This is a genomic window from Sphingopyxis sp. MC1, assembly GCF_000371385.1.
Classification (GTDB): Bacteria; Pseudomonadota; Alphaproteobacteria; order Sphingomonadales; family Sphingomonadaceae; genus Sphingopyxis; species Sphingopyxis terrae.
Genome location: NZ_AOUN01000002.1, coordinates 451,195 through 506,589 on the forward strand (window position 1 = coordinate 451,195; position 55,395 = coordinate 506,589).

Sequence of the window (55,395 nt, forward strand, 5' to 3'; positions counted from 1 at the left end):
TTCGGCAGCGACGCGGCCGGCCTTCTTGGCGGCGGCGGCAAGGCCCTTGGTGCGCAGCCAGTCGATCGACGCTTCGATGTCGCCGTTGTTTTCGGCAAGCGCCTTCTTGCAGTCCATCATGCCTGCGCCGGTGCGGTCGCGCAGTTCCTTGACGAGAGCGGCCGTAATTTCAGCCATCGGATGTTCCTTTCAAAAGGGCGGGCGCAATTGGACCCGCGGGACGCCCGCGCGCATGGCGGGGCGATAAGTCAAAGGGATGACAGGGGCGACCGCCGATCGGCGCGCCGCCCCGTCATGCCGCACGGGCTCAGGCGTCGGCCTGGCGCTCGGTTTCGGCAGCCGCTTCGGCCGGGACCTGTTCGTCCTCGGTCAGCACGGGCTCGGCAACGGGTTCGACCGCCGCACCCAGATCTTCGCCGCGATCGGCGCGGGCCTGCTGGCCGCCGCGGGTCGCCGCCTGGGCAACCGCTTCGCAGTAAAGACGGATCGCGCGCGCCGCATCGTCGTTCGCCGGAACGGGGAAAGCGATGCCATCGGGCGAGACGTTCGAATCGAGGATCGCGACGACCGGGATGCCAAGGACGTTGGCTTCCTTGATCGCCAGCTCTTCCTTGTTCGCGTCGATCACGAACATCACGTCGGGAATGCCGCCCATGTCGCGAATGCCGCCGAGGCTGAGCTCGAGCTTGTCGCGTTCGCGCGTCTTGTTGAGCACTTCCTTCTTGGTCAGGCCCGAGGTGTCGCCCGAAAGCTGTTCTTCGAGCGACTTGAGGCGCTTGATCGAGTTCGAGATCGTCTTCCAGTTGGTGAGCATGCCGCCCAGCCAGCGGTGGTTGACGAAGTGCTGACCCGAAGCGCGGGCCGCATCGGCGATCGGGCCCTGCGCCTGGCGCTTGGTGCCGACGAACAGCACCTTGCCGCCGGCGGCCGAGGTCGACGAGATGAAGTCGAGCGCACGCGCGAAGAGCGGCACGGTCTGCGACAGGTCGAGGATGTGGATGCCGTTGCGCGCGCCGAAGATATACGGCTTCATGCGCGGGTTCCAACGGTGAGTCTGGTGGCCGAAGTGGGCGCCAGCTTCGATAAGATTCTGCATCGTGACGACAGGAGCCGCCATAGTCTTTCTCCTTCCGGTTAGTCCTCTGAAAGGCAAGAACCGAGCGATCCGCTAGGGAATCATCCCGGCACCGGTATGTGCGCCTTCCATGTGGAATGGGCGGGCCGTTAGACGGCTTGCCCGCGAAAAGCAAGGCCCAAGCGTCGATTAGCCGCCCTGCCCGCTCGGTGCGCCTTGCACCGCGCCCGACTCAACTCATCGACAAAACATAACGCTTCGCCGCATTAGCATTGAGAACAAATAGAGAACATGGAACGAAAAGATCAGCAAAACCGTAGCTCCGGGCAAAGGTTTCGCACAGGGAAGCCGAAAGGACAAGAAAATGGTTCAGGTCGCCGCCGCTCTTCTCTTCGCAAGTGCCGCCGGACTGGGTGTGCTGGTGATTCTCGCCATGCTGCGCACCAATGGCGATGCGATCTTGTCGGCGCTTGCCGGCGAAGGCGCCTTCCCGCACGGCTCATCCCCCCAGACCGGCCCGGCCGCGACCGTCGTGCCGCTACGCCGCCGCGGCATGCCGCGAGGCGTTCGCACCCCGGTTCGCGTTCAACCGCTGATCAGCCGCGCCGCCTGACTTTCGCGTAGCTCGCAAGTCCGAAGGGCAGCAGCCCGACATAGAAGACGCAGATCGCAAGCAAGGTCGGCCACGGCGCGGTGACGAGCGCCGCGCCGAGCAGCCCCACCCCCGCCAGCGCGAACAGCCGCCACGACCGGCGCAGGCGGATCGACGACCAGCTGTAGGTCGGGATTGCCGAGATCATCAGCATCGCGACGCCGAGCGCCCACGGCATGACGACATACCATTCGCGGAACAGGTCGCTGCCGGTCGAAAGCCAGAGATAGACGGGAACAAAGGCAAGTCCCGCCCCCGCAGGCGCCGGAATGCCGGTGTTGAAGCCCGCCGACTTGTGCGGCTGGACATCGGCGTCCATCCGCGAATTGAACCGCGCCAGCCGCAGCGCGCAGCCGACCGCGAGCGCCAGCGCTGCGGTCCAGCCGAATTTCGGCGCGTCGTCCAGCGACCACAGAAACAGGATCATCGCCGGCGCGACGCCGAAGGCAATGACGTCGGAGAGGGAATCGAGTTCGGCGCCGAATTTGCTCTGCGCGCGCAGCAGGCGCGCGATGCGCCCGTCCATCCCGTCGAGCACCCCGGCGAAGATCACCGCCGCCAGCGCCTTTTCCCATTCCTCGCCGATCGCGAAACGCACGCCCGTCAGGCCGAAGCACAGGGCGAGCGCGGTAATCGCGTTGGGCGCAAAGGCACGCAGCGGAATGCCGCCGATACGGCGCGGGTCGACGCCCGTCCGCGGATCGCGATCGCCCGCCATTATTGCCCGATGCCGTCGATCGTGTCGCCCTTGCCGAGCCGGGCAACAATCGTTTCGCCGGCCAGCGTGCGCTGCCCCAGCAACACCTGCGGCGCCGTACCCTGCGGCAGATAGACATCGACACGGCTGCCGAAGCGGATCAGGCCGACGCGTTGGCCCGTCGCAAGCTCGGTTCCCATGCTGACGAAGGGCATGATGCGCCGCGCCACCAGCCCCGCAATCTGGGTGAAACCGATGCGCACCCCGTCGGCGCGTTCGACGACGAAATGCTGGCGCTCGTTTTCCTCGCTCGCCTTGTCGAGATCGGCGTTCACGAACTTGCCGGGGATATAAACCAGCTTGCGCAGCGTCCCGGCAACCGGGGTGCGATTGATATGGACGTCGAACACGCTCATGAAGATCGATACGCGCAGCATCGGCGCATCGCCCAGCCCGTCGGCCCCAGCGATTTCGGGCGGGGGCGGGACTTCGGCAATCTGGGTGACGAGCCCGTCGGCGGGTGCGATGACCAGGTCGGCACTGGTCGGCGTCACGCGCACCGGGTCGCGGAAAAAGGCGCCGACCCACGCGGTGATTCCGGCCATCAGCCAGCCGGCGATTTCCCAGCCGAGCAGCCAGAAACAGACGGTGACGATCGCCGCGATCAACAGGAATTTGCGGCCCTCGGGGTGAATCGACGGCCAGCGCCACTTGATGCCGCCGCCGGGGCGGTTGGAAGAGATGGTGGTGGACATGCGGGTTGTTCTAGGGCGCGCATCGGGCACTGACAATCGCTTATCCCGCCCCGCCCGCTCGTGGGACGGCACCAGGGCGGTTGAACATTGCCCCGGCTTTGCCTAAGGCCCCCTGCAATTCGACTCCCCAAGGAAAAGGCAGCAGCATGGGCAAGATCAAGGTAGTCAACCCGGTCGTCGAACTCGACGGCGACGAAATGACGCGGATCATCTGGCAGTGGATTCGCGAACGGCTGATCCTGCCCTATCTCGACGTCGACCTGCATTATTACGACCTCGGCATCGAGGAACGCGACCGCACCGACGACAAGATCACCGTCGAAGCCGCCAATGCGATCAAGAAATATGGCGTCGGCGTGAAGTGCGCGACGATCACCCCCGACGAAGCGCGCGTCGAGGAATTCGGCCTCAAGAAGATGTGGAAGTCGCCCAACGGCACGATCCGCAACATCCTGGGCGGCGTCGTGTTCCGCGAACCGATCGTCATCAAGAATGTCCCGCGGCTTGTCCCCGGCTGGACCGACCCGATCGTCGTCGGCCGTCACGCCTTCGGCGATCAGTATCGCGCCACCGACTATCGCGTCCCCGGCCCCGGCAAGCTGCGCCTGGTGTTCGAAGGCGAGGACGGCACGATCATCGACGAGGAAGTGTTCCAGTTCCCCTCGTCCGGCGTCGCGATGGCGATGTACAATCTCGACGATTCGATCCGCGATTTCGCGCGCGCCAGCATGAATTATGGCCTCGCGCGCGGCTGGCCCGTCTATCTGTCGACCAAGAACACGATCCTGAAGGCCTATGACGGCCGCTTCAAGGATCTGTTCGAGGAAGTCTATCAGAACGAATTCAAGGCCAAATTCGAAGCAGCCGGCATCATTTACGAGCATCGCCTGATCGACGACATGGTCGCCTCGGCCCTCAAATGGTCGGGCAAGTTCGTCTGGGCCTGCAAGAATTACGACGGCGACGTCCAGTCGGACACGGTGGCACAGGGCTTCGGCTCGCTCGGCCTGATGACCAGCGTGCTGATGACGCCCGACGGCCAGACCGTGGAATCCGAAGCCGCGCACGGCACCGTCACCCGCCACTACCGCATGCACCAGCAGGGCAAGGCGACCTCGACGAACCCGATCGCGTCGATCTTTGCCTGGACCGGCGGGCTCAAGCATCGCGGCAAGCTCGACGGCACGCCCGAGGTGACGAAGTTTGCCGAAGACCTTGAGCGTGTGTGCATCGAAACCGTCGAAAGCGGCAAGATGACCAAGGATCTCGCCCTGCTGATCGGTCCCGATCAGAACTGGCTGACCACCGAGGGCTTCTTCGAAGCGATCGTCGAAAATCTCGAAAAGAAGATGGGCGCCTGAGCCATAGGGCTTAAACAACCGAAAAGGTTGGGATAGGCATCTAGCCAATCGGGGCCGGCCTGCATAAGGTCGGCCCTTATGGTAAGTGAACAGGACACATCGGCTATCGGCAACGCGCTGGTGGTGCTGGGGGCGGCGGGAATCGTCATCCCGGCCTTTGCGCGCTTTCGCATCTCGCCGGTGATCGGGTTCATTCTCGTCGGGCTGCTCGTCGGGCCATCGGGGCTCGGCGCGCTCGCCGCCGATTATCCGTGGCTGCGGCACATCACCATCGCGTCAAGCGAAGACATCGCGCTGTTCGGCGAATTCGGCATCATCCTGTTGCTCTTTTCGATCGGGCTCGAACTGTCGTTCCGACGCCTGTGGCAGCTGCGCAAGCTGGTCTTCGGCATCGGGGCCGCCGAACTGTTGCTCGGCGGCGCGATACTCGGCACGGCGCTGTTCCTGCTAGGCGATCATTCGACCGCCGCGGCCTATGGCCTCGGCATCGCCCTCGCCCTCTCATCGACGGCGCTGGTGCTGCCAATCGCGGGCACCAAATCGGCCGTCGGCCGCGCTTCCTTTGCGATGTTGCTGTTCGAGGATCTGGCGATCGTCCCGATCATCTTCGTTCTCGGCGCGCTGTCCCCCATCGCGGCGAGCGACAATACCGAGCTTATGCTGACGACGCTGTGGCAGGGCGCGCTGGTCGTGGCGATCCTCGCGGTCGCGGGCTGGTTCCTGCTGCCGCGCATCTTTGCGCAGGCCGCGCGCGCCAAGGATCCCGAGCTGTTTCTGGCGGCGAGCCTGCTGGTCGTGATCGTCGCGGCGCTGGCGACCGCCGCGGTCGGCCTGTCGCCGATCGTCGGCGCGCTGCTGGCCGGCCTGATGATCGCCGAGACCGAATATCATGGCGAGGTCGAAGCAATCACGGCGCCTTTCAAAGGCCTCGCGCTCGGCGTGTTCCTGATCAGCGTCGGCATGGGGCTCAACCTCAAGACGATCGCGGCGCAATGGCCCGAGCTGATCGCCGCCGTCGTCGGCGTGGTCCTGATCAAATCGATCGTGACCGCAGCGCTGCTGCGCTTTTCGGGCGCCGCGCGGCGCGGCACGGCGGCCGAGGTCGGATTGCTGATGGCCAGCCCGTCGGAAACGACGCTGATCGTCCTTGCAACGGCGCTGCAGGCGCAGCTCATAAGCCGCACCACCGCCGAATTCTGGCAGCTCGTCACGGCAATCGGCCTGACGATCACGCCGCTCCTCGCCCGCGTGGGCCACGATGTCGCGCGCCGGATCGAGATGCGCAGCGGCGACGCGCAGGAAGAAGAAACGCCCGAAGGCCGCACCGTCGTCGTCGGCTTCGGCCGCGTCGGGCGCACCGTCGCCGAATTGCTGCGCGAACATCAGCGACGCTATGTCGCGGTCGACGCCGATATCGACACCGTCGCGGCGGCGCGGCGCGACGGTTTTTCGGTCCGCTTCGCCGATGTGGCCCGCCCCGGCAGCCTCGACCGGATGGGGATCGAAAATGCCGACGCGATCGTGCTGACGATGGACGATCCGGTGCAGCAATTGCGCATGACGCGCCAGCTTCGCCAGAAATATCCCGAGCTGCCGATCATCAGCCGCGCGCGCGACGCCGATCATGCCGCGGCGCTCTATCGGGCCGGCGCCACCGACGCGGTGCCCGAAACGCTCGAAAGCTCGCTGCAACTCGCCGAAGCGGTGCTGGTCGATCTGGGGGTTGCGATGGGGCCGGTCATCGCCTCGATTCACGATGTCCGGGCGCGCATGCGCCACGACATCATGACCAAGGGCGAGCTCGCCGACGAACCGCGCATCCGCAAGCTGCGCCGCCCCGAAGGCAGCGCCTGACTATTTGCCGCCGCCGATGGCTCCGGCATCGAGCGCCGCCGCCTGCGCCAGCGTCATTCCCTTCGGCAACACCGCCAGCGACCATTTCCGCCCCGGCACCAGATATTGCCGCGCCAGACGCTGGATGTCGGCGGCGCTGATATTCGTCACATCGTCCTCGATCGCCATCGCCGCCTTGATATAGCGCGGATCGCGCGTCGCCCCCTCGAGCAGATACATCCAGTAAAGATTGCCGGTCGTCGCGCGCGCGACCTGTTCGCGGATCGGCCCGGCGTTGCGCGCGAGTTCATCGGCGCTGACCGGCCGCGCGACGAGATCGGCGGCAATGTCGTCGGCGATGCTGTAGAGCCGGTTCACATCCTTTGGTGCCAGCAGACTGCCGACGAGCAGATAACCGCCGCTTTTTTCGAAACCCGTCGGCCAATGGCTGTCAACGACCGGGCCATAGCTTGCGCCCTGTTCAGCGCGCAGCCGGTCGAACAGGCGATCGTTGAAGATCGCAGCGAGCACATCCATCGCCCGCGCGTCGCGCATATTGTCGATCCCGCCGCTCGTCGGCCAGGCGATCATCGCCGCCGCCTGCCCCTTGTCGCCGGTGTGATAGGCGACGAACGGCTTTGCATTATGCTGCGCGAAGGCAACGCTCTGTCCGCCCGGCGGTGCGAGCGGCTGGCGCGGCGCAAGCGCCCCGAAACTTTCCGCAAGCAACTGCTTATAATCGACCGATTCGAGATCACCGAAAATCTGGACCTCGATCGGGCCGCTTTTCAGGCGCGGTTCCCAGAAAGCGCGAAAGGCGGCGGGGGTCAGCCCTTCGATCGCGGCGCGCGACGGCGGCGCCCAGCGCGTGTCGCCGCCTGCCAACCACCCGCGCAGATTGCGGTCGAGCACCGCGTTGGGCGTCGCGTCATTGAGGTCGAAACCGGTCAGCAGGCCAACGCGCAGCCGCTCGATCGGCGAGGCATCCCAGCGCGGCGCCGCGAGCTTCGTCGCCATGAGGCGCAGCTGATCGCGCAGATCGGCGGGGTTGCTCTCTGCGGTCATTTCAAAGGCGTCGTCGTCGATGTCGAAGCCCATCTGGATCTGGCGCCCGTTGGTTGCCTGATCGAGCTCGTTCTGGCCCCAGGGACCGACACCGCTTGCCATCAACGCATAATCGCCGGTCCACAGCAGATTGGGCGCGTTCCCCGCGACGCTGCGATTGCCGCTGCCGAAGCGGACGTTGACGCGCACCTTGCCGGGTTCGACCTTGTTGTCGGCAACCAGCGCTGTCACGCCATTGGCGAATTCGAGACGCTGGACGCGCAGCCCGGGGAGCGGCGTTTCGGATGCGATCGTGCCGGGCTGCCCCAGCGCGGGAAGCTGGCTGAAATCGACCTTCGCCGCCGCGACGCGATCGTCGCGCGCGGTGACGGGCGCGGCAAGCGCAGCGAGCAACGCCTTGTCGCCGCCTTCGATCGGCGTCGGCGTCGTCAGCACGAGCCGCGTGACGGGCGCCGCGAAAATCGCCCGGCTGATGTCGAGCATCACCTGCGGCGTCGCCGACGCGCGGATCGCGGCGAACATATCGACCTGCCCCTTGGGGCTCGTCACCGTCTCGCCGATATCCACCGCGCGCACCATGTCATCGGCGAGGCGCGACCCCGGCTCGTTGGGCGCATTTTCCAGTTCCTTGCGCAGGAAAGCCTCGATCTCGTTCGCTTCGCGGTCGATATCGGCCTGCGACGGCGGCGTCTGGACGGCATCGGCGATAACCCCGCGCACGTCGGCGAGCGCGGCCTTCCAGTCGCCGAGCGGGACGATTTCGGCCGAGGTGACATCGGCGCTGCGGCTGACATAATCCTGGCTGACGGTGGCCACGAGGTAGCTGCCGCCGCTGCGCGCGCGATTTTCCAGCCGGCGATTGACGAGCGCCTGCGCGAGATATTCGAGGTAGAGGCGCCGGGTGTTTTCGACGGTATCGACGCGCTTTTTCCACGGCCGGATCATCGCGAGCGTCAGCGCGAGCGGCTGGTTCGCCTCGACGATTTCCTTCGCGACCGGTTGCGACGGATCGGGCTTGCCGAAATCGGGCTGCGCCGGATTCGCACCCGCTTCTTTCCAGTCGCCGAAATATTTGCCGATCAGCATGGCGAACTGTGCGGGATCGCCATCGCCGACCATCACGACAACGGCGCGGTCGGGGCGATACCAGCGATCGTGAAACGCCTGAACGCTGTTGGCGTTAGCCGCACCGAGCGCCGCAGTGGTTCCGATCGGCGAGCGTTCGCCGAGCAACTGTCCTGCGAACAGATGCGCGCTCGTCGCATCGGCGATGCGCTTTTGCGGCCCGTCCTGTTCGCGCAGTTCGGACAGCACGACGCCGCGCTCGGCCGTCACCGCGGCATCGGTGATCCGCGGTTCGCGCACCATGCCCGACAGCAATTTCATGCTTTCGTCGAGCGTCGTCGATGTCACGCTGGGCAAGTCGAGTTGATAGACGGTCTGCGTCGGCGTCGTTTGCGCGTTCGAATCGCTGCCGAAGGTGACACCGAAACGCTGCCAGATGCGCTTCGTCTCACCATCGGGAATATGCAGCGAGCCGCGGAAGGTGAGATGTTCGAGCAGATGCGCAAAGCCGCGTTCGCTGTCCGTTTCGAACATCGACCCGACATCCATCCGCACCCGGATCGACACCTGTCCCGGCGGCACGCCGTTGTTGCGAACGGCGTAGCGCAAGCCATTGGGCAGCACCCCGAAGCGCCAGCCCTCATCGCGCGGAATATCGCTGCCTTCATAGAGCCAGTCGCTTGCTTGCCCCGCGAGCGTCGATGCGGCCGCCGGTGCCGGCGTCGTTTGCGCCGAAGCGAGCGGCGCGATCAGCAGCGCCAGCGCGCTGGCGCAGGCGGGAAGCAGGAAAAGGGAGAGCGATCGACGCGCAGTCGACGGGGGAGAGACGGACATTGCGGCTATTTATCGCTTTCGAACCTTGCTGGCCACTGAACTGTCACAGCTTGTCCTTCGCGAAGGAGGCGCCTAGCCAGAACCGATGCAACGCCCACCGCACGCCCCGGTTGCCGCCATCGTTCAAATGACGAGCGGAATCGATCCCGACGCCAATCTGCGAGTGATCGACCGCGCGCTGGCCGCGGCGGCCGCCGAAGGCGCCGCGATGGCCTTTTTCCCGGAGATGTCGCTGCTGCTCGATCGCGATCGGCAAAGATCGGCCGCACATATGCAGCGCGAGGTCGACAGCCCATGGCCTGCGGCGCTCGCCAAGATGGCGCGGCGCCACCACATCTGGCTCCACAGCGGATCGATGCCCCTGCTCGCCGACGACGGCGAGCGCCGCGTCAACCGCAGCCATGTGATCGACGACAAAGGCGAGATCCGCGCGCGCTACGACAAGATCCACATGTTCGACGTGACCCTGCCGACGGGCGAGAACTGGACCGAATCGGCCGCCTATGTGGGCGGGGACGCCATCGTCCTCGTCGATACGCCGCTCGGCCGGCTGGGCCTTTCGATCTGTTATGATCTGCGTTTTCCCGAACTCTATCGCGCACTGGTCGACGGTGGCGCCGAACTGATCGCGATCCCGGCCGCCTTTACCGTGCCGACCGGCGAGGCGCATTGGCACCCCCTGCTCCGCGCCCGGGCGATCGAAACCGCCTGTCATGTCGTCGCGGCGGCGCAAGCGGGAACGCACGCCGACGGGCGCGCGACCTTTGGCCACAGCCTCGCTGTCGATCCCTGGGGGACGGTGTTGACGGACGTGGACGCGCAACAATCCAGTGGCGCGGCGAGCTATGATATCGGCTTCGTGGCGATCGACGCCGAGGCGCGTAACCGGGCTCGCGCGGCCATCCCCCTCGCCCGATCGCGCGCGGTGCGGAATATAGAGCTTTAGGCTGGGGGCCTTAAGTCAGGCGCTGCCATCATGCAGCATCGCAGCATGTAGAATCGGCGCATGTAGAATCACAAAGGGCCCCGAGCAAAGCCCGGAGCCCTTTGGTATCGGTTTGACCCGGAGCCTGTTACGGGCTGGTCGGGCTGTCTTCGTTGTTATCCGAAGCGATGATGATACCGCCGATGATAGCCGCGAGAGCGACAACAGCGATGATCCAGCCGCTGCCTTCCAGCTTGCTTTCACCGTTGAGTTCCGAATTGGCGCGAGCCGAGTCGAACGACTGAGCCGACGCGGCGATCGGCGCCGCCAGCATCGAGGTCGCCGCGAGGGAGATCGCAGCCTTCTTAAGCAGGTTCATCTTATTCTCCGTCCACTGGATATATCGTCTCGATCCACACCGCGAAATGGCTTTCCCGCCATGGACCTGCCCGATCGGTTTAAGCGTAATTGCCATCGATTGCAATCATCAATTCCCTATTTCGGTACTAGTTAGCAAATTGCTAAATATTGCAAAAGTTGCGCAACTGGTCGCGATTCTAACCCCGCCTGACTTGCTCGAACGCTTCGCTGGTCACGGGGTAGCCCAAATGACCCGGAATGCACAGATGCGGGGTGCCGTCCCGCTCCTCTATCCACGGCGTTACCAGTTCGACCGGATAATTTTTCGCGTGGCGAGCGAAGCCCGCAAAATCCTCGGCCTGCGCGATTCGTTCGAGGTTGCGGCGGGTGGGGAAGATAACCGACACATCGCCGCGATCGGCGAGCGCCAGCGTATCGCGGGCGCTGGACCAGAAAATATGGCTATGCTCGGCCTCCTCGACCGTCAGTTCATGCCCGTGCGGCGGCGCCGCAACGGCATAGAAGCGCGTGTCGAAGGTTCGCGCTTCCTTGAAATTGGGGCACCAGCGCGCAAAGGGCACCAGCCCGCCGAGTTGGATCGGCGCCCCATGCGCAGCCAATATGTCCGACAGCAACGTGCCGCCCAGAAGCGCGCGGCGAACATCGGCAAGGTCGGGTTCGGCAAGGTCGGGAAGACCGACGCCAAGCCCCGTTTCCTCGAGCGTTTCGCGCAAGGCCGCGACTCGCGCCGCGCCTTCGGCCGGATCCTCGCCAAAGCCGTAACGCTCCGCGACCAGATGATCGTCGGGATCGACGCGGCCACCGGGAAAGACGACGGCCCCCGCCGCAAACGCCATGTTGCTCGCGCGCTTGACCATCAATATCTCGTCGGGACCATCGTTGCCGGAAGGCCGCATGATGACGAGCGTGGCGGCCGGGATAGCCCCGTCGGGCAGCTTGGGCGATTGCGATGGCGCGGGATCGGTCATGAAAATTCGATAACTAGGCTTTGCGCGCTTGTCATCTGCCATTGCCGCCAGCGACGACGGCCCCATTGCCCCGGCATTCAAGAGGGTGCAAGATGCCGCATCTTGGCGCGGCCGGAGGCAAGGCAATGGGATTGGCCGAAATATTGGGGGTCGCGGGCAGCATCAGCCTGTTGTCGGGCTGGCGTCTCTACCTCACGATTCTGGCAACGGGCGTCGCGATGCATTTCGGCTGGCTGCCGCTGCCCGAACATTTGCAGGCGCTGCAGATATTGGCGAACCCCTGGGTCATGGGCGTCGCCGCGATCGGTACGATCGCCGAGTTTCTGGCCGACAAGATCGCGTGGGTCGACAGCATCTGGGACAGCGTCCACAGTATTGTCCGCCCGCTCGGCGGCGCGTTGCTGGCGCTCGCGCTCGTCGACAGCGCCGATCCGGCGTGGCAGGTGATCGCTTTCATCCTCGGCGGCGGCGGCGCGCTCATCAGTCACAGCGCCAAGGCAACGACCCGCGCGGTCGTCAACATCAGCCCCGAACCCTATAGCAATGCCGCGGTATCAACCGGCGAAGACGTCGCGACGACGGGACTTCTCGCGCTGGTAATCGCCTTTCCCGCGGTCGCCATCGTCATCGCCCTATTGCTGCTGATCGCCGCTGTCCTCGTCATCATTGCGCTGCGAAAATTGCTCCGCAGCGTCAGAGGCGGGCTCAAACGCGCGCTCGGCGACCCGGCAGACGCCCCGCCGCCCATCGTCTGATCGTCAGCCTGTCATCAGTTCCTTGAGGGGTGTGTCGGTATCGGCGAGCTGTTCGGGGGTTGCGGCGGTGCCGGCAGTGACGAGCATGCGGCCCTGGACATAATCCTTGGTGGCGTTGACGCAGTCGAGCGCGATGACCTTGCCGGCTTTCAGGTAGACGACCGAGAAGCTGCGGCTGGCGGGATCGCCGCGCAGCACCGCCTGGTCGTGGCCGGTCGAGAGCCCTGCGGTCTGGAGCTTGAGGTCATATTGGTTCGACCAGAACCAGGGGATGGCATGATAGGGCGCTTCGGCGCCGCAGATGCCCTTGGCCACGACATTCGCCTGATCATTGGCATTCTGCACCGATTCGAGGCGGATCACCGCGCCTTCGGCAAAGTCGTTCGCATGCGCCGCGCAGTCGCCGATCGCATAGATGTCGGGCAGGCTCGTCCGGCACAGCGGATCGACCAGCACGCCGTTGCCGCCCTCGGCCCCCGCCGCGAGCAGCGGTTCGACCGCGGGGACGATACCGATGCCGACGATGACGAGATCGGCAGGAATGACCTCGCCGTCCGCCAGCCGCACGCCGGTGACATGCGTGTCGCCCTCGATCGCCGCGACCTGGGCGCCGAGCCGCAGGTCGACGCCATGATCGCGGTGCTCCTTCTCGAAGAAGCGCGACAGATCCGCGCCCGCGACCCGCGCAAGCACGCGGTCGAGGGCCTCCAGCAGCACGACCTTCTTGCCCGCCTTGGTCAGCACCGCCGCCGCCTCGAGCCCGATATAGCCGCCGCCGATCACCACGATCTGCTGCGCGGTCTCCGCCGCCGCCTTCATCGCGTCGGCATCGGCGCGCGTGCGCACCCCCTGCACCCCCGGCAGGTCGCCGCCGGGGATCGGCAGCATCCGCGGATGGCCGCCGGTTGCCCAGACGAGCTTGCCATAGCCGATGGTCTCGCCGCCGTCGGTGGTGACGCGGTGCGCGGCCGGATCGACCGTCACGACGCGGCGCCCGAGCAGCATCGTCACGTCGCGCTCGTCCCAATATCTGGCGGGGCGCAGCTGGATGCGCTCGAACTCTTTCTCGCCCGCGAAATATTCCTTCGACAAGGGCGGCCGCTCATAGGGAAGCTCCGCCTCCTCCCCCACGATCGCAATGCTGCCGGTGAACTTCTGCGTCCGCAGCATGATCGCCGCCTGCGCGCCCCCGTGGCCACCGCCAACTATCAATACGTCGAAGTTCATGGTCCGCCCATCTCCCGGATCGCCGCTCGCGCTGCGCGCGCCGTGACACGCACGGCGAGGCTGCGCAAGCGCGGGCTGCCCCGATCGCCGCATTAACATTTCCCAATCGATGCGATCCTATTAGGGGGGCAGCATGCGTTTGGCGACAATCACCAACTGGGCCTATGCCGCGACGGTCGTGCTGACGATCGCGTCGAGCACGACGATGCTGCTGGCCTCGAACGCGACCGACCGCGAACGGGCGGCGGTCGAGCAGCGATACCGGCTCGATCAGGCGACCGCGACGCTGGAGGAGGATGTTTTCCTGCTCAGCGACCGGGCGCGACAATATGTGAACACCGGCGATCCGACCTATCTGGTCGGCTATCGTTCCGAAGAGGCGGCGCTCAAATCGGTCGAGGAGCGCATTTCGCATATCGGCGACGCCGGGGCATCGACCGGCGAGATCGAAGCGCTGGCCGATGCGGTGCGGCTGGCCGATCTGCTCCACGACGAACAGCGTGCGGCGGTCGCCGCGCACGAAGGCGGCGACGAAGCGAAAGCGCGGCAATTGCTGTTCGGTGCGGAATATGAACGCCAGCTCGACCGCGCCGAACTCGAACTCAAACGCTTCCGTGACCGGCTCGACGCGCGTGTCCAGTCGCAGATCAATTCCGCGACCGAAGTTGCGCGGCTGTGGAAGGGCATTTCGGAGATCACGCTGGCGCTGACCGCGTTGCTGGTGCTGTGCGTGCTGTATTTCGTCTTCAAGCAGCGCGTGCTGCACCCGGTCGTCAAGCTGAGCGACGTCGTCAACCGGTTGGCGGCGCAGGACTTCGCCGCCGAGCCGCCCGCCTTCGACCAGGTCGACGAGATCGGCGATATGGCGCAGGCGATCCGCATTTTCCGCGAAAACGGGTTGGAACGGCAAAGACTGGAAAGCGAACGCGACGCCGATCGCGCGATGCGTGACCTGTTGTCGCGGATGACGCAGCGGCTGCAGGGCTGCGACACGATGGACGACCTGAAAGACGTCGTGCAACGCTTCGTCCCGGAAATCACGCCGGGGCTTGCCGGGCGCCTTTATCTGCTCGACCGCCAGCGCAACATGGTGGTCGAGGCGTGCGGGTGGCAGAACCCCGGCCATTCGCGCGCCGAATTTTCGGCGCTCGCCTGCTGGGCGCTGCGCCGCGGACTGCCGCACCGTCCCGCGGGCGACAATGTCGATGTGCCGTGCGACCATGTCGACCGCAGCGATGCCGCGGCGCCCGTCGACACGCTGTGCCTGCCGCTCACCGCGCAGCGCGAGACGCTGGGCCTCCTTTATTTCGAAGCGCCGGCGGGTAACCCCGGCGCGCTGTCCGGTCCCGAAATCTATCTCGACATGCTGGCGGAGAATATCGGGCTGGCGATCGCCAATCTGCAATTGCGCGAAACGCTGCGCGAAATGGCGCTCGCCGACCCGCTGACCGGTCTGTCGAACCGTCGCCAGCTCGACCAGCTGCTCGGCATCCAGATCGCGCAAGCCGAACGGCTGGGGCAGGATCTGGGCTGCCTGATGATCGATGTCGATCATTTCAAGCGCTTCAACGACGTCCACGGCCACGACGCGGGCGACATGGTGCTGCGCGAAGTCGGCAAGGTGCTGGCGGGCGTGACGCGCGATGCGGGCCTCGCCTTTCGCTATGGCGGCGAGGAGTTTATGCTGCTGCTCCCCGGCCTGTCGGTCGAGGGCGCGACCGAGCGCGCCGAGGAAATCCGTACCCGCGTCGCGGCGCTGGCGCTGGGATCGGAGGCCGGAAATATGGGGCCGGTTACGGTTTCGATCGGCGTTGCGATCACCCCCCTGCACTGCCCGCCCGACCGGCTGGTCCGCACCGCCGACGCCGCCTTGCTGCGGGCGAAAGCGATGGGCCGCGACCGGGTCGAGGTGGCGCAGCAGCGCGATTCCTTCGCCGCGGTCTGACGGGCCGCGCCGCCAGGACGCAGCCCGCCGATCGCAAGGTCAGGCAATGATGCGCTTCAGCTTTTCGAGCGCCGTCTTGTCATTCTCGTGATAGTCGATGGTGGTGACGAAGCGGCCGTCCTTGTCCATCAGATAGATGGCGGCGGTGTGATCGACCGTATAGTCGCCGCCCTCGATCGGCACCTTGCGGACATAGACGCCATATTCCTTCTGGATTTGGGCAAGCTGGGCATCGGTTCCGGCCGCCCCGATGATCGGCGTCTTGAACAGCGCGACATAGCTGCCGATGTCGGCGGGCCGATCGTGCTGCGGATCGACCGAGACGAAGACGATGTCGAACTTCATCCCGTCGGGACCGAGCTGCTCGCGGAGCTGCGCCATGCGCGCGAGGCTGGTCGGGCAGACGTCGGGGCAGCGGGTGAAACCGAAGAAGATCGCGAAGGGCCGGCCCTTCAGCGTCCGGTCGGTGAGCGTCGAGCCATCGGCCGCGGTGAGCGTGAAGGGGCCGCCGATCGCGGCGCCGGCGGAGGCGGCCGGCGCGCTCTTGCTGCCATCTCCGCCACCAACCGCCAATATGACGCCGAAGACCGCGGCGACGGCGACGAGCACCCACAGGATGCGACGAACGACGACCATCGGCGGGGTGCCGCCCTCAATGTCCGCCATGACCGCCCTCCATCGGTGCGGTCGATGCGATCGGTTGCACCTTGAAGCGCACGGCGACCTTCCCCTGCCGCGCGAAGGCCAGCGTCGCGGGGATCATGTCGCCCTGCTTGAATGGCTTTTTGAGGCCCATGAACATGATGTGATAGCCGCCGGGCTTGAGTTCGAGCGTGCCACCCGCCGGGATGGCGAGGCCGCCGGTGACCTGGCGCATCCGCATCACCCCGTCCTCGACCTTCATCATGTGGATCTGGACGTCGGCGGCGGCGGGCGAAGTCGCCGAGAGGAGCCGGTCTTCGGTCTTGCCCTTGTTCGTTATGGTCAGAAAGCCCCCGCCGGCCTTTTGCCCCGGCGCGGTTTCGCGCGACCATGGGTGGCCGATGGCGAGCGCGCCGGCGGCGACGCCGTGCGCGAGCAGCGGCGGCGCGGCGACCAGCGCCGTTGCCGCCAACATGATGCGGATTGAAGGATTCATCGAACGATCTCCTGTTGAAAAAATATTGTCTGCGCGGGATGCGCGGCGACCCAGTTTTGAGCGGCTGCCGATCCGACCTGCATCAGCAGGCACAGACCGACAGCCGCCCAGCAGCGGCGGCGAAACCGGCGCAATGCGGCAATGCGGCGAGGCGGAGATGGGGCCATGTCCTACCTCATGTGGTTGCTTGCCGCGAGCGCACGGGCGAGGATCGGGGCGATCTCGCGCCGCTCGTCGAGGTTCAGACAATGCCCGACCTCGAAGCGCTGCATTCGGTGGTGGAAGACGAGTCGGCAGTCGGTCGGCCCGCGCCGCTCCAGCTCGAAGCGAAGCCAATAGGACGGCAGGTCGACGGCCGCCCTGCTGCGCCCGCGCCAGACGAACCGGCCATCCGACAGTTCGAGCCATTCCTCGGGCGGCGGATTGCGCTGGTGCCATTCGAGCGCCAGCACCAGCGCCGCCATGGTCGATAGCGCAAACAGCGGCACGAGCCAGCGCCCCTGCAGCGCGGGCAGGATCGCCATCGCCATGAACAGCAGGATCAGGACGGTAAAGGTCTCGCGCCCGTGCTGCGTCAGGCGCGACCGGTTCTCGCGCATGCGCAGGCGAATGCCATCGGGCGCATCGAACGCGGACGCTTCATCGTCCGCATGCCGCCCCTCGGGACGGCGCATTATTTCGTACATGGACAATCTCCGGCAGGACCACGCGATCAAGGCGCGCGGCTGTCCGACACAGCGGGTTCAGCGTGTCAGGCGTGCGCCGGAGGGCCGCGCAGGGGCGGGCGGAGACGGGAAAGACGGCGCAGCGGCGGCACCGGAAGCGGCGCGAAGCCGAGCGCGAACAGAAACGCGATCGCAGCAAGCAAAAGCGCCGGATCGGCGGCGGCGACGGCGCCATGCGCGAGCGCGGTAAAGGCGCATTCGCCCTTGCCGCCATGCTTGGCGGGCACATCTTCGCCGCCCTTTTCGAAGGGAATCACGATCTGCTGCGCGAGCGGCTGGCCGCCGGGATCGGAGCAGAGGATGACGTCGATCGTCCGCGATGCATCATGGCCGGGCATATAGCCCGCGGGAACCAGCGCTTTCGAAAGCAACGCCAGCGCGACCAGCCACATGGCCAGCCCGCGATGGCGTGCAATCCAGGCGCGTACCCCCGTCATTGGTCCCCTTTACGCCGGCGCGCGGTCCCTGTCACCGGCCGCGCGCGCCGCGGCGGCCGGACAAATTGTCTCAGGCCGATCAGCCGATGGTGCGCGCCAGTTCGCGGTTGAGCCACAGGGCGACAAGCGTGCCGACCGCGCCCGACAACAGATAGCCACCCGCGGCGATCAGGCCGAAGCTGCTCGACAGCCAGAGCGCGACCATCGGCGCGAAGCCCGCGCCGAACAGCCAGGCAAGGTCGGAGGTGAAGGCCGATCCGGTGTAGCGGTGCCGCGGAAGGAATTCGGACGAGAGCGCGCCCGACGACTGGCCGAACGACAGGCCGAGCAGCGCGAAGCCGAGGATCATGAACACCGCCTCACCCGCTTCGCCCGCGTCGAGGAGTTGCGGCGCGAAGCCGCTGAACGCGGCGATGGCGGCGGCGGTCGCGCCAAGCACGGTGCGGCGGCCGAAGCTGTCGGCGAGCCGGCCCGACGCGATGATCGCGAGCACGCCGACGAACGCCGCCACCGCTTCAATCATCAGGAAGCGCGCCGGTGTTTCCTCGGTAAACAGGAACACCCACGACAGCGGGAAAACCGTGACCATGTGGAAGAGCGCAAAGCTGGCGAGCGGCGCGAAGGCGCCGGTCAGGATGACTTTCCATTCCGACCGCACCGTTTCGGTGAGCGGCGCGGGTTCGAGCGACTTGTCCTCGAACAACGCGGCATATTCGGGCGTGACGACGATGCGCAGCCGGGCGAAGAGCGCGACGACATTGATCGCGAAGGCGACGAAGAAGGGATAGCGCCAGCCCCAGTCGAGGAAATCCTGCGCGGGCAGCGCCGAGATGAGGAACATGAAGAGCAGGCTGGCGACGATCAGGCCGAGCGGCGCGCCGAGCTGCGGGATCATCGCATACCAGCCCCGCTTGCCCGCGGGCGCATTGATCGCGAGCAGCGAGGCAAGCCCATCCCACGACCCGCCGAGCGCCACGCCCTGGCCCATGCGGAACAGCGCGAGGAGCAGCGCGGCGCCTATACCGATCGATTCATAGCCGGGCAGGAAGGCGATCGCCGCGGTCGATCCGCCGAGCAGGAACAGCGCGGTCGTCAGCTTTGCGCCGCGGCCATAGGCGCGGTCGATCGCGGTGAAGATCACCGTGCCGACGGGACGCGCGACGAAGGCGAGCGCGAAGATCGCGAAGGACCAGAGCGTCCCCTGCAGCGGATCGAGCTGCGGAAAGATCAGCTTCGGGAACACGAGCACCGATGCGATCGCATAGACGAAGAAGTCAAAAAATTCCGACGTGCGCCCGATGACCACGCCGATGGCGATCTCTCCGGGCGCGATCGGATGGCCGTCATCGTGAAGCGCGCGGGCGTCCCGTTCGGCCTGGGTGGTGGTGGGCGCGGTATCGGCAGACATGGGTAGGCGGTCCTGCATCGGGCGCCGCCGCCGGCATGCGCGGCGGGCATGCACGGAGGGATGGCGCGAGTCGGGTTATAGGGCGCGGCGCCCCTTCATGAAAATGCCCCTGCGTCATTGATCGCGATCAAGGGATTGGACAAAATGTCCTATGTGCGGTGCAGCAAAGCGGGCCTAGGCGCGCCGCCATGCCAGAAAAGCTCTCCCGTCCGTCCACCCGATTCCGGTTATTGCCGCTGCTCGCGGCGTTTCCGCTGCTCGCCGGTTGCAACATGGTCGTGCTCGATCCTGCAGGCGACGTCGCGCAGCAGCAGGGCAATCTGATCCTGGTTTCGACCGTGCTGATGCTGCTCATCATCGTGCCGGTGATGGCGCTGACGATCTTTTTCGCCTGGCGCTATCGCGCCGCGAACAAGGCGGCGACCTACAAGCCCGACTGGGACCATTCGACGCAGCTTGAGCTGGTGATCTGGGCCGCGCCGCTGCTCATCATCATCTGTTTGGGCGCGGTGACATGGGTCGCGACCCATTTGCTCGACCCCTATCGCCCGCTCGCGCGCACCGCGCCGGGCCAACCGGTCGCGGCGGCGACGCAGCCTATCGACGTGCAGGTCGTCGCGCTCGACTGGAAATGGCTGTTCATTTACCCCGAACAGGGCATTGCTACGGTAAACGAGCTGGCGCTGCCCGCGCATCATCCGGTGCGGTTCCGCATTTCGGCATCGTCGGTGATGAACAGCTTTTACATCCCCGCGCTCGCCGGCCAGATTTATGCGATGCCGGGCATGGAGACGAAGCTCCACGGCGTCTTCAACCAGACCGGCGACTTCACGGGCTTTTCGGCCAATTATTCGGGCGCCGGCTTTTCGAACATGCGCTTCGCGGTAAAGAGCCTCGACGATGCTGGTTTCGCCGCCTGGGTCGCCGCCACAAAGGCCGAGGGCAAGACGCTCGACCGCAACGCCTATCTCGCGCTCGAAAAGCCCAGCGAAAGGGCGCCGGTTCAGCGCTTTGCGGCGGTCGAACCGCAGCTTTTCGACGCCGTGGTCAACATGTGCGTCGAACCTGGCAAGATGTGCATGCACGACATGATGTCGATCGACGCCGCGGGCGGTGCCGGCATTGCGGGCATCCACAATGTCCGCAGCCTTGCCTATGACAAGTTCGCCGCGCGCGGCTCCGAGCCCGGATATTGGGGCAAGCGCTATGTCGCCGCGCTGTGCAGTTCGCCGCTGATGGCGAAGGCCGACACCCCCGACGCCGCCCCGGCGAGCCAGGCGCCGCTGACCGGCGCCGGCCTGCCCAGCCCCGGCAAGCGCGCCGCGCCCGCGCAGACCGCGCTCAACGCCGCCTCGCCCCGCCCGCTTTCCTGATTTTTGTCGCCGAGATCGCCATGACCCCGCACCCCGCCCCCGAAACCGGCCCCTTCCTCGGCCGCCTGTCGCTCGACGCGATTCCGATCCACGAACCGATCCTGATCTTCACCTTCGCTGCGGTGGTGATCGGCGGGCTCGCGGTGTTCGGCCTGATCACCAAATATCGCCTCTGGGGCTATTTGTGGAAGGAGTGGTTCACCACCGTCGACCACAAGCGCATCGGGATCATGTACATGATCCTGGGGCTGATCATGTTCCTGCGCGGCTTTGCCGACGCGATCATGATGCGGTTGCAGCAGGCGATGGCGTTCGGCGGGTCCGAAGGCTATCTGAACGCGCACCATTATGACCAGATATTCACCGCGCACGGGGTGATCATGATCTTCTTCGTGGCGATGCCCTTCATCACCGGCCTGATGAACTATATCGTCCCGCTGCAGATCGGCGCGCGCGACGTCAGCTTTCCTTTCCTCAACAATTTCAGCTTCTGGATGACGACCGCGGGCGCCGTGCTCGTCATGATCTCGCTGTTCGTCGGCGAATTCGCGCAGACGGGCTGGCTGGCCTATCCGCCGCTGTCCGGCATCGCCTACAGCCCCAATGTCGGCGTCGATTATTATATCTGGGCGCTGCAGATCGCGGGGGTCGGCACGACGTTGTCGGGGATCAACCTGATCGTCACCATCCTGAAGCTGCGCGCGCCCGGTATGGGCCTGATGAAGATGCCCGTCTTCACCTGGACCAGCCTGTGCGCGAACATCCTGATCGTCGCGTCCTTCCCCGTGCTGACCGCGGTGCTCGCGCTGCTGACGCTCGACCGCTATCTCGGCACCAATTTTTTCACCAACGACTTCGGCGGATCGCCGATGATGTATGTGAACCTGATCTGGATCTGGGGGCATCCCGAAGTCTATATCCTGATCCTGCCGCTGTTCGGCGTATTCAGCGAAGTGACCTCGACCTTTTCGGGCAAGAAGCTCTTCGGCTATACCTCGATGGTCTATGCAACGATCGTCATCACGATCCTGAGCTACCTCGTCTGGCTGCACCATTTCTTCACCATGGGATCGGGCGCGAGCGTCAACAGCTTCTTCGGGATCACGACGATGGTGATCTCCATCCCGACGGGCGCCAAGCTCTTCAACTGGCTGTTCACCATGTACCGCGGCCGCATCCGTTTCGACCTGCCGATGATGTGGACGGTGGCCTTCATGCTGACCTTCGTGGTCGGTGGGATGACCGGCGTGCTGCTCGCGGTGCCGCCCGCCGACTTCGTGTTGCACAACTCGCTGTTCCTGATCGCGCATTTCCACAATGTCATCATCGGCGGCGTGCTGTTCGGCCTGTTCGCGGCGATCAACTATTGGTGGCCCAAGGCCTTCGGCTTCAAGCTCGACGTCTTCTGGGGCAAGATCAGCTTCTGGTGCTGGGTCGTCGGCTTCTGGCTCGCCTTCATGCCGCTTTATATCCTGGGCCTGATGGGCGTGACCCGCCGGATGCGCGTGTTCGACGACCCCAGCTTGCAAATCTGGTTCGTCATCGCCGCAATCGGCGCCGCGGTGATCGCGGTGGGGATCGCCGCCATGCTCGTCCAGTTTGCGGTCAGCATCTGGAAGCGCGACGCGCTGCGTGACGAAAGCGGCGATCCGTGGGGCGGCCGCACGCTCGAATGGGCCACCAGTTCGCCGCCGCCCGACTATAATTTCGCTTTCACGCCGGTGATCCACTCGCTCGACGCGTGGCACGACATGAAGACGCGCGGCGCCGAGCGCCCGGTCGGCGGCTTCCGCGACATCCATATGCCGAGCAACACCGGCGCCGGGATCATCCTTGCGGGGATCAGCCTGGTGATGGGTTTCGCGCTCGTCTGGCATATCTGGTGGCTCGCCGCGCTGGGCTTCGTCGGCCTGGTCGGCGGCGCGATCGCCCACACCTTCAACTACAAGCGCGATTTCCATATCCCCGCCGCGACAGTGGCCGAGGTCGAGGATGCGCGCACCCGCCAGCTTGCGGCGGCCGGAGCCTGATCGATGAGCAGCACCACCCTCCCCGTCGCGGGCGAAGCGCCCGTCTTCTACGAACTCGACGCGCATCCCCATCCCGAAGGGCACAGCACGATGCTGGGCTTCTGGATCTATCTGATGAGCGACTGCCTTATCTTCGCGATCCTGTTCGCCTGCTATGCGGTGCTCGGCGGCAATTATGCCGCGGGACCGGCGCCCAAGGATCTGTTCGACCTGAAACTGATCGCGCTCAACACCGCGATGCTGCTCTTTTCGTCGATCACCTATGGCTTCGCCGTGCTCCAGATGCAGCAGGGCAAGGTGAAGGGAACCCAGCTCTGGCTGGCGATCACCGGCCTGTTCGGCCTCGCCTTCCTGAGCATCGAGCTTTACGAGTTCCACCATCTGATCGAACTTGGCGCGACGCCGCAGCGCAGCGCCTTTCTGTCGGCCTTCTTCACGCTGGTCGGCACCCACGGGCTGCACGTGACCTTCGGCATCATCTGGCTGGTGACCCTGATGATCCAGCTCGGCAAGCATGGGCTGATCGCCGCGAACAAGCGCCGCGTGATGTGCCTGTCGATGTTCTGGCACTTCCTCGACGTCGTGTGGATCGGCGTCTTCACGATCGTCTATCTGATGGGAATGCTGCGATGAGCGCGAACCACGACAACCACGCCGCCGACCACGCGCATCACGAGACCGAGATGCCGCACGCGTCGATGCGCGATTATGCGATCGGCTTCGTCCTGTCGGTGATCCTGACCGCCATCCCCTTCTGGATGGTGATGACGATGCCGCTGTCGGCCGGTGTGACCGCGGCGATCATCATGGGCTTCGCGGTGGTTCAGATCGTCGTCCACATGGTGTATTTCCTGCACATGACGCCGAAGGCGGAGGGCGGCTGGTCGATGACCTCGCTGCTGTTCACGATCATCGTCGTCGTGATCATGCTGGCGGGGTCGCTATGGGTGATGCACCACCTCAACACCAATATGATGCCGATGCCGCACGACATGAGCCAGTTGCCGTGACCCGGCCGCGCCGCGCGGCCTTTGCCGCGGCGGCGCTGGTCGTGGCGGCGCTGCTCGCGGCGCTCGGCGTCTGGCAGCTCGAACGGCGCGAATGGAAACATGCGCTGGTCGCGGCGGTCGATGCGCGCATCCACGCCGCCCCCGTTCCCGCGCCACCACCGCCCGCATGGCGCGGCATCGACGCGGCGCACGACGCCTATCGCCGCGTCACCGCAACCGGTCGCTTCCGTCACGACCGCGAAACGCTGGTTCAGGCGGTCACCGATCGCGGCGCCGGCTATTGGGTGATGACGCCGCTCGAAACGCCCGGCTTCACGCTGCTCGTCAATCGCGGCTTCGTGCCGCGCGAGCGCCGCGATCCGGCAACGCGCGCCGCGGGTAATACCGCCGGACCGACGACGGTAACGGGACTGCTGCGCGTGACCGAGCCCGGCGGCGGCTTCCTGCGCGCCAATGATCCCGCCGCGAACCGGTGGTATTCGCGCGACGTCGCCGCGATCGCGGCGGCGCGCGGTCTCGGCCGCACCGCGCCCTATTTCGTCGATGCCGATCCGGCGCCGAACCCCGGCGGCCTGCCCGTCGGTGGGCTGACCGTCGTCAAATTCCCCGACAATCATCTGGTCTATGCGCTGACCTGGTTCGCGCTGATGCTGCTTGCGCTGTTTTTTGCCTGGCGGCTGTGGCGTCCGGGCGCCGATGCGTCCAATATGCCGGACGAATGAGCGAAGCCACGGCCCCACCGATCGCGCTTCCGGCGGCCGACGCCGGCCAGCGGAACATGTCGCTGCTGATCCAGCTACGCTGGATCGCGGTCGGCGGCCAGCTCGCGACGATCGAGGTCGTCAACGGGCTGATGGGCATCAAGCTGCCGCTTGCGCCGCTGCTCGGCGCGATCATCGTCCTCATCGCGATCAATCTCGTCAGTCTTGCGCGGCTACGCGGCGGCCATTCGGTCGCCAACCGCGAGCTGACGGCGGTGCTGCTGTTCGATGTCGCGGCGCTGGGGTGGCAGCTCCACCATAGCGGCGGTCTCACCAATCCCTTCGCCTCGCTGTTTCTGCTTCAGGTGGTGATGGGCGCGATCCTGCTCACGCCGCGTTCGTCTTGGGCCGTGGTGGCGGGCGCGATCGTTGCGATGGTCGCGCTGCGCATCGATCCGACGCCGCTCGTCCTGCCGCAACCCTATGCCGCCGATCCGCTGGCGCTCTATCTCAAGGGCAGCCTCGTCTGCTTCCTGTTGATCGCGGTGCTGCTCGTCGCCTTCGTCACGCGGATGAGCCGTAACCTGCGCGAGCGCGATGCGGCGCTGGCCACCGCCAGCCAGCGCGCGGCGGAGGAGGATCATATCGTCCGCATGGGCCTGCTCGCCTCGGGCGCCGCGCACGAACTCGGGACGCCGCTGTCGACGCTTTCGGTGCTGATCGGCGACTGGCGCGCGGCACCGCGGCTGGCGGACGACACCGAATTGCAGGAGGATCTGGCCGATATGGACGCGGCGGTCGGTCGCTGCAAATCGATCGTCAGCGGCATCCTGATGTCGGCGGGCGAAGCCCGCGGCATCGCGCCGCAGCTAACGACCGCGCGCCGTTTCGTCACCGACATCGTCGACGACTGGCGCGCCGGGCGCCTGCCGGGCACGCTCGATTTCAGCGACCGGATCGGTCCCGATGTCGATATCGTCTCCGACCCCGCGCTGCGTCAGGTGATCGACAATGTCATCGACAATGCGGCCGAAGTCTCCCCCGACTGGATCGGCCTCACCGCACTGCGCGACGGCGAGATGCTGGTGATCGAGATCGCCGACCGCGGCCCCGGATTCGATCCGGAAATGCTGGAGACGATCGGCCAACCCTATCGGTCGACCAAGGGCCGCCCCGGCGGCGGGCTCGGCCTGTTCCTGCTGGTCAATGTCGTGCGCAAGCTGGGCGGGCTGGTGAGCGCCGACAACCGCGATGCGGGGGGTGCGGTGGTGCGGATCACGCTGCCGATCGCGGCGATCGCGCGGGGCGAAGGGAGAAGGGGATGACCGAACGGCGCCTGCTGATCGTCGAAGATGACGAAGCCTTTGCGCGGACGCTGAAGCGGTCGTTCGAACGGCGCGACTATGATGTGCGGGTGGCGCATGGGCCCGAGGGGCTGGATGAGCTCCTCGCCGGATTCCATCCCGATTTCGCGGTGGTCGACCTGAAGCTCGGCGCCGCTTCGGGCCTCGGCTGCGTCCAGACGCTGAGCGCCTTTGACCCTGCGATGCGCATCGTCGTGCTGACAGGCTTTGCCAGCATCGCCACCGCGGTCGAGGCAATCAAGCTCGGCGCCTCCTATTATCTCGCCAAGCCGTCGAACACCGACGATATCGAAGCCGCCTTCGGCCGCGCCGAGGGCAATGTCGAGGCGCCGCTCGACGGACGCCAATCGTCGATCAAGACCGTCGAATGGGAACATATCCACCAGACGCTGGTCGAAACCGGGTTCAATATTTCCGAAGCCGCCCGCCGGCTCGGCATGCACCGCCGCACGCTGGCGCGAAAGCTGGAAAAGCGGCAGGTTCGCTGAACGCGGGCACCGCCGGTTCGCCGCCGTTTCGAGGCGCCCTACCGGAAAATTTTCGCATTCCTTTGCGGGGTGCGTGTCATCGCGGCGTCTCATCCCTGTAACATAGGGAGATTGGCATGACGCCAGGCGACGAATTCGGAATGATCCGCCAACGGTATCGCGACTGCTTCGCTGCCGAACTGTCCCCCGGCTTTTCCGACTATATTCATCGTCCCGGCACCGGCGGATCGACCGCCGCGCTCGGCTATGCGCGTGCCACCGATGCGCCCCTGTTTCTGGAAGCCTATCTCGATGCGCCCGTCGAAGAGCTGGCGGCAATTGCACTGGGCAGACCCGTTGCGCGCAGCCAGATCGTCGAGATCGGCAATCTGGCAGCCGTCAATCCGCTGGCGATGATCGCGCTTTGGGGCGCGGCGGCGAACGATCTTGCCGCGCTGGGCGATGTCGCGGTCGCGACGCTGACCGCCCCGCTGCGCGCCATGTTTCGCCGCATCGGCATCCCGATCGCCGCCATCGCCCCTGCCCGCGGCGAGCGGCTGGGATCGGCGGCATCGGCGTGGGGACGCTATTACGATCAGGATCCTTGGGTCTGCGCCGGCGTCATCGCCAACGGGCAAGCCGCCATCAACAGCTTCCTCGAACGCCGCGCCGCGCGGCAGGCGGCCTGACATGACCATATTCGACATTCTGACCGCCCAGGCCGCCACGCGCCCCGACGCCGTTGCCATCGACGCGCTTGACGGCCAGCCGCTGTCCTATGCCGCGCTGCGCGATCGCGTCACGGCGCGTATCGCCGACCTCGCGCCGCGACTGCAACCGGGCGTGCCGGTCGCGTTGCAGCGCGACCATGGCCGCGAAAGCGCCGAACTGGAACTCGCGCTGCTCGCGGCGGCGATTCCGGTGCTGTCGCTTCCCGGCTTCTTCACCGCCGACCAATCGCGCCACGCCACCGGCTTGTGCGGGGCCGTACCCGATCCGACGATCCGTTCCGCCGGGTCGGGCAAGCCCCGCCAGTCCGCGCCCGTCCCCCTCCCCGGTGGGACGGCGCGGATCAGCTTCACCTCGGGATCGACTGGCATGCCCAAGGGCATCTGCCTTTCGGCCGACCATATGCTCACCGTCGCCCGCGCGATCGTCGCCGCGGTCGGGGCCGAGCACGCCGGACGGCACCTCGCGCTGTTGCCGCCGGGCATCCTGCTGGAAACGGTGGCGGGCTTTTTCCCGACGCTGATCGCGGGCGGCACCTATGTCTGTCCGCCGCAGGCCGAGGTCGGGATGGCCGACCCCTTTCGGCCCGATTTCGCCAGGGCGGTCCGCCTGATCGCCGAACAGCGCATCACCTCGCTGATCTTGGTTCCCGAATATCTCGACGGCATCGTTCGCGTCATGGAGGCGGCGGATATCCGCCTGCCGCTGTTGACGCTGGTCGCGGTCGGCGGTGCGCGCACCCCTGTCCCCTTGGTGGAGCGCGCCCGCCGACTCGGCCTGCCCGTCCGGCAAGGCTATGGCCTGACCGAATGCGCATCGGTCGTGTCCCTGCAGGACGCGGGCGATGACGATCCGACGTCGGTCGGCCGGCCGCTTTCGCATATGCAGGCGCGTGTCGCCGACGATGGCGAGATCGTGCTCGATGGCCCGATCTGCCTCGGCGCGGTCGGCGGGGCAGCACCGCACACACCGCTCCACACCGGCGACATCGGCACGATCGACGCCGCGGGACGGCTGCACATCGACGGGCGGAAATCGAACCTGATCATCACCAGTTTCGGCCGCAATATCTCGCCCGAATGGGTCGAGGCTGCCCTCACCCAGCAACCGGCGATCGCACAGGCGATGGTCTGGGGCGAGGGTCGGCCGGCGCCCGAGGCGCTGATCGTGCCGGCCCATGCCGACGCCGATCTGGAAGCCGCGGTCGCCGCCGCCAATGCCCTGCTGCCGGCCTATGCCCGCATCGGTGGCTGGCGCCAAGCCGCGCACTTCACGCCGATGAACGGGCAGCTGACCGGCAACGGCCGCCTGCGCCGCGCCGCGATTGCCGCCGCCTATCTGGACGGTACGCCGGACTTTTTCACCGAACTCGAGGCGCAAACGGTGCGCGAGCGCCTGCGCTTCCTGACCATTCCGCAATTGCAGGCGGGACTGACGGGCACGATCACGCGCGACGTGTACCTCGCCTATCTGGCGCAAGCCTATCACCATGTCAGCCACACCGTCCCGCTGATGCAGGCGGCGCGCGCGCGGCTCGGCGGACGCCCCGCGATCGTGGCCGCGCTCGACGATTATATCGCCGAGGAAACCGGCCACGAGGAATGGATATTGTCCGACATCGCGGTAGCGGGCGGCGACGCCGCGGCGGTGCGCGCCAGCGCGCCTGCGCCCGCAACGGCGGCAATGGTCGATCACGCCTATCGCCGGATCGCGACGGGCAATGCCATGGCCTTTTTCGGCATGGTCTATGTCCTTGAAAGCGTCAGTGTCGCGCTGGCGACGCGCGGCGCTTCGGCGGTCGCGAAGAATTTGGGTCTGCCGCCGCAGGCCTTCACCTATCTGACCTCGCACGGGGCGCTCGATCAGGATCATATGGCCTTTTTCGCGGAGCTGGTGAACGGGCTCGACGATCCCGCCGATCGCGCGGCGATCCTGGGCATGGCGCGCGAGATGTTCGCGCTGTTCGGCGGGGTTTTCGCGGGCATCGAAATGGAACCGGCGCGTGCGGCGGCTTGACGGACAGCGTGTCGCCATCACAGGCGCCGCGGGCGGGCTCGGCGCCCCCGTCGCCATGCTGCTTGCGCAGGCGGGCGCCCATACGATCGGTATCGACCGCAGCGAAAGCGCGGCATGCCACGACAGCATCGTCACCGACCTTTCCGACGACGATGCGCTCGCCGCGCTCGCCGAACGGCTGACGGGCGACACCCCCGACATATTGGTCAACATCGCCGGGGTCATGCGATTCGGCCTGCACGAAAGCCAGCCCGTCGAGGCGCTGGCGCTGTGTTACCGGATCAATCTGCTCGTTCCCGCGGTGCTCGCCCGGGCGGTCGCGGCGCCCATGCGGCGGCGCGGGAGCGGGCAGATTGTCAATATCGGATCGGTGCTGGGAGCCATCCCCTACCCCTGGTTCGCCGCCTATTCGAGCAGCAAGGCGGGACTCGCCGCGTTCAGCCAGGGATTGCGGCGCGAACTGGGCGGCAGCGGCGTCAGCGTGACGCACGTCAATCCGCGCGCCGCGCGCACCGCCTTCAACAATGCCGAGGTCAACCGCTTCCTCGAAATTACCGGAATGAAGGCCGATGCCCCCGAATGGGTCGCGCAGCGGATCGTCGCCGCGATCCTTGCCCGGCGACCGACGCTCAGCATCGGCGCGATGGAGCGGGTCTATGCCGCGCTCAATGCCATTTCGCCGCGCCTGATCGACACCGGCCTCGCGCCGCAGATCCGGCGCGCCCGCGCGGAATTTTCGTGAAGCACGACAAAGGAGTAGCCCGATGAAATTGCAAATGACGCGCGCCGCGGCGGTCGCGGCGATGGTGGTTGCGGCCGTGCCGGCCGTGGTGATGGCCGGTGCCGCCGAAGATGTGAAGTCGATCAACGACGGCTGGGCGCACATCGTATACGAGGTGCACGGATCGAGCACCCAGACCAAGGCACTCGACGCGCTTGCCAAGCAGGCCGCCGTGCTGGTCGCCCGCTATCCCGGCCGCGCCGAACCTTTACTGTGGCAGGGCATCGTCACCAGCGAGCAGGCGAACCGCGCCAACATCTTTCACAAGCTGGGCCTTGCGACGCGCGCGCGCGACATCATCGCCCGCGCCTATGCGCTCGATCCGCACGCCGCCAAGGGCGGCGCGGCAATGAGCCTGGGCGTCCTCTATTACAAGGTGCCGGGATCGCCGATCGGCTTCGGCGACACCGACAAGGCGCGCAAGCTGCTGAAGGAAGCGCTTGCGCAAGATCCGGGCGGGCTCGACGCCAATTATTTCTACGGCGACTTCCTGCTCGATCAGGGCGACAAGGCTGGCGCCCGCGCCTTTCTGCAAAAGGCTTTGCGCGCGCCGCACGACGGCACGCGGCCCGTGTGGGATGCCGGTCGTCGCCGCGAGGTGCAGGCGCTGCTCGCCAAGGCGCGCTGACTTGGCGGCCAGCATGGCCGCCGCCTTCGCGGGACAGCTCGCGCGCCCGCGCGGCATCGCAGGGCGGCTGCTCGGCCGGGCAATGGATCTGGCGAACCGCCGGCCGACGCGGCTCGCGATCGACCTGCTGGCGCCGCGTGCGGGCGAATGCGTCATCGACATCGGGTGCGGGACCGGCGCCGCGTTAGCAGCGGTGCGGCGCCGCGCCGACGTGGACGCTGCGGGGATAGACCCGTCACCCGTCATGGCCGCGATGGCCGCGACCCGGCTGGGGGTGGGCGCCGATATACGCTGCGCCGAGCTTGCCGCGATGCCCTTTCCGCCGGCCTCGTTCGACGCCGCGCTACTGCTTAACATGCTTTATTTCTGCGATCCCGACGGCCGCGACCTTGCGCCTCTCCACCGGATATTGCGCCCCGGCGGCCGCGCGGTCGCCTATGTCACCCACCGCGACACGATGCGCGACTGGTCTTTCACACGCGTCGGCTTGCACCAGCTTTATGACGAGGCAGCGCTGGAGCGCATCTTCACGCGCGCGGGCTTTGCTCAGGATCGCATCACGATCGCGCGCGTCTCAATCACCCGCTCGATTACGGGCTTGCTCGCGCAGGCCGTGCGCTAGGATCAAAGCCGCTTGCGTGCCGACGGCAATCTGGGTGAATAGGCGCATGACGCTTGTCCATCAGCTCATGCTCGCCACGCTCGTCGTCGGGACGACGGTCATCGTGCACCTTGTCGGGCTGGCGATCCTGCTCGCGGTCCTGCGCCGCTATCGCCGCGCCGAGCGCCGTATCCTGATCGTCCTGCTGAACGGTGCCGCGATCCTGGTCGCCGCTTTCGGTCTGTTCGCACTGCACTCGGTCGAGATATGGATATGGGCGGGGGTGTTCCAGTGGCTCGGCGCCTTCGCAGACTTTGAACACGCACTCTATTTCTCAACCTCGACCTATGTGACGATCGGATATGGCGACATCGTCCTGCCGCCCGGTCTCCGCATCCTGGGCGCGATCGAGGGGGCGAGCGGCATCATCCTGATCGGCTGGTCGACCGCCTTCTTCTTCTCGATCGTCGATCGCATGAAATTGCTCGAACGCCATTTCGACGCCGACCACCCCCGCTGAACGCTCAGGACGCCGGAAAGGCGGGCGCCTTGCTGACCATCGCGGGCAGCGGACGCCCCATCACTTCGGTAAACCATGCCGCCGCATCAACGACGTCGGCGAGCGCGAGGCCGGTCGCAATGCCGCTGCGTTCGAGCATATAAACGACATCCTCGGTCGCCACATTGCCCGCCGCACCCGGCGCGAAGGGACAGCCGCCGAGCCCGCCGAGCGAGGCATCCACGACCGTTGCCCCTGCCGCGACCGCCGCCCAGACATTGGCAAGCCCCGCCCCGCGTGTGTTGTGAAAATGCACGCGCACCGGCAGCGGCCCGACCGCTTCGCGCACGCGCGCGACCGTTTCGGCGACCTGCGCCGGCACCGCGACGCCGATGGTGTCGGCGAGCGCGACCTCGCGCGGCTGCGCATCGGCGGCGCGCTTCGCCATGTCGATAACGCGCGCCATAGGCACCTCGCCCGTGAATGGGCAACCAAAGGCGGTCGCGATGGTGATCTGTGCGCTGCGTCCGGCGGCATGGGCAAGCTCGACGATCTCGATCGCCGCCGCGAGCGATTCGTCGGAGCTTTGCCCCTGATTGCGGATGCCGAAAGCGTCGCTGGTGACGCAGACCGCGCCCAGCTCGTCGATCCGCCCCGTCGCCAGCGCGCGCTCGGCGCCGCGCCGGTTCAACACCAGCCCGATATAGGTCACATCATCGCGATCGGGCAGCATTGCGGCCAGCTGCTCGGCATCGGCAAGCTGCGGAACGCGGCTGGGATTGACGAAGCTCGTCACCTCGATCCGCCGCGCGCCATAGGCGATGGCGCGGCGGATCAGCTCGGCCTTGTCGGCCGTCGAAACGACCGCCTTTTCATTCTGCAGCCCGTCGCGCGGTCCGACTTCGACCATTTCGATGCGGGTTTTGCTGGCCATTTTCGCGCCTCGGTTCAAATGCTGTTCAAGCGGGGTTGAAAATTACATAGTATTCTAAGTATAAAGAGTCCATGGGCTGCGTTCGATGGGTCGCCAGCAAGGGCGACATAGAGGATCGGGGCCGCGAAAGGAACGACATGACAGACAGCAACAGCGGCGGGGGAGCGCTGGACGGCCTTCGGGTGGTCGAAATGGGCCAATTGATCGCGGGCCCGTTCTGCGGCCAGCTTCTGGGCGACATGGGCGCCGAAATCGTCAAGCTGGAGCCGCCCGAAACCGGCGACCAGATGCGCCATTGGGGCCAGGGCGACCGCCCGAGCTGGTGGCGCGTCATCGCACGCAACAAATATTCGGTCGCCGTCGACCTGCGCAGTGCGGAAGGGCAACAGCTTGCCCGCGACCTCATTGCCAAAGCCGACATATTGATCGAGAATTTTCGTCCCGGCACGCTCGAAAAATGGAACCTCGACCCCGCAGAGCTGCGCAAGACCAATCCGGGCCTGATCGTCGTGCGCGTATCGGGCTATGGCCAGACCGGCCCCTATTCGGCGCGCGCCGGATTCGGCGGCATCGGCGAAGCGATGGGCGGCTGGCGCGGGATCGTCGGCTATCCCGACCTGCCGCCGGCACGCATGGGCGTGTCGATCGGCGACACGCTGGCCGCGACCTATGGCTGCCTCGGCGCGCTCGCGGCGCTCCATCACCGCAGCAAGACCGGCGAGGGCCAGATCGTCGACTCGGCACTTTACGAGGCGGTGTTGCAGGTGATGGAATCGACCGTCGCCGATTATTCGGCGAGCGGCACCAAGCGGCGGCGCACCGGATCGACCCTGCCGGGCATCGCGCCGTCGAACGTCTATCCCTGCAAGGACGGCGAATATCTGATCGGCGCCAATCAGGACGCCGTCTTCGCGCGGCTGGCTGCGGCGATGGGCCGCCCCGAACTTGCGAGCGACGAGCGCTATGCGACCCACCGCGCGCGGGGTGCGCGGCAGGAGGAACTCGACGCGCTGATCGGCGAATGGACGCGCACGATGACGATCGCCGAACTGGAGGCGAAGATGATCGACGCGAGCGTCCCCGCCGGCCGCGTCTATGATGCCGAGGATATGCTCGCCGACCCGCATTTCGCGGCGCGCGAGGCGCTCGTCACCGTTCCCGACGCCGAATTGGGCGAGGTGACGATGCAGGGCGTCTTTCCCAAATTGTCCGCTACGCCGGGCAGCGTGCGGCGGCCCGCGCCACTGGCCGTCGGTCAGGACAGCGCCGAGGTTCTCGAGCGCTGGCTCGGCCGCCCGGCCTAGGGTCGGAACAAACATCAGAAACGAGCGCGCGAGCGCTTCGACGCCCCAGACACGGGTAGCATAAGTGTTCCCCCGCGAAGGCGGGGGTCCAGTTTCGACACGCAGCGTCGGAGGTCGCGCTGCCGCGCGTCTCTTCGTTGGAACTGGGCCCCCGCCTTCGCGGGGGAACGCATATTCTTTGTCGCAAAGGGATAATGTCGCAAAGGGGTAACCCCCGACGCTGGCCTGCGGCGCGACCGGCCGCGTGCCGAGCCGGCTGGCCGAGGCGCCCTGCGCAAATCCCCTTGCCCGCCCACAAGCGATGCTTACAGTAGCGCGCACGATTATTACCCGAACGATGAGGATCGCCTTGCCATGCCCCGTAGAAAATTTCGCGCGCCGCTCGCGCTGGTCGCCCTGTTCATGACGCCCGCGGCGGCACAGGCGGCCGAAGATGCCGCGGCGGCGGCGTCTGCGGCTGCGCTGGCCTATCCGGCGACCGAGCGCGGCGACACCGTCGATCCGCAATTCGGCGTCGATGTCGCCGACCCCTATCGCTGGCTGGAAGACGATGTTCGCGTCAATCCGAAGGTCGCAGCCTGGGTCGCCGAGCAGAATAAGGTCACCGACGCCTATCTGGCGACGCTGCCCGGCCGCGATGCGTTCAAGGCGCGGATGACCGAGCTTTACAATTACGAACGCTTCGGCCTGCCGCGCAAGGCGGGGTCGCGCTATTTCTACACGCGCAACGACGGGTTGCAGCCGCAATCGGTGCTGACAGTGCGCGAGGGCCTGACCGGCGAAGGCCGCGTGCTGATCGATCCCAATGCATGGGCCAAGGACGGCGCGACCGCGCTCGCCGAATGGACGCCGTCGGAAGACGGCAAATATCTGCTCTATTCCGTGCAGGATGGCGGCACCGACTGGCGGATCGTGCGCGTGATGGACGTGGCGACCGGCAAGGATATCGCCGACGAGATTCGCTGGGTCAAATTCTCGTCGCTCGATTGGGCGAAGGACGGCAGCGGCTTTTATTATTCGCGCTTCCCCGAACCCAAGGAAGGCGAGGCGTTTCAGTCGCTCAACGAAAATCACGCGGTCTATTTCCACAAGCTCGGCACGCCGCAGAGCGCCGACGTGCTGATCCACGCGACGCCCGACCAGCCCGAACTCAATCACGGCGCGCTCGTCACCGATGATGGCCAATATGTCCTCGTCGTCTCGTCCAAAGGGACCGACGAACGCTTCGGCCTGACACTGCATCCGGTGAAGGGCGGCAAGGCGATCACGCTGGTCGACGATTATGCGAACAATTGGGAATATGTGACCAACCAGGGCACGCGGTTCACCTTCCTCACCAACAAGGATGCCCCGCGTCAGCGCCTTGTTTCGCTCGACATCCGCAAGCCTGCGGCGCTGACCCAGATCGTCGGCGAACAGGAGGGGACGCTAGTCGGCGCGTCGCGCGTCGGCGACCGCATCATCCTGTCCTACCTCGGCGACGCCAAGTCGGAAGCCCGGATGGTCGCGCTCGACGGCAAACCGGTGGCGAACATCAATCTGGGCGAAATCGGCACCGCGAGCGGCTTCGGCGGCAAGCCGGGTGATCCTGAAACCTTCTACGCCTTCTCCAGCTTTGCGCAGCCCACGACCATCTATCGCCTTGATACGGTAAGCGGGAAGAGTGAGGTTTTCGAGGCGCCGAAACTGACCTTCGACCCCAAGGATTTCACAGTCGAACAGCGTTTCTACGCGTCGAAGGACGGCACCAAGGTGCCAATGTTCCTGGTGATGAAAAAGGGGCTCGACCGGTCGAAGGGATCGCCGACTTTGCTCTATGGCTATGGCGGTTTCAACGTGTCGCTGACCCCCGGCTTTTCGCCGACCCGCCTCGCCTGGGCCGACAAGGGCGGGGTCGTCGCGATCGCGAACCTGCGCGGCGGCGGCGAATATGGCAAGGCGTGGCACGACGCCGGCCGGCTCGCCAACAAGCAGAATGTCTTCGACGATTTCATCGCGGCGGGCGAATATCTGATCGCCGAGGGGATCACCGGCAAGGGCGAACTGGCGATCGAGGGCGGGTCGAACGGCGGCCTGCTGGTCGGCGCCGTCACCAACCAGCGCCCCGACCTGTTCGCGGCGGCACTGCCCGCTGTGGGCGTGATGGACATGCTGCGCTTCGATCGCTTCACCGCGGGCCGCTACTGGACCGACGATTATGGCTATCCGTCGAAAGAGGCCGATTTCCGCAATCTGCTGAGCTATTCGCCCTATCATAATATCAAGGGCGGCCGCACCTATCCGGCGATCCTGGTGACGACCGCCGACACCGACGATCGCGTCGTCCCGGGTCACAGCTTCAAATATACCGCCGAGCTGCAGCATGAGGATATCGGTCCGAAGCCGCACGTGATCCGCATCGAGACGCGCGCCGGCCATGGGTCGGGCAAGCCGACCGACAAGATCATCGCCGAGGCGGCGGACAAATATGCCTTCGCTGCCAAATGGACCGGCCTCGACGTCAAATGATCGCGCGGCGGCGGCGGACGATAGTGTTCGCCGCCGCCCACCAGCCGAAAGCCATCGCCTTGACCTACGCCCTATCCTTCACCGCCACCGATCCTGCCGCGCTGTGGGCGGAGGCGGCCGACGCCGCCGCCGCTCTCGTCGCAGGTGAGCCCGATGCGATCGCCAATATGGCCAATGTCGCGGCGCTGATCTGGCAGGCTGTTCCCGATCTCAATTGGGCGGGCTTCTACCGCTTCGACGGCACCGAACTGGTGCTCGGCCCGTTTCAGGGCAAGGCGGCGTGCATCCGCATCCCGCTCGACAAGGGGGTGTGCGGCGCCGCGGCGCGGCTGCGCGCGACGCAGCGGGTCGAGGATGTTCACGCCTTTCCCGGCCATATCGCCTGCGATGCGGCCAGCCGCAGCGAACTGGTGGTGCCGATCGTCGCCGAAGGCCGCCTGATCGGCCTGCTCGACCTCGACAGCCCCTCGCCCGCGCGCTTCACCGCCGACGATCAGGCGGGCGCCGAAGCGCTGATCGTCCGCATCGCCGCCGCGCTCGCGGGATAAAGCTGCGTCAAAATGGGACGCGATTCGCACGGTTAACGGATTCGCGGAAAAGCGCCGATTTTGCTAACAGACTGTTAACCAAGCCATTGCCCCCACGGGCGATTCCGCTGGAACAGGGAGTTTAGCATGCGCACCGTTCTGTTGTTGGGGGCTGCCGCCGCATCGTTGCTGCTGGCCGGCCATGCGACCAGCGCCGAGGTCACCAAGACCCAGACCACCGTCGTCACGACCACCGACGAAGCGGCCCCGCGGCTCGACTATGAGGCGCCCTCCGCGCCCGACGTGCGCGTCTACACCGGTTATCCCGACCGGATGCCGAGCGAAGTCGAATATCGCCACATCGACGGCTATCAGTCCGAAGGCCGCTGGACGGGCACGTGGAACGGCACCTACGAAGATCGCGACGGCCGCCGGTACGAGGGTAGCTATGAAGGCAGCGTCGAGGGGCGCACCGGCGCCGACTATCCGCCGCCCCCCTATTATCAGGGCGGTTTCGACCCGCGCGAGGACATGGAAATGGGTCGTCGCTGCGGCCATGGCGGCGCGACGACCGGTGCGGTCGTGGGCGGGATCGTCGGCGGTGTCGTCGGCAATCGCGTTGCCGGTCATGGCGACCGTACCGCCGGCACGCTGATCGGCGGCGGCGTCGGGGCGCTCGCCGGCGCGGCGGTCGGTAGCGAGGCCGACAAGCAGAAGTGCGACGAATGGTGGGCGCGCCGTGGCGGTGCCCATGGCGGCTATTACCCCGGCCATCCCGGCTACCCGGGTGGTTATGCCTATAGCTACGGCTATGGTTATGGCTATTACACGCCGGGCGTCGTCGTCACGACGATCATCAACGGCCCGCCGGTCGTCACCGAACGCGTCGTGACCACGACCAAGACCTATTATGAAAATGTGCCGGTGCGGAAACGCTATGTGGCCAAGCGGAAACCGAAACCCAAAGCCAAGCCGCGCTGCGTCTGCTGACGTGCCCTGAACTGGTCTGGTCGCCAGACTTGGCTTAGTGAGGCCCGCCGATCCGAGGAGCGGCGGGCCTTTCCTTTCGCCGCCCTTTCGCCACGGTTCAGCGGCGCGAAAGCATGGCGCGCCTAGGTAATCGGGCGACGGCGGACTCCCTTGTCCGCGCTCTGGAGTGACTGAAATGCGCAAGATGACCGGCTTCACCGCAGCGGCGGCGGTTCTGGTTACGACGGTCGGGCTCAGCGCGACCCCGGCCGAGGCACGCGGACGCCACGGCGGCTGGCACAATCGCCATGACGACGGGATCGGCGCGGGCGAGATCATCGGCGGCATCCTGATCCTTGGCACGATCGCGGCGGTTGCCAGCGCGGCGAGCAAGCAAAATCGCGAAGCGCGCAACCGCGACTATCGGTACGACCCGCCCTATCGCGACGATCGCGCGCAGGACGCCCCCGATTATCAGCGCCGCGACGATCGCGGTCCGGACGGATATGGTACCGGCGACGCCTATCGCGGCGGCGAGATCGAGCAGCGCGCGGCCGATGCCTGCGGTTGGGCGGCCGAGGGTGAAATGGGCGACAACGCCCGCGTCGAAAGCATCACCGACACGCGGCCTGCGAACGGAGGCGACGGCTGGTACGTCACCGGGAACATATCGCGCCCGGGCGGCGAGCTGCACAGTTTCGGGTGCAGCTATCGCGACGGGCGCGTGGTCGACGTCAGCATCAACTGACCCCATCGCCATTGGATTATCGGCCCTTCGCCAGCGATGGCGGAGGGCTTTTTTTTCTGGCCGTCTTCGCCAAGCTGAACCCACGCCGAACCAAGGCTGAACCGCAGATAAGCGCCGGGTTCAGCACCGCGTCACGGCGCCTTCGCTAGCAAGGGGCATCGCAGGCCGCACGGGTGCCGCCTGCTGCATAGGAGACCGAACCATGGCGAAGAAGCCCATGAACTGGACCAAGGCCGCAATCGGTGCGGCCACCGCTGGCGCGATGTTGAGCGCCACCCCTGCGCTTGCGCGTGACCGGTACGATCACCGCGATCGCGACGGGATCGGTGCGGGCGAAATCATCGCCGGCGCCGTCGTCCTCGGCGGCCTCGCCGCGATCCTGTCGGCCGACAACGACCGTTACGATCGCTACGACCGCAATGATCGTCGCTATCGCGACCGGTATGACGATCGGCGCTACGGCTATGGCTATGATTATGGCCGCTATGGCAACAGCCGCGCCGCGGTCAGCCAGTGCGTCAACGCCGTCGAGCGCGGTACCAGCCGCTATGGCCGCACCGACGTGACGCAGGTCACGAGCATCGACCGCAAGCGCGATGGCTATCGCGTCAAGGGCCGCGTCGTCGTCAACGACGGCTGGCGCGGACGCTGGGGTCGCGGCGGTTCCTATGATCGCGGCAAGTTCAGCTGCGACGTGCGGTATGGCCGCGTCGTCGACGTCGATTATTCGGGTCTGCGGTAGCGCGGAGCCCCTTCTCCCGGCCCGCCCGCGCTTCGGCGTGGGGCGGGCCGCCTTGCACAAGAGCGTTGTCGGGCGCGGTTAACGCGGCGGTGGGCCGGAGGCGAGCGGCCCGGCCGACGCTCGGCAGGTCGCCAGAATATTCCCGCGTCAATTCAGATGCTTCGTATCCGAAGCATATCCATGGAGCCTGCACTCGGTCCGTCGCAAAAGCCGCAAAATCTACATGCGCGCTATACGAAAATTTACCTTCTTTCGTTATGCGCGGAGATGGGACCACAATAACCGCCTGACGTGGGTGACAGGCGGCAGAAGATTATTGGGTCGCCCATGCCGAATTTCGAGGCCGATACCGCCTCAACGGCTTCAGCCGAAAAGCGCCAACCGCGCCAGTCGCGACTGGTGAAGGCGTCGCTCGCGTGCGACCGCCTGGGGCGCTTCGATGTGACCCTGCGCAATATTTCCGAAACCGGCGTTGGCGGGCAGTCGCCGCATGTGCTGCAGGTCGGCGAGCGGCTGACCGTCTATCTTCCGGGTCATCAGCCGATGGAAGGCGTCGTCCGCTGGGTCAGCGACAAGCGCTTCGGCCTGCAGACCGAAGGGACGATCGAGCCGGCACGGCTGCGCGCGGCGCACGCCGATCAGCTCGTCGCCGCCGACAGCAAGGCCGAATTCCAGATCATGGCGCCGACGCAAATGTCGACCTGGCGCCCCGGACTGCGGCAGGTTTCGTCGCTGCCGGGTCATTACGGCAAACCGAAGATCTGATCCGCGCGTCGCCGCGACACAAAGGAAAACCGGCGCGGATCGCTCCGCGCCGGGTCCCCCGTTTACTGATTTTCGCAGGTAAAGCGCGTCAGGCGACCCGGCGCACTTCATTCCCTTCTTCGTCGATATCGCGCAGCACATAGCCGCGACCCCAGACCGTCTCGATATAATTTTCGCCGCCGCACGCGAGCGCCAGCTTCTTGCGCAGCTTGCAGATGAAGACGTCGATGATCTTCAATTCGGGCTCGTCCATGCCGCCATAAAGGTGGTTCAGGAACATTTCCTTGGTCAGCGTCGTGCCCTTGCGGAGCGAAAGCAGCTCCAGCATCTGATATTCCTTGCCGGTCAGATGGACGCGGACGCCATCGACTTCGACCGTCTTGGTGTCGAGATTGACCGCCAGCTTGCCCGTCTTGATTACGCTCTGGCTATGGCCCTTCGAGCGGCGGACGACGGCGTGGATGCGCGCGACCAGCTCGTCGCGGTGAAAGGGCTTGGTGACATAATCGTCGGCACCAAAGCCGAACGAGCGCACCTTGGAATCCATTTCCGAAATGCCCGACAGGATCAGCACCGGCGTCTGCACCTTTGCAGTGCGGAGCTTTTTCAGCACGTCATAGCCGTGCATGTCGGGCAGATTCAGGTCGAGCAGAATGATGTCGTAATCATAGAGTTTGCCAAGGTCCAAGCCTTCCTCACCCAGATCGGTGGTATAGACGTTGAAGCCTTCGGTTGTGAGCATCGTGTCGATCGCCTTCGCGGTCGTCGGCTCGTCCTCGATCAGCAGTACGCGCATTAGGCACCCCTTGACTGTTTCCCACGATGGACCCGCAACCCGTCCGCGGCTCCCTCGCAGTGCCACCAACGCCCCCGTTGCAGGGCTGGCGGACCATTAACCATGAAACTTGTGAAGGGAAAAGGTTAATTTTGATTTAACCCGCAGAAATCCACGAGTCGCGGCCCGCGCAGCTGCGTTTCAGCGTGTCGGCGAGATAGTCGGACAAGGCCCGCACCCGCGCCGGGCGGAGGCGCGACGGCGGCGACAACAGGTGCAGATAGGCCTGCGGCAGCGACCAGTCGGTCAGGATCGGAACGAGCCTGCCGGCGCGCAGTTCGGCGTCGATGATGAAGTGCGGCAGCACCGCGATGCCGCCCCCCGCGACCAGCATCGGCACGATCACATCGCCATTGTTCGTGAACAGCGGGCCTGCCGGAACGATCGTGGCCTCCTCGCCTTCGCGGTGGAAACGCAGCGGCCGCGCCTTTTCGCGGTGGCCGTAGCCAGCGAGCCGATGCCCCGCGAGTTCGAGCGGGTGGCGCGGCGTGCCGTGACGATCGAGATAGGCCGGGCTGGCGATCACCGACGTCGGGATCGGCGCGATGGTGCGCGCGAGCAGGCTGCTGTCGTCGAGGCTGGCGACGCGCAGCGCCAGATCGAAGCCTTCGGCGATCAGATCGTGGCGCGCATCGCTGAGCGTCAGTTCGATCTCGACCGCGGGATGCTCGGCCATGAAGGCGGCGAGCGGCGCGCCGAGCACCTTGATCCCGAAACTCATCGGCGCCGCCAGCCGGATCGGCCCGGCCAGGTCGAAGCGGTCGCCATGCGCCGCCTCGGTCGCGGCGGTCGCAGCGGCGACCATCGCCCGCGCCTCTTCGAGCAGCCCGGCGCCCGCCGTCGACACGGTCACCGATCGCGAACTGCGATGGAGCAAGGTGATCCCGAGCGATGCCTCGAGCCGGCTGACCGCCTTGGACACGCTGGCCTTCGACAGGCCAAGCGCGCTTGCCGCGGCGGTGAAGCCGCCGCTGTCGGCCACCGCCACGAAACAGGCCCAGCCTTCATAATCGGGAAGCGCCACAACATCCTCCAATTGGAAACGATAGGTTTCGATCTACGCTATTTCAGAAACGAATGCATCGCCTATCTTGGCCTCAACACGTCGCCCCCGATGTCCGGGATGGCGGCCAGTAAGGAAATGCCCGATGATCGACATTCGCAAATTCGACACGCTGGGTCACGCCAATCACGGCTGGCTCGACGCCCGCCACCATTTTTCCTTCGCCGGCTATCATGATCCCGACCGCATGGGCTGGGGCGCGCTGCGCGTCTGGAACGACGATGCCATTGCGGCGCAGGCCGGCTTCCCGCCGCATCCGCACCGGGACATGGAAATCATCACCTATGTCCGCACCGGCGCGATCAGCCACCGCGACAGCATGGGCAACAGCGGCCGCACCGCGGCCGGCGATGTCCAGGTGATGAGCGCCGGCACCGGGGTGACGCACAGCGAATTCAACCTCGAGGACGAGGAAACCACGCTGTTCCAGATCTGGATCATTCCCGATCGCGACGGCGGCAATCCCGGCTGGGGCCAGCGCGAATTCCCGCAGGCCGACCGTTCGGGACGCTTTGTGACGCTGGCCAGCGGGATCGCGGGTGACGACGACGCGCTACCGATCCGCGCCGATGCCCGTGTCGCAGCAGCGACCGTAACCGCGGGAAGCCGCGTCGCCTATGATCTGGGCGCCGGCCGTCACGCCTATCTGGTCGCCGCCAAGGGCCGCATCCGCATCAACGGACAGGATGCCGATCCGCGCGACGGCATTGCAATCCGCGACGTCGCAACGATCGAGGTCGAAGCGCTCGACGATGCCGAACTGGTGCTGGTCGACAGCCTCTGATCCCACCCCCTCGGGCCGCCGCCTTCCATCCCCCTCCCTTGCGGCGGCGGCCCACCCCTTCCCCTCCCGACTGAAAGGAAACCGAAGATGGCAAAGATTTTGGTGCTCTATTATTCGAGCTATGGACATATCGAGCAGATGGCCGACGCCGTCGCCGAAGGCGCGCGCGCTGCGGGTGCCGAGGTCGATATTCGCCGCGTCGCCGAAACCGCGCCCGACGCGGTGGTAAAGGCCGCCGGCTTCAAGACCGATACCGCGCATCCGCTGCTCAGCGATCCCAAGCAGCTTGCCGACTATGACGCGATCGTCGTCGGTTCGCCGACCCGCTTCGGCCGCATGGCCAGCCAGATGGCGAGCTTCTGGGACACCGCCGGCGGCGTCTGGGCGCAGGGCCTGCTTACCGGCAAGGTCGGCGCGGCCTTCACCTCGACCGCGTCGCAGCATGGCGGACAGGAAACGACGCTGTTCAGCATCCTCACCAACCTCCTCCACTTCGGCATGACAATCGTCGGGCTCGACTATGGCTATGCCGGACAGATGGGCGTCGATGAAGTCAAAGGCGGCGCCCCCTATGGCGCGACGACTCTCGCCGACGGCGACGGATCGCGCCAGCCGAGCGAAGCCGATCTCGGCGGTGCCCGCTATCTGGGCGAACGCGTCGCGAAAACCGCGGCGAAGCTGGCGGCCTGATCCCGATGCGCCGTCTGCCGAGCCTCTTTCTCTCCCACGGCTCGCCGATGATGGCGCTCGAGCCCAGCCCGGCGCGGGACTTCCTCGCCGGGCTGGGCGCCCGCTTGCCGCGACCGCGCGCGATCCTGGTCGTCTCGGCGCATCACGACGCACAGTTCGAAGGCGGCCGGGCGACGGTCACCGCTTCGTCCGCGCCGCCGACGATCCATGATTTCGGCAATTTCCCCCAAGCGCTGTTCGACATGCGCTATCCCGCGCCGGGCGATCCGGCGCTTGCGCAGCGGACCGTGGACCTGCTCGCCGCTCAGGGCCTCGCCGTCGCCGCCGATCCCGACCGCGGGCTCGATCATGGCGCCTGGGTGCCGCTGTCGCTGGTCTATCCCAAGGCCGATATTCCGGTGGTGCAGCTTTCGATCGCCTCGCATGCGCCACCCGAATGGCATTATGCGCTGGGCCGTGCACTCGCGCCGCTTCGCGATGAGGATGTGTTGCTGATCGGTTCGGGCAGCATCACGCACAATCTTCGCGCGCTCTTTTCGGCGCGCCTTCCGATCGACGCACCCGCGCCCGCCTGGGTCACCGACTTCACCGACTGGGTGGCCGGACATATGGCGGCGAACGCCGTCGACGATGTGCTACACGCCGTAGAACGCGCGCCGCATGGCCGCGACAATCATCCGACGATGGATCATATCCTGCCCTTGTTCGTCGCGATGGGTGCGGGGACCGAAGCGGATGGCCTGCACGCCGCTCGGCTCCATGCCAGCACGACCTATGGCCTGCTGGCGATGGACGTTTACGCTTTCGGCGAAGGAGCGGCCCGCCTATAGGCAGCCGATGCTTCTTTCTGACCATATTCTGTTCCTCGATGGCGAGGCGCTTGTCGTCGACAAGCCCGAAGGCCTGCCCGTTGATCCGCCGCGCGACGGCAGCCTCAGCCTCGAAAACCATCTCGACAGCCTGCGTTTCGGCTTCAAGCGCTGGCCGCTCGCCGTTCACCGGCTCGACCGCGACACCTCGGGCTGCCTGCTGCTCGCGCGCAATCCCAAGGCGCACGGCCGTTTCACCCGCGCTTTCGAGGGGCGGGAGGTCGAAAAACAATATCTCGCGATCATCGACGGCGTGCCTGATGGCGATGGCGGCACGATCGACCTGCCCCTCGCGAAGACGTCGACCGCGGAGACCGGCTGGCGCATGGTCGTCGATCCGAATGGCAAGCCGTCGGTGTCGCACTGGGAAAAGCTTGCCGTCGTCGACGGGCGGGCGCTGCTGCGTTTCCGTCCCGAAACCGGCCGCACCCATCAGCTTCGCGTCCATGCGCTCGATGGGCTGGGTCTGCCGATCGCTGGCGATCCCGTGTACGGCAACGGCCGCGGCAAGGACCGCACCCTGCTCCACGCCGAGCGGTTGGTGGTAAAACGTGACGTCAAGCCGTCAATAATTGCCGAAGCTCCCTTCCCCGCGCGCTTCGCCGCGCTCGGCTTTTCACCGCCCGAAGGCGCCGCCCCGACCCGTGGCTGACATTCCCGAAGCCGCGATTTCGGAAAAATTCCTCGCCGGCACCGGGCCGGGCGGCCAGAATGTCAACAAGGTCGCGACCGCGTGCCAGCTTCGCGTCGATGTGTTCGCTCTCGGCCTCCCGCCCGACGCCTACCGCCGGCTCAAGACGCTCGCGGGAAGCCGGATGACGGCGGCGGGAGAACTCGTGATACTCGCGCGCAGCTATCGCACCCAGGAAGCCAACCGCGCCGATGCGCGCGCGCGGCTGAACGAGCTCGTCGATGCGGCGCTGGTCCGGCCTGAAAAGCGGATCAAGACAAAGCCGAGCAAGGCGGCCAGGGCGCGCCGCGTCGACGGTAAAAAGGCGCGCAGCGCGGTCAAATCGATGCGCGGACGCGTGCGATCGACCGACTAGGGCCGGGCGGGCATGCACCTCTATCGCCTCGACGCGACCGCCGAAATCGCCGCGCAGGCGCTCGGTGCCGATGCAGGGCGCGATCCCTGGGCCGGCGGCTATGTCACCCCCGGACGCCCGGCGCCGGTGGTCGTCGGCGACGGAAGCGCGCAGAGCCGCCCGTGGCTGCGCCCCAAGCTGTGGGGCGTCCCGCCGCCGCCGCGCGGCGACCAGCCGGTGACGACGGTGCGCAACCTTTCGAGTCCCTTCTGGATCGGCACGCTGCGTCATCCCGAACTGCGCTGCCTGATCCCCGCGACCCGTTTCGCCCTGTGGTCGGGGACGGCCGGTGCGCGGCAACAACTGTGGGCCGCGCCCGCCGACCAGACGGTTTTCGCCTTTGCCGGCATCCATCGTCAGGGCGAGGATTGGCCGAGCTTTGCGATCCTGACCGTCGAACCGAACCGCCTGCTTAGCCATCACGGCGCGCAAGCGATGCCGGTCATCCTCCGTCCCGGCGATTATGCGCGCTGGCTGACCGCCGACTGGCGCGACGCGGCCGGCCTCGCCCGTCCCTTTCCGGGGCAGGAGATGACGCTGGCCGAAGACCCCATGGTATAGGCGATTTTCACCAATTCCGTCGACTTTGCGTTCACCAGCGCGGCGCTAAAAATGCGAATCGATAATCCGACCAGTGGGATTGAATACAGTGGCCAACGCCTGCACGACCGACACCGAAGACCTTTTGCCGCAAGGGCGCCGCGCCGAACGCGCCACCGTCCGCGGGCGCGCGCGCTATCGCGAAGCGGGCTTCAACCCGTTCGACGTCGAACTGTTCGACCTGTCGTCGACGGGCTTTCGCATGATCACCTTTTCGCGGCCGCAGATCGGCAAGCAGATATGGGTCAACCTGCCGGGCCTGCAGCCGCTCGAAGCGGTGATCCGGCGCGCCGACGGCAACAGCTTCGGCTGCGAATTCGTCTACCCGCTCCACCCCTCGGTGGCGGCGCACATGCAGTCGAAACTGCGCTAAGCCTCCGGCTTTTCCGACTTTTCCAATATATGCTTCCACTCGTCGGGCGTCACGCGCCCGACCGACAGGCGCGACAGGCGGATAAGGTCCATGTCGGCAAGCTTGGGATCGGCCTTGATCGCCGCCAGCGTCACCGGATGCGCGAGCGGGCGCACCGGCGCGACGCGCACGATGACCCACGGCGATCCTTCCTCGGCGGTCGGATCGGGCGCGCTTTCCTCGGTAATGCGCATGATCCCCACGCATTCCTTGCCGATATTGCTGTGATAGAACAGCGCCTCGTCGCCGACCTTCATCGCCATCATGTTCAGCTTGGCGCTGTGGTTGCGCACGCCGTCCCACATGCCCGTGCCGTCCTTGACCAAGTCGTCCCAGCCATACACGTCGGGTTCGGATTTCATCAGCCAATATTGCTTGCCCATGGCGGGGGCCTAGCCCAGCGCGCGCCGACGCGAAAGCATCCTTTTCCTCTTTCGCAACCGCGCCGACCCGCCTAAATCCTGATTCATGTCAAAGACGCGCCCCGGCGGGACCGGCATGGCGCGCCACAGCACCAACAAATGGACACACCCCTTATGACCGCTGCCGTTCCCGTTATTTCCATGTCGCTGCCCGACGATCGCTTCGCCCAGGATTTTGGCGGATCGTTCGAACGCTTCGGGTTCGCGATGATTACCGATCACGGCATCGATCCGGCGCTGATCGACGACGCCTGGACAAAAGCGAAGGAATTTTTCGCGCTCCCCGAAGCGGCGAAGCGCGCCTATCATATCGCGGGCGGCGGCGGCGCGCGCGGCTACACCCCTTTCGGCACCGAAATCGCGAAGGGCGCGAAGGAAGTCGACCTCAAGGAATTCTGGCACGTGGGCCGCGACCTGCCCGCCGGCCACCCGCTCGCCGCGCAACAGCCGAACAATGTCTGGCCGGCCGAAGTCGCGGGCTTTCGCGAAACCTATGACCGGCTGTTCGCCGAATTCGACCGCGTCGGCGGCAAACTGCTCTCCGGGATCGCACGCTACCTTGGCCTCGCACCCGATTTCTTCGACGACACGGTGAAGGACGGCAACAGCGTGATGCGCCTGCTGCATTACCCGCCCGTCGAAGGCCCGGCGAAGGGCATCCGCGCCGAGGCGCATGAGGATATCAACACGATCACCCTGCTGCTCGGTGCCGAAGAAGCGGGCCTCGAAATCCTCGACAAGGACGGGAGCTGGCTTCCGGTATCCCCGCCTGCGGGCGCTATGGCGGTCAATGTCGGCGACATGTTGCAACGGCTGACCAACAACCGCCTGCCCTCGACCACGCACCGCGTGCGCAATCCCGACGCCGGCCGCGCCAGCGTTGCGCGCTATTCGATGCCCTTCTTCCTGCACTTCCGTTCGGACTATCCGATCGTGACGCTGGATAATTGCATCGATGCCGAGCATCCGAACCTGTATCCGACGCCGATCACCGCCGACGAATATCTGCAGGAACGGCTCCGCGAAATCGGGCTCAAGAAATAGAACCGGGCCGCGGCCGCCCCGTCGGGCCGGCCGCGCGCGCCGCTATTTTCCGGCCTTGTCGCTGATCGCCCGGATCACCAGCGCCTTGTCGTCGACAAGATAGCGCTTGGCGAGCGCTTCAAGCTCGGCCGGCGTCGCAGCCTCGACTACCGCGATGCCGTTGCGGCTGCGGTCGAGCCGGTCGGCGCGGCTCGTCGCCTCGGCGACATAGGCCAGCCAATAGGCATTTTCGCGCCGCGCCTTGGTCATCGCCTCGACCAGCGGCTTGCGCGCGCGGTCGAGCGTGTCGGCATCGACGGGTTTGTCGCGCAATTCCTTGGCGATCGCGAAGATCGCGGCGCGCGTCGTCGCCAGATCCTTATAGTCGACATTGCTTGCGGCGACGAGCCAGCCATAGCCCGGATATTCGTCCGACAGGCTGGCGCCCGCCGACGGGCTGTAGGTTTCGCCTAGCTTTTCGCGCAGTTCGTCGGTGAGCATGAGCTGCATCACGCGCGACAGCAGGTTGAGGCGCATCGCCTCGGTCAGGTCGCTGTCGTCGCGCGCCGGCCAATAGACGCGCAGTTCGGCCTGGTCGGCCGGCCCCTTGTGAATCAGCGTGCGTTCGCTGTGGTCGACCGGATAGTCGCGCTTGCGCGCGTCGCTGTGCGGGTCGAACGCCGCGCGGCGTTCAGGCAGCGCGCCGAAGGTTGCCGCGATCGCATCGATCGCCGCCTGTTCGTCGATGTCGCCGACGACCCCGATCTCGATCGCGCCATGATCGAAGCTGTCGGCGACCGCCGCCTTCAATTTGCTCCAGTCGAGCGCCATCATCGTCGCAAGCGGCGGCGTTTCCTCGCGCGGGTCGCCATTGGCAAGGATGCCGCCGCTGTCGCGCGCCATCACCGCGCCGGGCGTTGCATCATTAGCGGCATATTGTTGCGGCAGATAGCGACGGATCAGCGCGAGCCCGTCGGCACGGTAGCCGGGGTGCGTCAGATAAGCCGCCATCAGTTCGGCCTGCGCCGCGAAATCGTCGGGTGAGGTGACCGCTTTGCCCCCAAAGGCATCGGTATCGACGCCGAAGCTCGGGCTGACTGTCTTGCCCGCAAAAATGGTGCGCAGATCGTCGAGGCTATGCGCCTCCAGCCCGCCGAGGCTGATCGATCCCGCAAGCGCCACCTTGGTCGGGTCGTCGCGCGTCGCAAGCAGCGTCCCGCCGTCGACGCGCACCGACAGATAGACCTTGTCCTTCTGGAAATCGGTCTTCTTGATATTGAGCATCACATTATTGGCGAAGCGGATGCGCCGGATGCCGAGGTCGTCGATGCGGTCGTCGCTGACGATCGTGCCGGGCGTGCCGAAATTGTCGTAGGCAAAGGCCGCGCTCTGCGCCTGCGCCGGCGGTGTCACCGCGACCGCGCGCGCCGTATCGAGCGCGGCAAGGATCGCCTTGTCGCCGCCTTCGACCGGCGTCTTGGCGGTGACGCGCGCAAGCGGCGGGCTGAAGCCCTCCATCCGTTTGCGGAAAGCCGCGCTCACCGCATCGGCCGACAGCTGCGACGCGACGGCATCGAACAGCGCCTGCGAGGTTTCGGGGCGCACGACGACATAATCGCCGTCGGACGCGTCGATCAGCACATCGGCGAGCGCGTCGCTGCGCCGGGTCGTCACGCCGGCGACGGCGTTCTTGAGCGCGGTGCGCCGATTGGCGATCTGTTCGTTGACCTCGGCCTGGGTGAAGCCGAACTGGACGGCGCGGCGCAGCTCGCGCTCGATCAGGCCGAGCGCCTCCGTCCACGCCCCTTCCTTGGCGATCGCCCCGACCGTAACCTGATCGAAGACCTTCCACCCGTCGGCTTCGCTGAAATAGCCCGCGAGGATCGGGGAATCTTCGTCGAGCGCAATCTTGGCGAGACGGCGGCTCAGGATCGCTTCGCCGATGTCTTCGGCGAGCTTGCGCGCGCGCTTCGCCTTGGTGTCGGCTTCCTGCACCCAGGGTTTGAAGCTGGCGATCGTCACCGAATCCTGGATCGCCGGGTCGACGAAGGATTCGGCGGCGGCGGGGCGCTTGAAATCGAGCGTGCCGATGTCGGGATCGGCACCAGCCGGTCCGCGGCCCTGCCAATCGGCGAAGCGCGCCTTGATCTTCGCCTCGACCGCGGCGGGATCGAAATCGCCGACCATCACCAGCGTCGCCCGTTCGGGCCGGTAATAGCGATCGTAAAGGTCGCGCAGGCGCGATGCGGGGGCGGTACGGATCACCTCTTCGGTACCGATCGGCATCCGGTCGGCGACCGTCATCCCCTTCATCTGGAAACCGAGCTGATCGACGATGTTGCGCAGCTGATAGGTATCGCGCGCGCGGCGCTCCGACAGGATGACACCGCGTTCGCGGTCGACCGCGGCGGGATCGATCGTCAATTCGCTCGCGGTTTCCCGCATCAGCATCAGCCCGGTGTCGATCAGATCGTCCGACGCGTTGGGCAGGTCGAGCTGGTAGACCGTCTGGTCGAAGCCGGTCGAGGCGTTGGTGTCAGCCCCGAAGGCCAGCCCCTTCCTTTCGAGCAGCTTGATCATCTCACCCTCGGGCACATGGGTCGATCCGTTGAACGCCATATGCTCGATGAAATGCGCCAGCCCGCGCTGATCCTCGGCTTCGGCAAAGCTGCCGACGTCGAAACGCATGCGCAGGACGACACTGTCCTTCGGCGTGCTGTTCTTCAGCAGCGCATATTTCATCCCGTTGGGGAGCACGCCGAAAACGATATTCTCGTCGACGGGCACATCGCTCGCGGCAAAATTCCAGGCCTTGGCCGCGGCGGTCTGCGGATTGGCCGGAACGACCTGCACCGCCGCGGTGGGGGCGGCGGCGGGTTCCGCGAGAACCGGCGATATGCTGACGGCGATGAGGGCAAGGGGCGAGAGCGCGGTCGAGACGCGCCAGAAAATGGTCCGCTTCATGGCGACCGGTCTGACCGCCCCATATGGGGCGGTCAAGCCCGCATCAGCTTGCGATGCCGATGCTTTCGACCGGCGACATGTCGGGTCGACCAGCCGCCTTCGCCGCATAGAGGGCGCGGTCGGCGGTGTCGAAAAGCCGGCGCGCGCTGCCACCGTCGCCGGGCCAGTTGGCGATGCCGACGCTCGCGCCGACGCGCAATGGCTGGCCGCCGATGCGGTAGGGCGCGACGAGCGCGGCGAGCAGATGATCGGCAAGCGCGGTGGCAAGCAGCGGTGAGCGGCGCGGCACCAGAATGGCGAATTCGTCACCCCCCTGCCGCGCGACCAGCGCATGATCGCCGCACGCCCGGCGCAGCCGCGCCGCGACTTCGCACAGCAGTTGATCGCCGGCGGCATGGCCGTGCCGGTCGTTCACCGGCTTGAAGCCGTCGAGATCGAGCAGCGCGATCGCGAATATCTCGCCATCCGCCGCGCGCGCGATTTCTTCCTCCAGCCGCAGGTCGAACGCACGCCGGTTGGGCAGCCCGGTCAGCGCGTCGCTATGCGCCAGATCGCGCATCTGCCGCTGCAATTCCAGCAGGTCGACAAGCTGGCCATGCTGCTGAAGGATCATGCGCACCAGGAACATCGTCGCGACGACCAGGCTGGTGCCCGCCGCAATCTCGGGCGCGTGGCCGGAGCTGAGCATCAGATAGGCGATCGGCACCATCCCGATGCCCAGATTGAGCAGCGCTGCAAAGCGCGTCGATGACAGGCAATAGGCGGTCGCCAGCGACCCCATCGCCATGATCATCGCATAATAGCTGTGATTTTCGGGCGGCGCGGCGAGCCAGTTGACCACCGTCCAGCTGCTGCACATCGCGCCCATCGTGCCCGACACCCACGCTGCCTCGACGATCACCCTCCGCGCGCGCCGCGGGCTCATGCGCCGGCCACGATAATGCATCTGCGCAGCGAAGCCGAGCAGGCACACCGCCGCCAGAACGACCGGAAAGCCGATCCGGATGATCGGATGGACGCTCGGCATGCCGCCATAGATGGCGGTCGGCGTTGTCGCCGCGAGCATCAGAAAAAGCATCGGGGTCAGCGTCTCGATACGATTGGCGCGCAGAATCGCGACATCGTCCCGGATATCCTCCGGCAATGGCGGAAAAAAGCGCCGCCGCATCCATGCTATAACCCCCGTCATTCCGGCTGGGTATCAAGCGGGAGTAAAGCATGCGTTAAACAAAGGAAGGATTGTTTTTCATCGCCCTAACCGGGCCGCCCCCTCCCTGCGGCATGCCAAAAATTAACCATGTTCTGCGATCCCTCGCGCCGCGTTCATGTCGCAGGAGCTTTCGCATGTCCTTCCCTTCGCCCGATTTCACCGCCCCCAGCCAGATCGACGGCGCAATCCTTCCGCCCGCCGCGCCCAGTCTGCCGCAGCAGGACACGCCGGCGGAGCAGGCCGCGCGCGCCGCGCAACTCGCTGCGACGCGGCAGGTCTATATGTGGACGACCGACGAGCCGTCGCTTCCCGGCGTTCCGCTCGCAACCGACGTGCCCAAACAGGATATGCCGACGATCGCCTGGTTCGCGATCCTGATCGGCGTCGGGCTGGCGATCGTGCGCAATGCACTCGCGGTGAAGCTGGACGGCGTCGACAAGGGCGAACTCGATACGCCGCGCAGCACCTATGAAGCCGCGCTGGCCGAATGCGACGCGATCGAGCAATCGACCGCGCGGATCGCGGCGGGCCATGCGATGAAGGATGGCACGTCGCTCCTCGGCCATTTCGTCGATGAGGTCGAACATGTTGTGGCTGCGGTCGAAGCCGACACGCAGCTTGCGAAGCTGGAGGCGCATCGCCAGCGGATCGAAGCGCTGATCAAGGTCAGCGCGGCCGAAGTGGCCGGCCTCGGCAGCAGCGCGCCGCGCAGCCTCGACGCTTATCGCGCCCTGTTCCGGACGCTGCCCGTTCCCGGTGTCGCCTATGATTTTCAGGACGATGCCTGTTTCGCGCGGCTGCGCGTTCAGGGGCCGAACAATATGCTGATCGCCGCGGCGGGCGACGCGCTCCCGACCAATTTCCCGCTCAGCCCCGCGCGCTATGCCGCGGTGGTCAATGGCGACACGCTGGACGCCGCGCTTGCCGAGCGCCGGCTGTTCCTGCTCGACTATGCCGAACTCGCGGTGCTGACGCCGGGCACCTACGGCAGCCTTGCCAAATATGTCTGGCAGCCGATTGCGCTGTTCGCGGTGCCGCCGGGCGGATCGGCACTCGTTCCGGTCGCGATCCAGTGCGGGCAGGATCCCGCGCTGCACCCCATCTTCACGCCCTCGGCCGCCGCCGATGCGCAATGGGGCTGGGAGATGGCGAAGCTGGTCGTTCGGGTCGCCGACGGCAATTATCACGAACTCTTCACGCATCTGGCGTGCACCCATCTGGTGATCGAGGCTTTCGCGGTCGCCACACACCGCCATCTGGCCCAGGCGCATCCGCTATGGGCGCTGCTCGTCCCGCATTTCGAAGGGACACTGTTCATCAACGATCAGGCCGCGACCTCGCTGATCGCCGCGAACGGGCCGATCGACCATATTTTCGCAGGCACTATCGCATCCAGCCAGGCCGCGGCGGCCGACGACCGGCTGGCCTTCGACTTTTACGGCAAGATGCTGCCGGCCGATCTGGCCGCACGCGGGGTCGGGACCGGATCGACGCTCGCCGACTATCCCTATCGCGACGACGCGCTGCTGGTGTGGAATGCGATCCGCGAATGGGCGCGCCAATATGTCTGGCTCTATTATGCCGACGATGACGCGGTTGTCGGCGACACCGAACTCGCCGCCTGGGCCGACAGCCTGGCCGGCGAAGCGCGGATCACGGGTTTCGGCCCGATCGCCACGCGCGACCAGCTTGCCGATGTCTGCACTATGGTGATGTTCACCGCGAGCGCACAGCATGCCGCGGTGAATTTCCCGCAAAAGGACATCATGGCCTTTGCGCCCGCCGTCACCGGCGCGGCGTGGCAGGCCGCGCCAGATTGCGAGCGTGGGCAGGACAAGCCGGGGTGGCTCGCGATGATGCCACCGATGGCGCTGGCGCTCGAACAGCTCAACGTGCTCGAACTCCTGGGTTCGGTGCATTACCGCCCGCTCGGCGACTATCGCAGCAACAGCTTCCCCTACCCGCCATGGTTCCAGGATCCGCGTGTCACCGCGCCCGAGGGGCCGCTCGCGTGGTTCAAGGGGGCGCTGGCCAATGTCGAAACCGCGATCGCCGCGCGCAACGCGCAGCGGCGGCAGCCCTATCCCTATCTGCAGCCCAGCCTGATTCCGACGAGCATCAATATCTGAGGCAGCGTCAGCGACAAAACTGCGTCATGGCGAGCCCGGCAAGGCCGGGTGAAGCAATCCAGAGCGGTTTACGCGCGCTCTGGATTGCCGCGTCGCCTTCGGCTCCTCGATATGGCGCGGCGGCAAACTCTCAGCCGCGCGCGGGATGGGAGCGGCCTTAGCTGCCCTTCTTCTTGCGGTGCGTTTCGAGGTCGAGCACTGCATTGTCGCCGCCTTCGGGCATCAGGCCAAGGCGCCGCGCAACTTCCTGATAGGCTTCGACTTCGCCGCCGAGGTCGCGGCGGAAGCGATCCTTGTCGAGCTTTTCATTGGTGTTCATGTCCCACAGGCGGCAGCCGTCGGGGCTGATTTCGTCGGCCAGGATGATACGGCTGTAATCGCCGTCGTAGAGCCGTCCGAATTCGAGCTTGAAGTCGACGAGGCGGATACCGACCGCCGCGAACATACCGCTCATGAAATCATTGATGCGGATTGCCATGTCCTGAATGTCGTGCAGCTCGTCCTGGCTGCACCAGTTGAAGCAGGCGATATGTTCTTCGGCGACCAGCGGATCGCCGAGCGCATCGTCCTTGTAGCAATATTCGATCAGCGTGCGCGGCAGCGGCGTGCCTTCCTCCAGCCCGAGGCGCTTCGACAGCGTGCCCGCCGCGACATTGCGCACGATCACCTCGATCGGCACGATCTCGACCTGACGGATCAGCTGTTCGCGCATGTTGAGGCGGCGGATGAAGTGCGTCGGCACGCCGATATTGCCGAGCAGCGTGAAGACATGCTCCGAAATCCGGTTGTTGAGCACACCCTTGCCGTTGATCGTACCGCGCTTTTGCGCGTTGAACGCGGTCGCATCATCCTTGAAATACTGGATCAGCGTGCCCGGTTCGGGGCCTTCGTAGAGGATCTTCGCTTTGCCTTCGTAGATCTGGCGGCGACGGGCCATGGCGGTCAACTTTCTGTCGGAACCAAATGAATGGCCCCGGCAAAGCGACTCAAATGTGAGCGCGACGCCGGGGCGGTCGGGGCGCCTATAGCGACAAAGCGAGGGCGCGTCATCCCCGGTTGAAAGCGATCCTCCCTGTCGCGCAGCGATGGGGAGGTGGCAGCGGCGTAGCCGCTGACGGAGGGGCCTTTGCGCAACGCCGCTGCCCCGCCACCATCCTTCGGATGGTCCCCCTCCCCATCGCTGCGCGACAGGGAGGATCTTTCTTTACGTTTACGTAAAGTGCTTGCACTCGACGCCGTCGCTTGCAACGCTGCTACCAAAGCCAAGGAGAGAGAAGATGAGCTTCGACCAGATTCGCCTCGACCGCCACGAAGGCATCGCACTGCTGACCCTCTATCGCCCCGACCGCATGAACGCCTTCACCGGC

56 protein-coding genes (2 of these 56 cut by a window edge) are annotated in these 55,395 nt (G+C 66.1%); 36 read left to right on the forward strand and 20 right to left on the reverse strand.

From position 1 onward, the window contains the following. Positions 1-177, reverse strand: the 5' portion of a protein-coding gene (tsf, locus tag EBMC1_RS02695; RefSeq protein WP_003040157.1) for a translation elongation factor Ts. 750 nt of this gene lie to the left of the window's left edge; the window shows 177 of its 927 coding nt (coding positions 1-177); its start codon is at positions 175-177; its stop codon lies off the left edge, out of view. Positions 178-307: 130 nt separating this feature from the next. Beyond that, positions 308-1,117 carry a 30S ribosomal protein S2 gene (gene rpsB / locus EBMC1_RS02700; protein WP_003040161.1) on the reverse strand — a complete coding sequence of 270 codons (810 nt, stop codon included), beginning with the start codon at positions 1,115-1,117 and terminating at the stop codon, positions 308-310. A 322-nt stretch (positions 1,118-1,439) separates the two neighbouring features. On the opposite strand from rpsB, the gene EBMC1_RS02705 reads away from it, so the two are divergent. Then, positions 1,440-1,688, forward strand: coding sequence for a hypothetical protein (locus EBMC1_RS02705; protein ID WP_003040164.1), 249 nt, complete (start codon positions 1,440-1,442; stop codon positions 1,686-1,688). Here EBMC1_RS02705 and EBMC1_RS02710 read toward each other — a convergent pair. Both EBMC1_RS02710 and EBMC1_RS02715 read right to left on the reverse strand, forming a co-directional pair. Further along, the gene (locus tag EBMC1_RS02710; RefSeq protein WP_003040168.1) at positions 1,672-2,445 is read right to left on the reverse strand and encodes a CDP-alcohol phosphatidyltransferase family protein; all 774 of its coding nucleotides are present in this window, start codon (positions 2,443-2,445) and stop codon (positions 1,672-1,674) included. The two genes, EBMC1_RS02705 and EBMC1_RS02710, sit on opposite strands and share 17 nt — an antisense overlap. After that, a complete protein-coding gene (locus EBMC1_RS02715) occupies positions 2,445-3,179 on the reverse strand; it encodes a phosphatidylserine decarboxylase (RefSeq protein WP_003040171.1) in 735 nt (244 codons plus the stop codon). Before EBMC1_RS02715 ends, EBMC1_RS02710 begins: the two co-directional genes overlap by 1 nt. A 146-nt stretch (positions 3,180-3,325) precedes the next feature. Between EBMC1_RS02715 and EBMC1_RS02720 the strand changes: the two genes are divergently transcribed. Next, entirely contained in the window at positions 3,326-4,540 is a 1,215-nt protein-coding gene (locus tag EBMC1_RS02720) for an NADP-dependent isocitrate dehydrogenase (RefSeq protein WP_003040174.1), read from the forward strand. Positions 4,541-4,618: 78 nt separating this feature from the next. Further along, complete coding sequence (locus tag EBMC1_RS02725) at positions 4,619-6,394, forward strand: cation:proton antiporter domain-containing protein (protein ID WP_003040176.1); 1,776 nt, start codon at positions 4,619-4,621, stop codon at positions 6,392-6,394. Here the strand turns inward: EBMC1_RS02725 and EBMC1_RS02730 are convergent, their stop codons facing one another. Beyond that, the gene (locus EBMC1_RS02730) at positions 6,395-9,337 is read right to left on the reverse strand and encodes a M16 family metallopeptidase (RefSeq protein WP_003040179.1); all 2,943 of its coding nucleotides are present in this window, start codon (positions 9,335-9,337) and stop codon (positions 6,395-6,397) included. It lies immediately after the preceding gene. 85 nt (positions 9,338-9,422) lie between these two features. On the opposite strand from EBMC1_RS02730, the gene EBMC1_RS02735 reads away from it, so the two are divergent. After that, positions 9,423-10,283: a carbon-nitrogen hydrolase family protein gene (locus EBMC1_RS02735; protein ID WP_003040183.1), complete on the forward strand. Its 861-nt coding sequence runs from the start codon at positions 9,423-9,425 to the stop codon at positions 10,281-10,283. A 127-nt stretch (positions 10,284-10,410) separates the two neighbouring features. Here EBMC1_RS02735 and EBMC1_RS17710 read toward each other — a convergent pair whose 3' ends face one another. Together EBMC1_RS17710 and EBMC1_RS02745 are read right to left on the reverse strand one after the other, a co-directional pair. After that, positions 10,411-10,737, reverse strand: a complete 327-nt coding sequence (locus tag EBMC1_RS17710) for a hypothetical protein (RefSeq protein ID WP_162928292.1) — start codon at positions 10,735-10,737, stop codon at positions 10,411-10,413. An 82-nt stretch (positions 10,738-10,819) separates the two neighbouring features. Further along, a complete protein-coding gene (locus EBMC1_RS02745) occupies positions 10,820-11,611 on the reverse strand; it encodes an NUDIX hydrolase (protein WP_003040189.1) in 792 nt (263 codons plus the stop codon). A gap of 92 nt (positions 11,612-11,703) precedes the next feature. On the opposite strand from EBMC1_RS02745, the gene EBMC1_RS02750 reads away from it, so the two are divergent. Beyond that, positions 11,704-12,366 (forward strand): DUF4126 domain-containing protein, encoded by a 663-nt coding sequence (locus EBMC1_RS02750; RefSeq protein WP_003040193.1) that lies wholly within the window; start codon positions 11,704-11,706, stop codon positions 12,364-12,366. A gap of 3 nt (positions 12,367-12,369) precedes the next feature. Here the strand turns inward: EBMC1_RS02750 and EBMC1_RS02755 are convergent, their stop codons facing one another. Next, positions 12,370-13,593 carry an NAD(P)/FAD-dependent oxidoreductase gene (locus tag EBMC1_RS02755; RefSeq protein WP_003040196.1) on the reverse strand — a complete coding sequence of 408 codons (1,224 nt, stop codon included), beginning with the start codon at positions 13,591-13,593 and terminating at the stop codon, positions 12,370-12,372. Positions 13,594-13,726: 133 nt separating this feature from the next. Here EBMC1_RS02755 and EBMC1_RS02760 point away from each other — a divergent pair, with 133 nt between their 5' ends. Beyond that, positions 13,727-15,538 (forward strand): diguanylate cyclase, encoded by a 1,812-nt coding sequence (locus EBMC1_RS02760; RefSeq protein WP_003040198.1) that lies wholly within the window; start codon positions 13,727-13,729, stop codon positions 15,536-15,538. Between the two features lie 39 nt (positions 15,539-15,577). Here the strand turns inward: EBMC1_RS02760 and EBMC1_RS02765 are convergent, their stop codons facing one another. From EBMC1_RS02765 to EBMC1_RS02785, 5 genes are all read right to left on the reverse strand, one after another. Continuing rightward, positions 15,578-16,204, reverse strand: a complete 627-nt coding sequence (locus tag EBMC1_RS02765) for an SCO family protein (protein ID WP_003040202.1) — start codon at positions 16,202-16,204, stop codon at positions 15,578-15,580. Further along, a complete protein-coding gene (locus tag EBMC1_RS02770; RefSeq protein WP_003040204.1) occupies positions 16,191-16,676 on the reverse strand; it encodes a copper chaperone PCu(A)C in 486 nt (161 codons plus the stop codon). Before EBMC1_RS02770 ends, EBMC1_RS02765 begins: the two co-directional genes overlap by 14 nt. Before the next feature lie 170 nt (positions 16,677-16,846). Continuing rightward, on the reverse strand, positions 16,847-17,350 hold the full coding sequence (locus tag EBMC1_RS02775) for a DUF2244 domain-containing protein (RefSeq protein WP_165760650.1): 504 nt from the start codon (positions 17,348-17,350) through the stop codon (positions 16,847-16,849). Between the two features lie 77 nt (positions 17,351-17,427). After that, complete coding sequence (locus tag EBMC1_RS02780; protein ID WP_003040210.1) at positions 17,428-17,838, reverse strand: DUF2946 family protein; 411 nt, start codon at positions 17,836-17,838, stop codon at positions 17,428-17,430. A gap of 79 nt (positions 17,839-17,917) precedes the next feature. Then, entirely contained in the window at positions 17,918-19,246 is a 1,329-nt protein-coding gene (locus EBMC1_RS02785; RefSeq protein WP_003040213.1) for an MFS transporter, read from the reverse strand. Positions 19,247-19,434: 188 nt separating this feature from the next. Here EBMC1_RS02785 and cyoA point away from each other — a divergent pair, with 188 nt between their 5' ends. The 13 genes from cyoA to EBMC1_RS02850 all read left to right on the forward strand — a co-directional run bounded on the left by cyoA (position 19,435) and on the right by EBMC1_RS02850 (position 31,466). Beyond that, a complete protein-coding gene (gene cyoA, locus EBMC1_RS02790) occupies positions 19,435-20,619 on the forward strand; it encodes a ubiquinol oxidase subunit II (RefSeq protein WP_040589168.1) in 1,185 nt (394 codons plus the stop codon). Between the two features lie 20 nt (positions 20,620-20,639). After that, positions 20,640-22,649, forward strand: coding sequence for a cytochrome o ubiquinol oxidase subunit I (gene cyoB / locus EBMC1_RS02795; protein ID WP_003040220.1), 2,010 nt, complete (start codon positions 20,640-20,642; stop codon positions 22,647-22,649). A gap of 3 nt (positions 22,650-22,652) precedes the next feature. Continuing rightward, positions 22,653-23,282: a cytochrome o ubiquinol oxidase subunit III gene (gene cyoC, locus EBMC1_RS02800; RefSeq protein WP_003040224.1), complete on the forward strand. Its 630-nt coding sequence runs from the start codon at positions 22,653-22,655 to the stop codon at positions 23,280-23,282. Next, positions 23,279-23,659: a cytochrome o ubiquinol oxidase subunit IV gene (gene cyoD / locus EBMC1_RS02805; protein ID WP_003040226.1), complete on the forward strand. Its 381-nt coding sequence runs from the start codon at positions 23,279-23,281 to the stop codon at positions 23,657-23,659. Before cyoC ends, cyoD begins: the two co-directional genes overlap by 4 nt. After that, complete coding sequence (locus EBMC1_RS02810) at positions 23,656-24,381, forward strand: SURF1 family protein (protein ID WP_003040229.1); 726 nt, start codon at positions 23,656-23,658, stop codon at positions 24,379-24,381. The genes cyoD and EBMC1_RS02810 overlap by 4 nt, the downstream gene beginning before the upstream one ends. Continuing rightward, entirely contained in the window at positions 24,378-25,685 is a 1,308-nt protein-coding gene (locus EBMC1_RS02815; protein ID WP_003040231.1) for an ATP-binding protein, read from the forward strand. The genes EBMC1_RS02810 and EBMC1_RS02815 overlap by 4 nt, the downstream gene beginning before the upstream one ends. Next, positions 25,682-26,212, forward strand: a complete 531-nt coding sequence (locus EBMC1_RS02820) for a response regulator transcription factor (RefSeq protein ID WP_003040234.1) — start codon at positions 25,682-25,684, stop codon at positions 26,210-26,212. The genes EBMC1_RS02815 and EBMC1_RS02820 overlap by 4 nt, the downstream gene beginning before the upstream one ends. A 116-nt stretch (positions 26,213-26,328) precedes the next feature. After that, entirely contained in the window at positions 26,329-26,880 is a 552-nt protein-coding gene (locus tag EBMC1_RS02825; protein WP_003040237.1) for a thermostable hemolysin, read from the forward strand. Position 26,881: 1 nt separating this feature from the next. After that, positions 26,882-28,936 (forward strand): AMP-binding protein, encoded by a 2,055-nt coding sequence (locus EBMC1_RS02830; RefSeq protein ID WP_003040239.1) that lies wholly within the window; start codon positions 26,882-26,884, stop codon positions 28,934-28,936. After that, entirely contained in the window at positions 28,923-29,678 is a 756-nt protein-coding gene (locus EBMC1_RS02835; protein ID WP_003040242.1) for an SDR family NAD(P)-dependent oxidoreductase, read from the forward strand. Before EBMC1_RS02830 ends, EBMC1_RS02835 begins: the two co-directional genes overlap by 14 nt. Positions 29,679-29,700: 22 nt before the next feature. After that, positions 29,701-30,345 (forward strand): tetratricopeptide repeat protein, encoded by a 645-nt coding sequence (locus EBMC1_RS02840; protein WP_003040245.1) that lies wholly within the window; start codon positions 29,701-29,703, stop codon positions 30,343-30,345. A 1-nt stretch (position 30,346) separates the two neighbouring features. Next, the gene (locus EBMC1_RS02845) at positions 30,347-30,967 is read left to right on the forward strand and encodes a class I SAM-dependent methyltransferase (RefSeq protein ID WP_231292852.1); all 621 of its coding nucleotides are present in this window, start codon (positions 30,347-30,349) and stop codon (positions 30,965-30,967) included. 46 nt (positions 30,968-31,013) lie between these two features. Next, a complete protein-coding gene (locus EBMC1_RS02850; RefSeq protein WP_003040251.1) occupies positions 31,014-31,466 on the forward strand; it encodes a potassium channel family protein in 453 nt (150 codons plus the stop codon). A gap of 4 nt (positions 31,467-31,470) precedes the next feature. Here the strand turns inward: EBMC1_RS02850 and EBMC1_RS02855 are convergent, their stop codons facing one another. Further along, positions 31,471-32,379 (reverse strand): hydroxymethylglutaryl-CoA lyase, encoded by a 909-nt coding sequence (locus EBMC1_RS02855; RefSeq protein WP_003040254.1) that lies wholly within the window; start codon positions 32,377-32,379, stop codon positions 31,471-31,473. Between the two features lie 137 nt (positions 32,380-32,516). Between EBMC1_RS02855 and EBMC1_RS02860 the strand changes: the two genes are divergently transcribed. From EBMC1_RS02860 to EBMC1_RS02890, 7 genes are all read left to right on the forward strand, one after another. After that, entirely contained in the window at positions 32,517-33,683 is a 1,167-nt protein-coding gene (locus EBMC1_RS02860) for a CaiB/BaiF CoA transferase family protein (protein ID WP_156000907.1), read from the forward strand. A 354-nt stretch (positions 33,684-34,037) separates the two neighbouring features. Next, positions 34,038-36,191 (forward strand): prolyl oligopeptidase family serine peptidase, encoded by a 2,154-nt coding sequence (locus EBMC1_RS02865; RefSeq protein WP_003040260.1) that lies wholly within the window; start codon positions 34,038-34,040, stop codon positions 36,189-36,191. Then, positions 36,188-36,739, forward strand: coding sequence for a GAF domain-containing protein (locus EBMC1_RS02870; RefSeq protein WP_003040264.1), 552 nt, complete (start codon positions 36,188-36,190; stop codon positions 36,737-36,739). The genes EBMC1_RS02865 and EBMC1_RS02870 overlap by 4 nt, the downstream gene beginning before the upstream one ends. Positions 36,740-36,865: 126 nt before the next feature. Continuing rightward, a complete protein-coding gene (locus EBMC1_RS02875) occupies positions 36,866-37,708 on the forward strand; it encodes a glycine zipper domain-containing protein (RefSeq protein WP_003040266.1) in 843 nt (280 codons plus the stop codon). Positions 37,709-37,883: 175 nt separating this feature from the next. Further along, on the forward strand, positions 37,884-38,435 hold the full coding sequence (locus tag EBMC1_RS17715; RefSeq protein ID WP_003040269.1) for a hypothetical protein: 552 nt from the start codon (positions 37,884-37,886) through the stop codon (positions 38,433-38,435). 202 nt (positions 38,436-38,637) lie between these two features. After that, positions 38,638-39,177, forward strand: coding sequence for a hypothetical protein (locus EBMC1_RS02885; RefSeq protein ID WP_003040272.1), 540 nt, complete (start codon positions 38,638-38,640; stop codon positions 39,175-39,177). 327 nt (positions 39,178-39,504) lie between these two features. After that, positions 39,505-39,942, forward strand: coding sequence for a PilZ domain-containing protein (locus tag EBMC1_RS02890; RefSeq protein ID WP_003040274.1), 438 nt, complete (start codon positions 39,505-39,507; stop codon positions 39,940-39,942). Between the two features lie 88 nt (positions 39,943-40,030). Here the strand turns inward: EBMC1_RS02890 and ctrA are convergent, their stop codons facing one another. After that, positions 40,031-40,738, reverse strand: a complete 708-nt coding sequence (ctrA, locus tag EBMC1_RS02895) for a response regulator transcription factor CtrA (protein WP_003040277.1) — start codon at positions 40,736-40,738, stop codon at positions 40,031-40,033. Positions 40,739-40,874: 136 nt separating this feature from the next. Further along, on the reverse strand, positions 40,875-41,801 hold the full coding sequence (locus EBMC1_RS02900; RefSeq protein WP_003040280.1) for a LysR family transcriptional regulator: 927 nt from the start codon (positions 41,799-41,801) through the stop codon (positions 40,875-40,877). Between the two features lie 124 nt (positions 41,802-41,925). Between EBMC1_RS02900 and EBMC1_RS02905 the strand changes: the two genes are divergently transcribed. From EBMC1_RS02905 to EBMC1_RS02935, 7 genes are all read left to right on the forward strand, one after another. Next, positions 41,926-42,624 (forward strand): pirin family protein, encoded by a 699-nt coding sequence (locus tag EBMC1_RS02905; protein ID WP_003040283.1) that lies wholly within the window; start codon positions 41,926-41,928, stop codon positions 42,622-42,624. A gap of 87 nt (positions 42,625-42,711) precedes the next feature. Continuing rightward, positions 42,712-43,314, forward strand: a complete 603-nt coding sequence (gene wrbA / locus EBMC1_RS02910; protein ID WP_003040286.1) for an NAD(P)H:quinone oxidoreductase — start codon at positions 42,712-42,714, stop codon at positions 43,312-43,314. A gap of 5 nt (positions 43,315-43,319) precedes the next feature. Further along, positions 43,320-44,144, forward strand: coding sequence for a DODA-type extradiol aromatic ring-opening family dioxygenase (locus tag EBMC1_RS02915; RefSeq protein ID WP_040589171.1), 825 nt, complete (start codon positions 43,320-43,322; stop codon positions 44,142-44,144). Between the two features lie 7 nt (positions 44,145-44,151). Continuing rightward, positions 44,152-44,835: an RluA family pseudouridine synthase gene (locus EBMC1_RS02920; protein ID WP_003040291.1), complete on the forward strand. Its 684-nt coding sequence runs from the start codon at positions 44,152-44,154 to the stop codon at positions 44,833-44,835. Beyond that, a complete protein-coding gene (gene arfB / locus EBMC1_RS02925) occupies positions 44,828-45,229 on the forward strand; it encodes an alternative ribosome rescue aminoacyl-tRNA hydrolase ArfB (RefSeq protein ID WP_003040293.1) in 402 nt (133 codons plus the stop codon). Before EBMC1_RS02920 ends, arfB begins: the two co-directional genes overlap by 8 nt. A gap of 12 nt (positions 45,230-45,241) precedes the next feature. After that, positions 45,242-45,829: an SOS response-associated peptidase family protein gene (locus EBMC1_RS02930; protein ID WP_003040296.1), complete on the forward strand. Its 588-nt coding sequence runs from the start codon at positions 45,242-45,244 to the stop codon at positions 45,827-45,829. A gap of 88 nt (positions 45,830-45,917) precedes the next feature. Further along, positions 45,918-46,241 (forward strand): PilZ domain-containing protein, encoded by a 324-nt coding sequence (locus EBMC1_RS02935; RefSeq protein WP_003040299.1) that lies wholly within the window; start codon positions 45,918-45,920, stop codon positions 46,239-46,241. On the opposite strand, the gene EBMC1_RS02940 is transcribed toward EBMC1_RS02935, so the two are convergent. Continuing rightward, positions 46,238-46,663 carry an EVE domain-containing protein gene (locus tag EBMC1_RS02940; protein WP_003040303.1) on the reverse strand — a complete coding sequence of 142 codons (426 nt, stop codon included), beginning with the start codon at positions 46,661-46,663 and terminating at the stop codon, positions 46,238-46,240. The two genes, EBMC1_RS02935 and EBMC1_RS02940, sit on opposite strands and share 4 nt — an antisense overlap. A gap of 153 nt (positions 46,664-46,816) precedes the next feature. On the opposite strand from EBMC1_RS02940, the gene EBMC1_RS02945 reads away from it, so the two are divergent. Further along, positions 46,817-47,746, forward strand: a complete 930-nt coding sequence (locus EBMC1_RS02945; RefSeq protein WP_003040305.1) for an isopenicillin N synthase family dioxygenase — start codon at positions 46,817-46,819, stop codon at positions 47,744-47,746. Between the two features lie 42 nt (positions 47,747-47,788). Here EBMC1_RS02945 and EBMC1_RS02950 read toward each other — a convergent pair whose 3' ends face one another. Next, on the reverse strand, positions 47,789-50,689 hold the full coding sequence (locus EBMC1_RS02950) for a M16 family metallopeptidase (RefSeq protein ID WP_003040308.1): 2,901 nt from the start codon (positions 50,687-50,689) through the stop codon (positions 47,789-47,791). 43 nt (positions 50,690-50,732) lie between these two features. Then, entirely contained in the window at positions 50,733-51,857 is a 1,125-nt protein-coding gene (locus tag EBMC1_RS02955) for a GGDEF domain-containing protein (protein WP_003040311.1), read from the reverse strand. Between the two features lie 176 nt (positions 51,858-52,033). Between EBMC1_RS02955 and EBMC1_RS02960 the strand changes: the two genes are divergently transcribed. Then, positions 52,034-54,028 carry a lipoxygenase family protein gene (locus tag EBMC1_RS02960; RefSeq protein WP_003040314.1) on the forward strand — a complete coding sequence of 665 codons (1,995 nt, stop codon included), beginning with the start codon at positions 52,034-52,036 and terminating at the stop codon, positions 54,026-54,028. Between the two features lie 157 nt (positions 54,029-54,185). Here the strand turns inward: EBMC1_RS02960 and purC are convergent, their stop codons facing one another. Next, positions 54,186-54,965, reverse strand: a complete 780-nt coding sequence (gene purC / locus EBMC1_RS02965; RefSeq protein WP_003040316.1) for a phosphoribosylaminoimidazolesuccinocarboxamide synthase — start codon at positions 54,963-54,965, stop codon at positions 54,186-54,188. 340 nt (positions 54,966-55,305) lie between these two features. On the opposite strand from purC, the gene EBMC1_RS02970 reads away from it, so the two are divergent. Further along, a protein-coding gene (locus EBMC1_RS02970) for a crotonase/enoyl-CoA hydratase family protein (RefSeq protein WP_003040320.1) crosses the window boundary here: on the forward strand, positions 55,306-55,395 show its start. Its footprint extends 834 nt past the window's final position; only the first 90 of its 924 coding nucleotides appear in the window; its start codon is at positions 55,306-55,308; the stop codon falls past the right edge of the window.

What these genes read in the sequence shown, in the direction of transcription:
- EBMC1_RS02875 (WP_003040266.1), top strand. Translation starts at nt 36,866, where the DNA reads ATGCGCACCGTTCTGTTGTTGGGGGCTGCCGCCGCATCGTTGCTGCTG.
- EBMC1_RS02870 (WP_003040264.1), top strand. Translation starts at nt 36,188, where the DNA reads ATGATCGCGCGGCGGCGGCGGACGATAGTGTTCGCCGCCGCCCACCAG.
- EBMC1_RS02940 (WP_003040303.1), bottom strand. Translation starts at nt 46,663, where the DNA reads ATGGGCAAGCAATATTGGCTGATGAAATCCGAACCCGACGTGTATGGC.
- EBMC1_RS02760 (WP_003040198.1), top strand. Translation starts at nt 13,727, where the DNA reads ATGCGTTTGGCGACAATCACCAACTGGGCCTATGCCGCGACGGTCGTG.
- cyoA (WP_040589168.1), top strand. Translation starts at nt 19,435, where the DNA reads ATGCCAGAAAAGCTCTCCCGTCCGTCCACCCGATTCCGGTTATTGCCG.
- EBMC1_RS02820 (WP_003040234.1), top strand. Translation starts at nt 25,682, where the DNA reads ATGACCGAACGGCGCCTGCTGATCGTCGAAGATGACGAAGCCTTTGCG.
- EBMC1_RS02780 (WP_003040210.1), bottom strand. Translation starts at nt 17,838, where the DNA reads ATGACGGGGGTACGCGCCTGGATTGCACGCCATCGCGGGCTGGCCATG.
- ctrA (WP_003040277.1), bottom strand. Translation starts at nt 40,738, where the DNA reads ATGCGCGTACTGCTGATCGAGGACGAGCCGACGACCGCGAAGGCGATC.
- EBMC1_RS02745 (WP_003040189.1), bottom strand. Translation starts at nt 11,611, where the DNA reads ATGACCGATCCCGCGCCATCGCAATCGCCCAAGCTGCCCGACGGGGCT.
- EBMC1_RS02840 (WP_003040245.1), top strand. Translation starts at nt 29,701, where the DNA reads ATGAAATTGCAAATGACGCGCGCCGCGGCGGTCGCGGCGATGGTGGTT.
- EBMC1_RS02885 (WP_003040272.1), top strand. Translation starts at nt 38,638, where the DNA reads ATGGCGAAGAAGCCCATGAACTGGACCAAGGCCGCAATCGGTGCGGCC.
- EBMC1_RS02905 (WP_003040283.1), top strand. Translation starts at nt 41,926, where the DNA reads ATGATCGACATTCGCAAATTCGACACGCTGGGTCACGCCAATCACGGC.
- EBMC1_RS02855 (WP_003040254.1), bottom strand. Translation starts at nt 32,379, where the DNA reads ATGGCCAGCAAAACCCGCATCGAAATGGTCGAAGTCGGACCGCGCGAC.
- EBMC1_RS02730 (WP_003040179.1), bottom strand. Translation starts at nt 9,337, where the DNA reads ATGTCCGTCTCTCCCCCGTCGACTGCGCGTCGATCGCTCTCCCTTTTC.
- EBMC1_RS02770 (WP_003040204.1), bottom strand. Translation starts at nt 16,676, where the DNA reads ATGAATCCTTCAATCCGCATCATGTTGGCGGCAACGGCGCTGGTCGCC.
- EBMC1_RS02710 (WP_003040168.1), bottom strand. Translation starts at nt 2,445, where the DNA reads ATGGCGGGCGATCGCGATCCGCGGACGGGCGTCGACCCGCGCCGTATC.
- EBMC1_RS02750 (WP_003040193.1), top strand. Translation starts at nt 11,704, where the DNA reads ATGCCGCATCTTGGCGCGGCCGGAGGCAAGGCAATGGGATTGGCCGAA.
- EBMC1_RS02725 (WP_003040176.1), top strand. Translation starts at nt 4,619, where the DNA reads ATGGTAAGTGAACAGGACACATCGGCTATCGGCAACGCGCTGGTGGTG.
- EBMC1_RS02775 (WP_165760650.1), bottom strand. Translation starts at nt 17,350, where the DNA reads ATGCGCCGTCCCGAGGGGCGGCATGCGGACGATGAAGCGTCCGCGTTC.
- purC (WP_003040316.1), bottom strand. Translation starts at nt 54,965, where the DNA reads ATGGCCCGTCGCCGCCAGATCTACGAAGGCAAAGCGAAGATCCTCTAC.
- EBMC1_RS02945 (WP_003040305.1), top strand. Translation starts at nt 46,817, where the DNA reads ATGACCGCTGCCGTTCCCGTTATTTCCATGTCGCTGCCCGACGATCGC.
- EBMC1_RS02950 (WP_003040308.1), bottom strand. Translation starts at nt 50,689, where the DNA reads ATGAAGCGGACCATTTTCTGGCGCGTCTCGACCGCGCTCTCGCCCCTT.
- EBMC1_RS02865 (WP_003040260.1), top strand. Translation starts at nt 34,038, where the DNA reads ATGCCCCGTAGAAAATTTCGCGCGCCGCTCGCGCTGGTCGCCCTGTTC.
- EBMC1_RS02815 (WP_003040231.1), top strand. Translation starts at nt 24,378, where the DNA reads ATGAGCGAAGCCACGGCCCCACCGATCGCGCTTCCGGCGGCCGACGCC.
- cyoD (WP_003040226.1), top strand. Translation starts at nt 23,279, where the DNA reads ATGAGCGCGAACCACGACAACCACGCCGCCGACCACGCGCATCACGAG.
- cyoB (WP_003040220.1), top strand. Translation starts at nt 20,640, where the DNA reads ATGACCCCGCACCCCGCCCCCGAAACCGGCCCCTTCCTCGGCCGCCTG.
- EBMC1_RS17715 (WP_003040269.1), top strand. Translation starts at nt 37,884, where the DNA reads ATGCGCAAGATGACCGGCTTCACCGCAGCGGCGGCGGTTCTGGTTACG.
- EBMC1_RS02755 (WP_003040196.1), bottom strand. Translation starts at nt 13,593, where the DNA reads ATGAACTTCGACGTATTGATAGTTGGCGGTGGCCACGGGGGCGCGCAG.
- EBMC1_RS02915 (WP_040589171.1), top strand. Translation starts at nt 43,320, where the DNA reads ATGCGCCGTCTGCCGAGCCTCTTTCTCTCCCACGGCTCGCCGATGATG.
- EBMC1_RS02785 (WP_003040213.1), bottom strand. Translation starts at nt 19,246, where the DNA reads ATGTCTGCCGATACCGCGCCCACCACCACCCAGGCCGAACGGGACGCC.
- EBMC1_RS02890 (WP_003040274.1), top strand. Translation starts at nt 39,505, where the DNA reads ATGCCGAATTTCGAGGCCGATACCGCCTCAACGGCTTCAGCCGAAAAG.
- EBMC1_RS02825 (WP_003040237.1), top strand. Translation starts at nt 26,329, where the DNA reads ATGACGCCAGGCGACGAATTCGGAATGATCCGCCAACGGTATCGCGAC.
- wrbA (WP_003040286.1), top strand. Translation starts at nt 42,712, where the DNA reads ATGGCAAAGATTTTGGTGCTCTATTATTCGAGCTATGGACATATCGAG.
- EBMC1_RS02850 (WP_003040251.1), top strand. Translation starts at nt 31,014, where the DNA reads ATGACGCTTGTCCATCAGCTCATGCTCGCCACGCTCGTCGTCGGGACG.
- cyoC (WP_003040224.1), top strand. Translation starts at nt 22,653, where the DNA reads ATGAGCAGCACCACCCTCCCCGTCGCGGGCGAAGCGCCCGTCTTCTAC.
- EBMC1_RS02765 (WP_003040202.1), bottom strand. Translation starts at nt 16,204, where the DNA reads ATGGCGGACATTGAGGGCGGCACCCCGCCGATGGTCGTCGTTCGTCGC.
- EBMC1_RS02955 (WP_003040311.1), bottom strand. Translation starts at nt 51,857, where the DNA reads ATGCGGCGGCGCTTTTTTCCGCCATTGCCGGAGGATATCCGGGACGAT.
- EBMC1_RS02920 (WP_003040291.1), top strand. Translation starts at nt 44,152, where the DNA reads ATGCTTCTTTCTGACCATATTCTGTTCCTCGATGGCGAGGCGCTTGTC.
- EBMC1_RS17710 (WP_162928292.1), bottom strand. Translation starts at nt 10,737, where the DNA reads ATGGCAATTACGCTTAAACCGATCGGGCAGGTCCATGGCGGGAAAGCC.
- EBMC1_RS02735 (WP_003040183.1), top strand. Translation starts at nt 9,423, where the DNA reads ATGCAACGCCCACCGCACGCCCCGGTTGCCGCCATCGTTCAAATGACG.
- EBMC1_RS02715 (WP_003040171.1), bottom strand. Translation starts at nt 3,179, where the DNA reads ATGTCCACCACCATCTCTTCCAACCGCCCCGGCGGCGGCATCAAGTGG.
- rpsB (WP_003040161.1), bottom strand. Translation starts at nt 1,117, where the DNA reads ATGGCGGCTCCTGTCGTCACGATGCAGAATCTTATCGAAGCTGGCGCC.
- EBMC1_RS02930 (WP_003040296.1), top strand. Translation starts at nt 45,242, where the DNA reads ATGCACCTCTATCGCCTCGACGCGACCGCCGAAATCGCCGCGCAGGCG.
- EBMC1_RS02705 (WP_003040164.1), top strand. Translation starts at nt 1,440, where the DNA reads ATGGTTCAGGTCGCCGCCGCTCTTCTCTTCGCAAGTGCCGCCGGACTG.
- EBMC1_RS02830 (WP_003040239.1), top strand. Translation starts at nt 26,882, where the DNA reads ATGACCATATTCGACATTCTGACCGCCCAGGCCGCCACGCGCCCCGAC.
- EBMC1_RS02960 (WP_003040314.1), top strand. Translation starts at nt 52,034, where the DNA reads ATGTCCTTCCCTTCGCCCGATTTCACCGCCCCCAGCCAGATCGACGGC.
- EBMC1_RS02860 (WP_156000907.1), top strand. Translation starts at nt 32,517, where the DNA reads ATGACAGACAGCAACAGCGGCGGGGGAGCGCTGGACGGCCTTCGGGTG.
- EBMC1_RS02720 (WP_003040174.1), top strand. Translation starts at nt 3,326, where the DNA reads ATGGGCAAGATCAAGGTAGTCAACCCGGTCGTCGAACTCGACGGCGAC.